This is a genomic window from Serratia sp. BNK-10, assembly GCF_047456065.1.
Taxonomy (GTDB): domain Bacteria; phylum Pseudomonadota; class Gammaproteobacteria; order Enterobacterales; family Enterobacteriaceae; genus Serratia; species Serratia ureilytica.
Window position 1 is genome coordinate 5,053,580 of the sequence record NZ_CP179894.1, and the last position, 57,671, is coordinate 5,111,250.

General features: G+C 60.6%; 46 protein-coding genes, 4 tRNA genes and 1 other RNA gene (2 of these 51 running past the window's edge). 39 read left to right on the plus strand and 12 right to left on the minus strand.

The annotated features are described in order from the left end of the window. The 7 genes from bcsA to ACMGG9_RS24255 form a co-directional block, all read left to right on the plus strand. On the plus strand, positions 1 to 827 hold the end of the coding sequence (gene bcsA, locus ACMGG9_RS24225; protein WP_414161782.1) for a UDP-forming cellulose synthase catalytic subunit. The gene continues 1,777 nt to the left of window position 1, outside the view; only the last 827 of its 2,604 coding nucleotides appear in the window; its start codon lies beyond the left edge, outside the window; its stop codon occupies positions 825 to 827. A 62-nt stretch (positions 828 to 889) separates the two neighbouring features. After that, positions 890 to 3,178 (plus strand): cellulose biosynthesis cyclic di-GMP-binding regulatory protein BcsB, encoded by a 2,289-nt coding sequence (bcsB, locus tag ACMGG9_RS24230; RefSeq protein WP_033652444.1) that lies wholly within the window; start codon positions 890 to 892, stop codon positions 3,176 to 3,178. A gap of 5 nt (positions 3,179 to 3,183) precedes the next feature. After that, entirely contained in the window at positions 3,184 to 4,296 is a 1,113-nt protein-coding gene (gene bcsZ / locus ACMGG9_RS24235) for a cellulose synthase complex periplasmic endoglucanase BcsZ (protein WP_080273430.1), read from the plus strand. Beyond that, positions 4,278 to 7,751 carry a cellulose synthase complex outer membrane protein BcsC gene (gene bcsC, locus ACMGG9_RS24240; protein WP_414161783.1) on the plus strand — a complete coding sequence of 1,158 codons (3,474 nt, stop codon included), beginning with the start codon at positions 4,278 to 4,280 and terminating at the stop codon, positions 7,749 to 7,751. Before bcsZ ends, bcsC begins: the two co-directional genes overlap by 19 nt. Before the next feature lie 228 nt (positions 7,752 to 7,979). After that, on the plus strand, positions 7,980 to 9,986 hold the full coding sequence (hmsP, locus tag ACMGG9_RS24245; protein ID WP_042783438.1) for a biofilm formation regulator HmsP: 2,007 nt from the start codon (positions 7,980 to 7,982) through the stop codon (positions 9,984 to 9,986). A 273-nt stretch (positions 9,987 to 10,259) separates the two neighbouring features. Continuing rightward, entirely contained in the window at positions 10,260 to 11,546 is a 1,287-nt protein-coding gene (locus ACMGG9_RS24250) for a dicarboxylate/amino acid:cation symporter (RefSeq protein ID WP_047025966.1), read from the plus strand. 260 nt (positions 11,547 to 11,806) lie between these two features. Beyond that, positions 11,807 to 13,312, plus strand: a complete 1,506-nt coding sequence (locus ACMGG9_RS24255; protein ID WP_108680033.1) for a M16 family metallopeptidase — start codon at positions 11,807 to 11,809, stop codon at positions 13,310 to 13,312. Between the two features lie 25 nt (positions 13,313 to 13,337). Here the strand turns inward: ACMGG9_RS24255 and ppiC are convergent, their stop codons facing one another. Continuing rightward, positions 13,338 to 13,619, minus strand: a complete 282-nt coding sequence (gene ppiC / locus ACMGG9_RS24260; RefSeq protein WP_004934175.1) for a peptidylprolyl isomerase PpiC — start codon at positions 13,617 to 13,619, stop codon at positions 13,338 to 13,340. A 109-nt stretch (positions 13,620 to 13,728) separates the two neighbouring features. On the opposite strand from ppiC, the gene rep reads away from it, so the two are divergent. Then, positions 13,729 to 15,753, plus strand: coding sequence for a DNA helicase Rep (gene rep, locus ACMGG9_RS24265; protein ID WP_033645047.1), 2,025 nt, complete (start codon positions 13,729 to 13,731; stop codon positions 15,751 to 15,753). A gap of 32 nt (positions 15,754 to 15,785) precedes the next feature. On the opposite strand, the gene ppx is transcribed toward rep, so the two are convergent. Beyond that, entirely contained in the window at positions 15,786 to 17,282 is a 1,497-nt protein-coding gene (ppx, locus tag ACMGG9_RS24270) for an exopolyphosphatase (protein ID WP_033652440.1), read from the minus strand. Positions 17,283 to 17,287: 5 nt separating this feature from the next. Beyond that, on the minus strand, positions 17,288 to 18,574 hold the full coding sequence (rhlB, locus tag ACMGG9_RS24275) for an ATP-dependent RNA helicase RhlB (protein WP_033645045.1): 1,287 nt from the start codon (positions 18,572 to 18,574) through the stop codon (positions 17,288 to 17,290). A 131-nt stretch (positions 18,575 to 18,705) separates the two neighbouring features. Between rhlB and trxA the strand changes: the two genes are divergently transcribed. The 20 genes from trxA to ACMGG9_RS24375 all read left to right on the plus strand — a co-directional run bounded on the left by trxA (position 18,706) and on the right by ACMGG9_RS24375 (position 36,480). Next, a complete protein-coding gene (trxA, locus tag ACMGG9_RS24280; protein ID WP_004934187.1) occupies positions 18,706 to 19,032 on the plus strand; it encodes a thioredoxin TrxA in 327 nt (108 codons plus the stop codon). A gap of 400 nt (positions 19,033 to 19,432) precedes the next feature. Next, a complete protein-coding gene (gene rho, locus ACMGG9_RS24285) occupies positions 19,433 to 20,692 on the plus strand; it encodes a transcription termination factor Rho (protein ID WP_004934188.1) in 1,260 nt (419 codons plus the stop codon). A 296-nt stretch (positions 20,693 to 20,988) separates the two neighbouring features. Further along, positions 20,989 to 22,086, plus strand: coding sequence for a UDP-N-acetylglucosamine--undecaprenyl-phosphate N-acetylglucosaminephosphotransferase (wecA, locus tag ACMGG9_RS24290; RefSeq protein WP_025160399.1), 1,098 nt, complete (start codon positions 20,989 to 20,991; stop codon positions 22,084 to 22,086). A 27-nt stretch (positions 22,087 to 22,113) separates the two neighbouring features. Beyond that, entirely contained in the window at positions 22,114 to 23,169 is a 1,056-nt protein-coding gene (gene wzzE / locus ACMGG9_RS24295; protein ID WP_033652438.1) for an ECA polysaccharide chain length modulation protein, read from the plus strand. 87 nt (positions 23,170 to 23,256) lie between these two features. Beyond that, positions 23,257 to 24,387 (plus strand): non-hydrolyzing UDP-N-acetylglucosamine 2-epimerase, encoded by a 1,131-nt coding sequence (gene wecB, locus ACMGG9_RS24300; protein WP_414161784.1) that lies wholly within the window; start codon positions 23,257 to 23,259, stop codon positions 24,385 to 24,387. Next, positions 24,384 to 25,646, plus strand: coding sequence for a UDP-N-acetyl-D-mannosamine dehydrogenase (gene wecC / locus ACMGG9_RS24305; protein WP_033652436.1), 1,263 nt, complete (start codon positions 24,384 to 24,386; stop codon positions 25,644 to 25,646). Before wecB ends, wecC begins: the two co-directional genes overlap by 4 nt. After that, positions 25,643 to 26,710, plus strand: a complete 1,068-nt coding sequence (rffG, locus tag ACMGG9_RS24310) for a dTDP-glucose 4,6-dehydratase (protein WP_414161785.1) — start codon at positions 25,643 to 25,645, stop codon at positions 26,708 to 26,710. The genes wecC and rffG overlap by 4 nt, the downstream gene beginning before the upstream one ends. Before the next feature lie 49 nt (positions 26,711 to 26,759). Beyond that, on the plus strand, positions 26,760 to 27,641 hold the full coding sequence (rfbA, locus tag ACMGG9_RS24315) for a glucose-1-phosphate thymidylyltransferase RfbA (RefSeq protein ID WP_042783441.1): 882 nt from the start codon (positions 26,760 to 26,762) through the stop codon (positions 27,639 to 27,641). Further along, positions 27,619 to 28,347, plus strand: a complete 729-nt coding sequence (gene rffC, locus ACMGG9_RS24320) for a dTDP-4-amino-4,6-dideoxy-D-galactose acyltransferase (RefSeq protein WP_042783442.1) — start codon at positions 27,619 to 27,621, stop codon at positions 28,345 to 28,347. The genes rfbA and rffC overlap by 23 nt, the downstream gene beginning before the upstream one ends. Continuing rightward, positions 28,334 to 29,464 (plus strand): dTDP-4-amino-4,6-dideoxygalactose transaminase, encoded by a 1,131-nt coding sequence (rffA, locus tag ACMGG9_RS24325; RefSeq protein ID WP_033652432.1) that lies wholly within the window; start codon positions 28,334 to 28,336, stop codon positions 29,462 to 29,464. The genes rffC and rffA overlap by 14 nt, the downstream gene beginning before the upstream one ends. A 1-nt stretch (position 29,465) precedes the next feature. Beyond that, complete coding sequence (gene wzxE, locus ACMGG9_RS24330; protein WP_033645036.1) at positions 29,466 to 30,716, plus strand: lipid III flippase WzxE; 1,251 nt, start codon at positions 29,466 to 29,468, stop codon at positions 30,714 to 30,716. After that, positions 30,713 to 31,798 carry a TDP-N-acetylfucosamine:lipid II N-acetylfucosaminyltransferase gene (locus tag ACMGG9_RS24335; RefSeq protein ID WP_033645035.1) on the plus strand — a complete coding sequence of 362 codons (1,086 nt, stop codon included), beginning with the start codon at positions 30,713 to 30,715 and terminating at the stop codon, positions 31,796 to 31,798. Before wzxE ends, ACMGG9_RS24335 begins: the two co-directional genes overlap by 4 nt. After that, positions 31,795 to 33,162, plus strand: a complete 1,368-nt coding sequence (wzyE, locus tag ACMGG9_RS24340; protein ID WP_414161786.1) for an ECA oligosaccharide polymerase — start codon at positions 31,795 to 31,797, stop codon at positions 33,160 to 33,162. The genes ACMGG9_RS24335 and wzyE overlap by 4 nt, the downstream gene beginning before the upstream one ends. A 14-nt stretch (positions 33,163 to 33,176) precedes the next feature. Next, positions 33,177 to 33,917 carry a lipopolysaccharide N-acetylmannosaminouronosyltransferase gene (wecG, locus tag ACMGG9_RS24345; RefSeq protein WP_004934224.1) on the plus strand — a complete coding sequence of 247 codons (741 nt, stop codon included), beginning with the start codon at positions 33,177 to 33,179 and terminating at the stop codon, positions 33,915 to 33,917. 365 nt (positions 33,918 to 34,282) lie between these two features. Beyond that, positions 34,283 to 35,686, plus strand: a complete 1,404-nt coding sequence (gene thrP, locus ACMGG9_RS24350) for a bifunctional threonine/serine APC transporter ThrP (RefSeq protein ID WP_414161787.1) — start codon at positions 34,283 to 34,285, stop codon at positions 35,684 to 35,686. Between the two features lie 135 nt (positions 35,687 to 35,821). Beyond that, positions 35,822 to 35,898 (plus strand) — tRNA-Arg (locus tag ACMGG9_RS24355). Between the two features lie 63 nt (positions 35,899 to 35,961). Next, positions 35,962 to 36,037, plus strand: a tRNA-His gene (locus tag ACMGG9_RS24360). A gap of 42 nt (positions 36,038 to 36,079) precedes the next feature. Continuing rightward, positions 36,080 to 36,166: transfer RNA gene (locus tag ACMGG9_RS24365), tRNA-Leu, on the plus strand. Between the two features lie 74 nt (positions 36,167 to 36,240). Next, positions 36,241 to 36,317, plus strand: a tRNA-Pro gene (locus ACMGG9_RS24370). Between the two features lie 34 nt (positions 36,318 to 36,351). Then, positions 36,352 to 36,480: non-coding RNA, RtT sRNA (locus ACMGG9_RS24375), on the plus strand. A 707-nt stretch (positions 36,481 to 37,187) separates the two neighbouring features. Here the strand turns inward: ACMGG9_RS24375 and hemY are convergent. Genes hemY through hemC form a run of 4 tightly spaced genes read right to left on the minus strand, consistent with a single transcriptional unit; the run spans position 37,188 to position 41,213 of the window. Then, a complete protein-coding gene (gene hemY / locus ACMGG9_RS24380; RefSeq protein WP_033645031.1) occupies positions 37,188 to 38,384 on the minus strand; it encodes a protoheme IX biogenesis protein HemY in 1,197 nt (398 codons plus the stop codon). Between the two features lie 3 nt (positions 38,385 to 38,387). Beyond that, positions 38,388 to 39,512 carry a uroporphyrinogen-III C-methyltransferase gene (gene hemX, locus ACMGG9_RS24385; RefSeq protein WP_033645029.1) on the minus strand — a complete coding sequence of 375 codons (1,125 nt, stop codon included), beginning with the start codon at positions 39,510 to 39,512 and terminating at the stop codon, positions 38,388 to 38,390. Between the two features lie 22 nt (positions 39,513 to 39,534). Continuing rightward, complete coding sequence (gene hemD, locus ACMGG9_RS24390) at positions 39,535 to 40,275, minus strand: uroporphyrinogen-III synthase (RefSeq protein WP_108680037.1); 741 nt, start codon at positions 40,273 to 40,275, stop codon at positions 39,535 to 39,537. After that, positions 40,272 to 41,213: a hydroxymethylbilane synthase gene (gene hemC / locus ACMGG9_RS24395; RefSeq protein WP_197756164.1), complete on the minus strand. Its 942-nt coding sequence runs from the start codon at positions 41,211 to 41,213 to the stop codon at positions 40,272 to 40,274. Before hemC ends, hemD begins: the two co-directional genes overlap by 4 nt. 316 nt (positions 41,214 to 41,529) lie before the next feature. Between hemC and ACMGG9_RS24400 the strand changes: the two genes are divergently transcribed. Next, complete coding sequence (locus ACMGG9_RS24400) at positions 41,530 to 44,082, plus strand: class I adenylate cyclase (protein WP_019452546.1); 2,553 nt, start codon at positions 41,530 to 41,532, stop codon at positions 44,080 to 44,082. Between the two features lie 36 nt (positions 44,083 to 44,118). On the opposite strand, the gene cyaY is transcribed toward ACMGG9_RS24400, so the two are convergent. Continuing rightward, positions 44,119 to 44,439, minus strand: coding sequence for an iron donor protein CyaY (cyaY, locus tag ACMGG9_RS24405; RefSeq protein ID WP_033645025.1), 321 nt, complete (start codon positions 44,437 to 44,439; stop codon positions 44,119 to 44,121). Positions 44,440 to 44,517: 78 nt separating this feature from the next. On the opposite strand from cyaY, the gene lptM reads away from it, so the two are divergent. The 6 genes from lptM to uvrD all read left to right on the plus strand — a co-directional run bounded on the left by lptM (position 44,518) and on the right by uvrD (position 50,195). Next, positions 44,518 to 44,724, plus strand: a complete 207-nt coding sequence (gene lptM / locus ACMGG9_RS24410) for an LPS translocon maturation chaperone LptM (RefSeq protein WP_080273427.1) — start codon at positions 44,518 to 44,520, stop codon at positions 44,722 to 44,724. 71 nt (positions 44,725 to 44,795) lie between these two features. Beyond that, positions 44,796 to 45,620 (plus strand): diaminopimelate epimerase, encoded by an 825-nt coding sequence (gene dapF, locus ACMGG9_RS24415; protein ID WP_004934244.1) that lies wholly within the window; start codon positions 44,796 to 44,798, stop codon positions 45,618 to 45,620. Next, positions 45,617 to 46,330, plus strand: coding sequence for a DUF484 domain-containing protein (locus ACMGG9_RS24420; protein WP_108680039.1), 714 nt, complete (start codon positions 45,617 to 45,619; stop codon positions 46,328 to 46,330). Before dapF ends, ACMGG9_RS24420 begins: the two co-directional genes overlap by 4 nt. Beyond that, positions 46,327 to 47,238 carry a tyrosine recombinase XerC gene (xerC, locus tag ACMGG9_RS24425; RefSeq protein ID WP_033645020.1) on the plus strand — a complete coding sequence of 304 codons (912 nt, stop codon included), beginning with the start codon at positions 46,327 to 46,329 and terminating at the stop codon, positions 47,236 to 47,238. Before ACMGG9_RS24420 ends, xerC begins: the two co-directional genes overlap by 4 nt. Next, positions 47,238 to 47,954 carry a 5-amino-6-(5-phospho-D-ribitylamino)uracil phosphatase YigB gene (gene yigB / locus ACMGG9_RS24430; RefSeq protein ID WP_108680040.1) on the plus strand — a complete coding sequence of 239 codons (717 nt, stop codon included), beginning with the start codon at positions 47,238 to 47,240 and terminating at the stop codon, positions 47,952 to 47,954. Before xerC ends, yigB begins: the two co-directional genes overlap by 1 nt. Before the next feature lie 78 nt (positions 47,955 to 48,032). Continuing rightward, the gene (gene uvrD / locus ACMGG9_RS24435) at positions 48,033 to 50,195 is read left to right on the plus strand and encodes a DNA helicase II (protein WP_025304874.1); all 2,163 of its coding nucleotides are present in this window, start codon (positions 48,033 to 48,035) and stop codon (positions 50,193 to 50,195) included. Between the two features lie 43 nt (positions 50,196 to 50,238). Here uvrD and ACMGG9_RS24440 read toward each other — a convergent pair whose 3' ends face one another. Beyond that, on the minus strand, positions 50,239 to 50,712 hold the full coding sequence (locus tag ACMGG9_RS24440) for a WbuC family cupin fold metalloprotein (RefSeq protein ID WP_025160392.1): 474 nt from the start codon (positions 50,710 to 50,712) through the stop codon (positions 50,239 to 50,241). 446 nt (positions 50,713 to 51,158) lie between these two features. Between ACMGG9_RS24440 and corA the strand changes: the two genes are divergently transcribed. Then, the gene (gene corA / locus ACMGG9_RS24445; protein ID WP_004934262.1) at positions 51,159 to 52,109 is read left to right on the plus strand and encodes a magnesium/cobalt transporter CorA; all 951 of its coding nucleotides are present in this window, start codon (positions 51,159 to 51,161) and stop codon (positions 52,107 to 52,109) included. A 16-nt stretch (positions 52,110 to 52,125) separates the two neighbouring features. On the opposite strand, the gene rarD is transcribed toward corA, so the two are convergent. Together rarD and ACMGG9_RS24455 are read right to left on the minus strand one after the other, a co-directional pair. Then, positions 52,126 to 53,013, minus strand: coding sequence for an EamA family transporter RarD (gene rarD, locus ACMGG9_RS24450; RefSeq protein ID WP_033645018.1), 888 nt, complete (start codon positions 53,011 to 53,013; stop codon positions 52,126 to 52,128). A gap of 66 nt (positions 53,014 to 53,079) precedes the next feature. Further along, positions 53,080 to 53,550 carry a thioesterase family protein gene (locus tag ACMGG9_RS24455; RefSeq protein ID WP_033645017.1) on the minus strand — a complete coding sequence of 157 codons (471 nt, stop codon included), beginning with the start codon at positions 53,548 to 53,550 and terminating at the stop codon, positions 53,080 to 53,082. Positions 53,551 to 53,749: 199 nt separating this feature from the next. Between ACMGG9_RS24455 and recQ the strand changes: the two genes are divergently transcribed. Then, positions 53,750 to 55,582: an ATP-dependent DNA helicase RecQ gene (gene recQ, locus ACMGG9_RS24460; RefSeq protein WP_046688049.1), complete on the plus strand. Its 1,833-nt coding sequence runs from the start codon at positions 53,750 to 53,752 to the stop codon at positions 55,580 to 55,582. 12 nt (positions 55,583 to 55,594) lie between these two features. Next, positions 55,595 to 56,215, plus strand: a complete 621-nt coding sequence (gene rhtC / locus ACMGG9_RS24465) for a threonine export protein RhtC (protein WP_033645015.1) — start codon at positions 55,595 to 55,597, stop codon at positions 56,213 to 56,215. 48 nt (positions 56,216 to 56,263) lie between these two features. Here rhtC and rhtB read toward each other — a convergent pair whose 3' ends face one another. Further along, entirely contained in the window at positions 56,264 to 56,884 is a 621-nt protein-coding gene (rhtB, locus tag ACMGG9_RS24470) for a homoserine/homoserine lactone efflux protein (RefSeq protein ID WP_033645013.1), read from the minus strand. A 147-nt stretch (positions 56,885 to 57,031) separates the two neighbouring features. Between rhtB and pldB the strand changes: the two genes are divergently transcribed. Then, positions 57,032 to 57,671 carry the 5' portion of a lysophospholipase L2 gene (gene pldB, locus ACMGG9_RS24475; protein ID WP_033645012.1) on the plus strand. Its footprint extends 404 nt past the window's final position, so 640 of the gene's 1,044 nt are visible here — the first part of the coding sequence; its start codon is at positions 57,032 to 57,034; the stop codon falls past the right edge of the window.

Here is a 57,671-nt window from a genome sequence, read left to right on the forward strand (position 1 = left end):
CGGTGTTGGCCTGGTATATCGCGCGGCCGACGACGGTGGCGCTGTTCAATCCGCACAAGGGCAAATTCAACGTGACCGCCAAGGGTGGGCTGGTGGAGGAGGAGCACGTCGACTGGGTGATCACCCGGCCTTACATGTTCCTGGTGGTTCTTAACCTCGCCGGGCTGGCGTTCGGCGCCTGGCGGCTGGCCTATGGCCCGACGGACGAGGTGATGACGGTGATCATCAGCCTGGTGTGGGTGCTGTACAACATGACCATTCTCGGCGGCGCGGTGGCGGTGGCGGTGGAGGCCAAACAGGTGCGTCAGGCGCACCGCGTGGAGATCGCCATGCCGGCGGCGATCGCGCGTGCCGACGGCCACCTCTACCCCTGCACGCTGCGCGATTACTCCGATGGCGGCGTGGGCATCGAGATGCGGGTGGCGGACACGTTGAAAGAGGGCGACAAGGCCTCGCTGCTGCTCAAACGCGGCCAGCAGGAGTACAGCTTCCCCTGCGTGGTGACGCGCGCCTTCAGCAACAAGGTGGGGGTGCGTCTGGTCAGTCTTTCCACCCGCGAACACATCGATTTTATTCAGTGCACCTTCGCCCGCGCCGATACCTGGGCGCTGTGGCAGGACGGGTTCCCTGAAGACCGGCCGATCGAAAGCCTGCGCGACGTGCTGGCGCTGGGCTTCCGCGGCTATGTGCGCATGGCGGACTACGCGCCGCCGCTGGTGCGCGGTCTGCTGGTCGGGGTCACGTCGCTGACCGCCTGGGTAGTGTCGTTTATTCCGCGCGGCGTCGGCAGGGATCCGACCTTGGGTCAACAAGAAACCGTGGGTTAGCTGCGAGTTCAACCGCCCGCTCACTCGCCCGGTGAACAGGCTCCAACATTGATGATGATACGATGACGAGAAAAATAACCTGGTTAACTGCTCTGGCCTTAGGCATCAGCACCCTGTCGCAGGCCGAAACCGCCACCGCGCCGACCGTGGCGGCCCAGCCGCCGATCGCCGCGGCGGCCGATACGGCGACCGCGCCGCAGGATCCGAATGCGCCGGTGCGCGACGTGTCGCTGCCGTTCGCGCAGATAGCGCCGCCGCCGGGCACCTTTGTTCTGCGCGGCACCCGGCCGGACGGGCAGATCGAATTCGGCGTGCGCAGCGATGAGGTCGTCTCGCAGGCGATGCTCGACCTGGAATTTACGCCGTCGCCGGCGCTGATCCCGGTCGAGTCGCACGTCAAGGTCTACCTCAACGACGAGCTGATGGGCGTGACCACGATCGCCAAGGAGCAGTTGGGCAAGCCCAATCGCATCCAGATGGCGATCGATCCGCGCTATATCACCGATTTTAACCGCGTCCGGCTGGTGTTCGTCGGCCATTATCAGAACATCTGCGAAAACCCGGCCAGCACCTCGCTGTGGCTCGACGTCAGCAAATCCAGCGCGCTGAAGCTGCGCTTCCAGACGCTGCCGGTGAAAAACGAGCTGTCGCACTTCCCTGAGCCGTTCTTCGACAGCCGCGATAATCGGCCGCTGACGCTGCCGATGGTGTTCGCCGGCCAGCCGGATCTGGCCCAGCAGCGCGCGGCGGGCATTCTGGCCTCGTGGTTCGGCAGCAAGGCGCAGTGGCGCGGGCAATCCTTCCCGACGCTGTATAACGCGCTGCCGACGCAGCACGCGGTGGTGTTCGCCACCAATAAGCAGCGCCCGGATTTCCTGCGCGATTACCCGGCGGTCAACGGCCCGACGGTGGAGATGATCAGCCACCCCGATAATCCCTACGTCAAACTGCTGCTGATTCAGGGGCGTGACGACAACGATTTGATCACCGCGGTGAAAGGCATTGCGCAGGGCGACATTCTGTTCCGCGGCCAGAACGTGACGGTGGACAAGGTGGAACAGCTGGCGCCGCGTCAGCCTTACGACGCGCCGAACTGGGTGCGCACCGATCGGCCGATGACCTTCGCCGAACTGCAGCAATACGCCGAACAGCTGCAAACCAGCGGCATCGAGCCCGGCCCGATTTCGCTGACCATGAACCTGCCGCCGGATCTGTTCCTGATCCGCAGCACCGGCATCGACATGCACCTCAAGTACCGTTATACCGCGCCGCGCATTCAGGACGGTTCGCGGCTGAGCGTCAGCCTGAACAACCAGTTCGTGCAGGCCTACTCGCTGGTGCCGGAACACGAACAGGGGGCGCAGTTGCTGCGCCTGCCGTTGACGCAGGGGCTGCTCGACTCCGACAAGAACGTCAGCATTCCGGCGCTGCGGCTCGGGGCCACCAACCAGCTGCGCTTTGACTTTGACTACACCACGCTGCTGGCCAGCGGCGCGGAAGGGCGCTGCGAAACCTACTCCTTCACGCCAAACCACGCTGTGATCGACGGCGCGTCCACCATCGATTTCTCCGGCTACCGCCACTTTATGGCGATGCCGGACCTGCGCGCCTTCGCCAACGCCGGCTTCCCGTTCAGCCGCCTGGCGGATCTGTCACAAACGCTGGTGTTGGTGAACCAGAAACCGCAGCCGGCGCAGGTCAGCGCGCTGCTGAACGCGCTCGGCGTGATCGGCGCGCAAACCGGCTACCCGGCGCTGGCCTTCACGCTGAGCGACGACTGGTCGCAGGCCAAGGATCGTGACGACGACATCCTGATGGTCGGCACCATTCCGCAGGCGCTGCGCGACGACAAGAAAATCAGTCTGCTGGTGGACGCGACCCAAAGCTGGGTGAAACAGCCGACGCGCCAACCGCCGCTGCCCAGCTCGGAAGTGCTGGCGGAGGACGCCAAGCCGGACAGCAAGACCACCGTCAGTTCCGAGGGGGCGATGTCGGCGATCATTGGCGTGCAGTCGCCGTTCAACGACCAGCGCAGCATCGTGGCGCTGTTGGCGGACAGCCCGCGCGGCTATGAGCTGCTGAACAATGCCCTGCTGGACAGCGGCAAGCGCGCCGCAGTGTTCGGCTCGGTGGCGGTGATCCGCGAATCGGGGGTCAACAGCCTGCGCGTCGGCGATGTTTACTATGTCGGTCACCTGCCTTGGTGGGAGCGGCTTTGGTATGCCCTCTCCACCCATCCGGTTCTGCTGGCGGTGCTCGCGGTGGTGCTGGTAGTGATCCTGGGGTTGATGCTGTGGCGCGGCCTGAAGGCCTTCAGCCGGCGGCGTCTGGCGCCTGAAGATCGGGATTGACGGCGGTGAACGCGATGCTGCAACGCCTGTCGCTCGGCATGCTGCTGCTGTGCGCTTTCAGCGCGGCGGCGGCCTGCGAATGGCCGGGCTGGCAACAGTACAAGCAGTTCTACATCAGCCCGCAGGGGCGGGTGATCGATCCGAGCAGCCCGAACAAAATCACCACGTCGGAGGGGCAGAGTTACGGCCTGTTCTTCGCCCTGGTGGCCAATGACCGGCCGACCTTCGACCAGCTGTTGACCTGGACGGAGAACAACCTGGCGGCGGGCGATCTCAGCGCCCGTTTACCCGCCTGGCTGTGGGGCGAGGGCGACGACAAGCAGTGGAAGGTGCTGGACGCCAACTCGGCGTCGGACGCCGATCTGTGGATCGCTTATAACCTGCTCGAAGCCGGCCGCCTGTGGAAAAGCCGGCGTTATCAAACCCTGGGGACGCTGCTGTTGCAGCGCATCGGCCGCGAGGAAGTGGCCGACATCCCCGGCCTGGGGCTGATGCTGCTGCCGGGCAAAGTCGGGTTCGTGGCGGAAGATCGCTGGCGGCTGAACCCCAGCTACCTGCCGCCGCAGCTGTTGACGCGTTTTGCGGCGCTGAACGGCCCGTGGCGCGCGATGCGCGAGATCAATCAGCGGCTGTGGTTGGAGACCGCGCCGCACGGCTTCTCGCCGGACTGGGTGGTATGGCGGGTCGGCGCCGGCTGGCAGCCGGACACCGTCAAGCCGAACGTCGGCAGCTATGACGCCATTCGGGTCTATCTGTGGGCCGGCATGCTGGCGGACGACGATGAACACAAGGCGGCGCTGCTCAAACGCTTCCAGCCGATGGCGCAGCTCACCGCCAGCCAGGGCGTGCCGCCGGAGAAAACCGATACCGCCAGCGGCAAAACCACCGGCGACGGCCCGGTCGGCTTTTCCGCCGCGATGTTGCCGATGTTGGCGGCGCAGGCCGACGCGCTGGCGGCCCAGCGGCAACGGATCGGCGAACACCCGCCGGGTGACGACGCCTATTTCAGCGCCTCGCTGACCCTGTTCGGCCAGGGGTGGGATCAACAACGTTATCGCTTTAATCGTCAGGGTGAATTGCAACCCTCGTGGGACGGCCAATGCACAACTTCAAAATAAACTGGCTGAATTTGATTCCGCTGAGCCTGGCGATGCTGCCGCAGGCGCGCGCTGCGGAGGCCGTGGCGCCGGAGCAGTGGCTGCTGGAGCAGGTGCGCATTGGCGAGGCCGGCAACAAGGACGATCTGGTGCGCCAATCGCTGTACCGGCTCGAACTGATGGATCCGAACAATCCGGACGTGATCGCCGCGCGCATGCGTTTGGCGCTGCGGCAGGGCAACATGGCGCTGGCGCAGCAGCAGTTGGACAAGCTGAAAACGCTCGCGCCGCAGTCCAGCGCTTATCGCCAGGCGCAAATGAACATGCTGCTGACCCAGCCGGAAACCCGGCAAAAGCTGCAGCAGGCGCGCCTGATGGCGACCGCCGGCCGGTTGCCGGAGGCCAAGGCGCAGTACGATGCGCTGTTCCACGGCGAGCCGCCGACGCTCGATCTGGCGGTGGAATACTGGCGGCTGGTGGCGCGTTTGCCGGGGCAGGAGGCGAAGGCGTTAAAGCAGCTGCAGGCGCTGGATCAGCAATATTCCGGCAACGCGGCGCTGCGCATGTCGCTGGCGCGCATGCTGTTCAGCCAGAACCAGGACGCGCAGGCCTATGAACTGCTGCAGAAGATCGCCGCCGATCCGGCCGGGCGCGGCGATGCCGCCGATCTGTGGCTGGACAAGGTCAAAGCGATGCCGGTCAGCGCGCAGAGCGTAGCGGCGCTCAACCGTTTCCTCGGCGTGTTCGACACCGGCGATCAGGCGACCAGCGCCCGTGAAGAGCTGGCCAGACAGCAGAAGCTGCTGGCCGATCCGGCTTATCAGGCGCGGGTGCGCGGCCTGGCGCAGGTGGATAAAGGCGGCAGCCGGGCGGCCATTCCTGAGTTGCAAAAGGCGTTGGCGGCGACACCGAACGACGCCGAGGTGCTGGGGGCGCTCGGCCAGGCCTATTCACGCGCCGGTGACCGCCCGCAGGCGCTGAAGCTGTTTCGCCAGGCGCTGGCGGCCGACAAGAATGGCTACGGCAGCGGCAAATGGCAGAGCCTGATCAAGAGCACCGGCTACTGGCTGGCGATCGACGAGGGCGACAAAGCGCTCAAGGCCGGCAATCTCGCGCTGGCACGGCAGAAATATCAGCAGGCGCGCCAGCTCGACGACAGCAACGGCGACGCGTTTATCGGCCTGGGCGATGTGGCGGTGGCGAGCAAGGATGACGCCGCGGCGGAAGGGTTTTATCAGCAGGCGCTGCGGCGCGATCCCGGCAACGGCAGCGCGCTGCGCGGCCTGGTGAATATCTATCAGCGCCAGTCGCCGGAAAAAGCGCTGGCCTACCTTGACGGCCTGCCGCGCAGCCAGCAGGCCAAGCTGCGCAGCACTCTCGATGGGCTGCGGCTCGACAGGCTAAAACAGCAGGCGGAGACGCTGGCGCAGCAGCAACAGTGGCAGCAGGCGGCGGAAATCTATCGGCGCGCCCAGCCGATGGCGCCCGACGATGTCTGGCTGACCTATCGCTATGCCCAGGCGCTGCGTCAGGCCGGGCAGCCGCAACAGGCGGACGCCTTATTCCGGCAGCTGGCGCAGCGCCAGCCCGCCAATCCACAGCTGACCTACGCCTATGCGCTCTATCTTTCCGGCAGCGATCGCGACAGGCAGGCGCTGGCGCAGCTCAATACGCTGCCGGCGGCGCAGTGGAACGACAACATGCGCGAACTGGCGCAGCGGCTGAAAATGCAGGCGGTAATCGAGCATGCCGAACGGCTGCGGGCCGCCGGTGACGAAGCGGCGGCGGAAGCCTATCTGCGTCGGCAGCCGGCGGACACCCGCATCGATTTGCTGCTCGCCGACTGGGCGCTGGCGCGCGGGGAGTATGCGGCGGCGCTGGACGACTATCAGCGGGTGAAACGGCGTGAACCGAACAACCCGGATGCGCAGCTGGGCGAGATCGAAGCCTATGTGGCGCAGGGGGATCTGGACGCGGCGCGTCAGCGGCTGAAAACCGAACCGCAGCCGCAAGACGCTTCGCTCAACAGCCAACGGCGGGTCGCCAACGCCTGGGGCGCGGTCGGCGATCCGCAGCAGGCCGACGCGCTCTTCAGCCGGCTGAAAACGGCGGCGGCTTCGGAGCCCGCCGGGCAGACCAAGGCGCTTGTTTATCGTGACGCCGCCCGGCTGGAACGGGCTCAGCAACAGCCTGAGCGGGCGCAGCAGGATTACCGCCAGGCGATGGTGGCCGGCGGCATCACGCCGACGCTGCCGCAGGATAATGACGGCTACACCTATTTGACGCGCAATAATCCGAGCGACGACTGGCTGAAACGCGGCATCCGCTCCGACGCCGCGGATCTGTATCGGCAGCAGGACGTGAACGTCACGCTCGATCACGATTACTGGCGCTCGAGCGGCACCGGCGGCATTTCCGACTTCAACGCGCACGATACCATGCTGCAGGTGGATATGCCGCTGTATGACGGGCGCGCCTTCTTGCGCACCGACACCGTGCAGCTGGATGCCGGCCGCTTCTCGACCGACGGCAGCGGCAAATACTACGAAACCTTCGGCACCTGCCACACGCAAGGGTGCCGCGGCGATGAACACCAGAAAACCACCGGCACCAGCGTGGCGGCCGGTTGGAAAAACGATCGCTGGGCCGCCGATATCGGCACGACGCCGATGGGCTTCGAGGTGGTCGACTGGAGCGGCGGCCTGGCCTACAGCGGCGACTGGAACCACATCGGCTGGACGCTGGCGGCCTCGCGGCGGCCGATCTCCAGCTCGTTGCTGGCGTTTGGCGGCGCCAAGGATCCGAATACCGGCACTACCTGGGGCGGCGTGCGCGCCACCGGCGTCAGCCTGAGCGCCAGCTACGATCGCGGCGAGGCGAACGGCGTGTGGGCAGATCTCAGCGCGCACCAGCTCACCGGCAAGAACGTGGCGGACAACCAGCGGCAGCGGTTGATGGCCGGCTATTACTACAAGGTGATCAACGAAGACAATCGCCGCCTGAGCGTTGGGCTCAATACCATGCTGTGGCACTACCAGAAAGACTTGAGCGGCTATTCGCTGGGACAGGGCGGCTATTACAGCCCGCAGCAATATCTGTCGCTGTCGCTGCCGGTCAACTATCGTCAGCGCACCGAGAACTGGTCGTGGGAGCTGGGCGGTTCGGTTTCGCTGTCGCATTCGAAAACCGACAGCCAGCGCCGTTATCCGCTGCAAGGCCTGATCCCGGATTCACTGCCCGATAAGTTCGCCGTCGAGGACGGCAGCGCCTCGAGCGGCGTCGGTTATACCCTGCGGGCGATCGTCGAACGCCGTCTCAGTTCGCACTGGACGCTCGGCGCGGGCATCGATATTCAGCAGGCGAAGAACTATACGCCGAGCCACGCGTTGATTTATCTGCGTTATTCCCTGGCCGGCTGGCAGGGGGACCTCGATTTACCGCCGCAGCCGCTGACGCCTTATGCCGACTTCAAGTAACCGGGAGGAGAGAGATTCGGAGTGTCGGACACCGGGGAGTTTTGTTACCCTGTGTCCGGGTCGTGTTTGTTCGCTCTAGGAAAAGACTGAAACCCGCGATTTTCTTGGTTATGCCTGCGGCATAGCCAGATAAAAACAGCCGATGATCGAGTATACTCAGCCCGGTTCGAGGGGGCGGGTGAGAGTCAGCCCCCTTTTTGTTTCAGCCCGATTTTACGGAGAGCAGGTTTGCGGGTCAGGCGTTCGTTAACGATTAAGCAGATGGCGACAGTGTCCGGCGTGGCGCTGGTCACGATCTGTATCTTTATCGTGATTCAGTTGTTCCATTTTGTGCAGCAGCGCAGGGATGACTACGCCCAGCAACTGGAGAATATCGCTCACTCCGTACGCCAGCCGCTGGCGGAAGCGGTGCTGCGCATGGACGTGCCGGAAGCCAAAAAGGTGCTGAATACGCTGTTGCCGGTCGGCATTCTGAGCCGGGCGGATATCGTCTTGCCGAACGAGTTTCAGGCGCTGCACGCCAATTTCCCGCCGGAGCGGCCGGTGCCGACGCTGATCGCCCGGCTGTTTGAGCTGCCTATCCAAATATCCGTGCCGCTCTATTCGCTGGAACGGGTGCCGGCCAACCAGCAGCCGCTGGCCTACCTGGTGCTGCAGGCCGATTCGTTCCGCATGTACCAGTTTATCCTCAGCATTTTGTCGACCATGCTGTCGACCTACCTGCTGCTGGCGCTGATCCTGTCGGTGTCCATCACCTGGTGCATGAACCGGCTGATGGTGCATCCGCTGCGCGCGATGGCCAAAGAGCTGGAAAACATCTCGCAGGACGAAGCGCCTTATCACCAGTTGATGCTGCCGGCGCTGCACCAGGACGACGAGCTCGGCCTGCTGGTGCGCAACTACAACCGCAATCAACAGACGCTGGCCAAGGCGCATGCCGACATGAGCCGCCTGAGCACCCGCCACCCGGTGACCGAACTGCCGAACCCGGCCTTGCTGAACGCGTTGCTGGAACAGCATATCGCCTCAAGCCTGCGCCCCGAGCGTTTTAACCTGCTGGTGATCGGCATCGAGACGCTGCATGAAGCGTCGGGCGTGATGAGCCCGGCGATGCGCGAGGCATTGCTGTTGGCGCTGGCGAAGAAGCTGCGCGGCTGCATCGACGAAAACGGCGTGCTGGCACAGCTGAGCAATACCGAATTCGCCATCCTGGCCAAGGGTATCGAGCGGCCGTTCCACGCCATGCAGCTGGCGCGGCGCATCATGGCGGAGATCAACGCGCCGTTGACGCTGGAAGGCCTGGCGCTGCGGCCCAACGCCAGCATCGGCATCGCCCACTACCTCAATCAGGGGGAGAGCGCGGAACAGCTGCTGCGCAGCGCCACCTCGGCGATGATGTCCGCGCATCGCGAAGGGAAAAATCAGATCCTGTTCTTCGAACCCAGCCTGACGGAGCGCACGCAGAAACGATTGACGCAGGAGAGCGAGATCCTGCACGGCATTGAGCAGCGGCATTTCACGCTGTTCCTGCAGCCACAGATCGACATGCAGTCCAACGAGGTGATTGGCGCCGAAGCGTTGCTGCGTTGGCAGCAGTACGACGGCAGCTATACCCTGCCGGCCGACGTCATTCCGCTCGCGGAAGAGCTGGGCGTGATTGTGCCGCTCGGCAACTGGGTGCTGGAAGAGTCCTGCCGTATCCTGGCGGACTGGCAGCAGCGCGGCATTGCGCTGCCGCTGGCGGTCAACGTTTCCGGCATTCAGATGCAGGACGAGGCGTTTGTTCCGCATCTGAAAAATCTGCTGGCGCAGTATCGGATCGATCCGCGCAAGCTGCTGCTGGAGATCACCGAGACGGTACGCATCGACGATCTCGACCGCGCGCTGGCGCTGCTGCGCGAGCTGCACGATCTGGGGCTGTCGATCGCGCTGGACGACTTCGGCATGGGCTACTCCAGCCTGGAGTACCTGAACCGGTTGAAATCCCTGCCGATCGATTTGATTAAAATCGACCGCAGTTTCATTCAGGGGCTGCCGGCCGACGATGCGATGGTGCGCATCGTCAGTTCAATCTCTGAAGTGCTGGCGTTGCCGGTGATGGCCGAAGGCGTGGAAAACGCCGAGCAGCGCGACTGGCTGCTGAAGCATGGCATTCGCAGCGGGCAAGGGTTCCTGTTCGCTCGGCCGCTGCCGCGTGAAGCGTTCGAAACCGAGTTTTGCCGCGCGGCGCCGTGAGCGCCGCGTTACCTTTCCGGTACTTTTCCCCGTCCGAAAATCGCTATTCCACTCATACCTCTTTTGCGTTAGTGCAAACAAAGGCTTACGCAATTTTCAGCTTTGCACCCGGACTGACGCGTTTCAGCTCTTAAATTCACATCAACCCTGAGGGGTGGGTGCAACAAATTATTTCCATGTTGTTAAGTGGGTGTTATTTTCCGCGCAAGCAATGAACAGGCTGGATTTTTAGACTGCCGCCTGGTGCGTGTCTTCCCCCCATAGGATGTTCATATGAAAACAACAATTTTTAAGAGCCTCTATTTTCAGGTGCTGACGGCGATCACGCTGGGTATCCTGCTTGGCCACTTCTACCCTGACCTCGGCGCCCAGATGAAACCCTTGGGCGATGGCTTCGTCAAACTGATCAAGATGATTATCGCCCCGGTGATTTTCTGCACCGTGGTGACCGGCATCGCCGGCATGGAAAGCATGAAGGCGGTGGGGCGCACCGGCGCCATCGCGCTGCTGTATTTTGAAATCGTCAGCACCCTCGCGCTGATTATCGGCCTGGTGATCGTCAACCTGGTGCAACCGGGCGCCGGCATGAACGTCGATCCCGGTACGCTGGACGCCAAAGCGGTGGCGATCTACGCCGAGCAGGCGCAGCAGCAGGGCATCATTCCGTTCCTGCTGGACATCATCCCCGGCAGCGTGATCGGCGCGTTCGCCAGCGGCAACATTCTTCAGGTGCTGCTGTTCGCGGTACTGTTCGGCTTCGCCCTGCATCGTCTGGGCGACAAAGGGCAGCTGATCTACAACGTGATCGACAGCTTCTCGCGGGTGATTTTCGGCATCATCAACATGATCATGCGTCTGGCGCCGCTGGGGGCCTTCGGCGCCATGGCGTTTACCATCGGTAAATACGGCGTCGGCACGCTGGTGCAACTCGGCCAGCTGATCGTGTGTTTCTATATCACCTGCATCCTGTTCGTGGTGGTGGTGTTGGGCAGCATCGCCCGCGCCAACGGCTTCAGCATCTTCAAATTCGTCAACTACATCAAAGAAGAGCTGCTGATCGTGCTGGGGACCTCGTCGTCTGAATCCGCGCTGCCGCGCATGCTGGATAAAATGGAGAAGTTGGGCTGCAAGAAATCGGTGGTGGGTCTGGTGATCCCGACCGGATACTCCTTCAACCTGGACGGCACCTCTATCTACCTGACCATGGCCGCGGTGTTTATCGCTCAGGCGACCAACACCCACATGGATATCATGCATCAGATTACCCTGCTGGTGGTGTTGCTGCTCTCCTCCAAAGGGGCGGCGGGCGTGACCGGCAGCGGCTTTATCGTGTTGGCCGCCACCATCTCCGCCGTAGGCCACCTGCCGCTGGCCGGCCTGGCGCTGATCCTCGGCATCGACCGCTTTATGTCGGAAGCCCGCGCGCTGACCAACCTGGTGGGTAATGGCGTGGCGACCGTGGTCGTGGCCAAATGGTGTAATCAGCTGGATGAGAAGCAGCTGAAAGACACCCTTAACAACAAAAACGCCGGCGCGGACAAAACGCTGCCTTCCGCCTGATTTCGGCGGTAAATCACCGGCCGCATCCGCGGCCGGTGAGCTTCTTCCCCTGCCTCGTAACGATTTTTTGCATTAAAAACCCCGCAATCTATTATTTTTCACTCTAATGAGTGACATCCGCAAAGGCGCGCGGTCTAACACGATGGTACACTTTCTGCTTTCCGCCCCACCGTGAAACTCAGGGCGTATTTTTATGATTCCATTGAATGGAATACACGCATTTGCATAAGAAATTGGATAGTCATTAAGTAGGGGTTCACATGCAGGGCACCAGAATTCATCTTATAGTTGGTGGGCTGCTACTGGCGGCAGCCAGTGGCAGCGTGCAGGCTGAAGCACTACAACCCGATCCTGCCTGGCAGCAGGGGGCGCTGGCCAACGGGTTTTCATGGCAGATTCTCGATACGCCGCAGCGGCCGAGCGACCGCGTGGAACTGCGGCTGATCGTCAATACCGGCTCTTTGGTGGAGTCTTCGCAGCAGACCGGCTTTGCCCACCTGCTGCCGCGGCTGGCGTTGACGCGCAGCGAAAGCTTCACGGCGCCGCAGCTGCGGGCGCTGTGGCAGCAGAGCGTAGATAACGAGCGGCCGCTGCCGCCGGCTATCATCTCGTACGATTTCACCATGTATAACCTCAGCTTGCCGAACAACCGGCCCGATCTGCTGAAAGAAGCGCTGGCCTGGCTGGCGGACACGACCGGCAAACTGGCGATCGACGAGCACACGGTGCACGCGGTGATGAATTCCAGCATCAATCCGGTCGGCACTTTCCCACCCAATACCAAAGACGCCTGGTGGCGTTACCGCCTGAAAGGCTCGACGCTGCTGGCGCACGATCCGGCGCAGCCGGCGAAACGGCCGGTCAACCTTGAGCAGTTGAAGAAATTCTATCAGCAGTGGTACACACCGGACGCCATGACGCTGTTCGTGGTCGGCAAGGTTGACAGCCGCAGCCTGGGCGAGCAGATCAACAAGGCTTTCTCGCCGCTGCAGGGCAAACGTGAAACCCCGGCTCCGATGCCGACCCTGACGCCGCTGCCGCCGCAGCCGGTGAGCCTGATCAGCGAGCAGGTGAAGCAGGATACGCTGTCGATCATGTGGGATTCGCCGTGGCATCCGATTCGCGATTCGCAAAGCCTGCTGCGCTACTGGCGTGGCGATCTCGCCCGCGAGGCGTTGTTCTGGCACCTCCAGCAGACGCTGGAAAAAAGCGACCAGAAAAACCTGCATTTGGGCTTTGACTGCCGCGTGCAGTACCAGCGCGGGCAGTGCGCCATCCACCTGGATACGCCGAACAACAATCTGAACGGCAGCCTGGGCTTCATTGCCCGCGAACTGGCCAACGTGCGTGACAACGGCCTGTCGAAAGAGGAATTCGATGCGCTGCTGGCGCAGAAAAACGATCAGCTGAGCAAGCTGTTCGCGACCTACGCCCGTACCGACACCGACGTGCTGATGAGCCAGCGTCTGCGGTCGCAGCAGAGCGGGGTGGTGGATATCGCGCCGGAGCTGTACCAGAAGTTGCGCCAGGAGTTCCTGTCCAGCCTGACGCTGGAGACGCTGAATCAGGCGCTGAAGCTGCAGTTGTCTCAGGACGCGACGTTGGTACTGATGCAGCCGAAGGGCGAGCCGGAAATGAGCATGAAGCAGCTGCAGGATACCTATAACGGCATCATGATGCCGCCGCCGGCGGTGGTGACGGAAGAAGCCAAACCGGCGGACACCGCAGTCGCTTCGCCAGCGACGGACGCCGCTGGCGCGCAGTAATTCGTGGCAGGGGGCTCAGGCCCCCTCAGTTGCGGTACAGCACCTTGATGATATGGTAACCGAACTGGGTTTTGACCGGGCCGTAAGGTTTGAGCAGCGGGATGCTGAACACCGCTTTATCGAACGCAGGCACCATTGCGCCTTTGTTGAATTCGCCCAGCGAGCCGCCGTTGCGTTTTGACGGGCAGCTCGAGTATTTGCGCGCCAGCGTGTCGAAGCTGACGCCACGCTTAAGCTTGGCCAGCAGCTCGTTGGCCAGCTTTTCATTGTCTACCAGAATGTGCAGGGCGCACGCCGTTTTTGCCATGGTATTGCCTTTGTCGATGCGAAAATTGCGCTGATTATACCCGCTAAATCTCATCGGCGCTTTCTGCTACAATTCCCTTCCACGTTTTACAGTCGAGCAAGTCAGCGCCATGCGATTAAACCCCAGCCAACAACAAGCCGTCGAATTCGTTACCGGGCCCTGCCTGGTGTTGGCCGGTGCCGGCTCCGGCAAGACGCGCGTTATCACCAACAAGATAGCCCACCTGATCCACCACTGCGGCTATCAGGCGCGGCACATCGCCGCCGTGACTTTTACCAACAAAGCCGCGCGCGAGATGAAAGAGCGCGTGTCGCAAACCCTGGGACGCAAAGAGGCGCGCGGGCTGATGATTTCCACCTTCCACACTCTGGGGCTGGAAATCATCAAGCGGGAATATGTGGCGCTGGGCATGAAGTCCAACTTCTCGCTGTTCGACGACCAGGATCAGCTGGCGCTGTTGAAAGAGCTGACCGAAAAGTGGCTGGAAAGCGATAAGACGCTGGTGGCGCAGCTGATTTCGACCATCTCCAACTGGAAAAACGACCTGATCGATCCCCAGCGGGCGGCGGAGCTGGCGCGCTCGGAGCGCGACAAGCTGTTCGCCCACTGCTACGGCCTTTACCACGCCCATATGCGGGCGTGCAACGTACTGGACTTCGACGATTTGATCCTGTTGCCGACGCTGCTGCTGCAACGCAACGAAGAGGTGCGCGAACGCTGGCAGCAGCGCATCCGCTATCTGCTGGTGGATGAGTATCAGGATACCAACACCAGCCAATACGAGCTGGTGAAGCTGTTGGTGGGCCATCGCGCGCGCTTTACCGTGGTGGGCGACGACGACCAGTCGATTTACTCCTGGCGCGGCGCGCGGCCGCAGAACCTGGTGCTGCTGAAGGAAGATTTCCCGGCGCTGCAGGTGATCAAGCTGGAGCAAAACTACCGTTCCAGCGAGCGCATTTTAAAGGCGGCCAATATCCTGATCGCCAATAACCCGCACGTGTTTGAAAAAAGGCTGTTTTCCGAGCTGGGGTATGGCGAAGAGCTGAAGGTGGTGACCGCCAACAACGAGGATCACGAAGCCGAGCGCGTGGTGGGGGAACTGATCGCCCACCACTTCGTGAAAAAAACCAACTACGGCGACTATGCGATTCTCTACCGTGGCAACCACCAGTCGCGGGTGTTTGAAAAGATGCTGATGCAGAACCGCATCCCGTACAAGATTTCCGGCGGCACGTCGTTCTTCTCTCGCCCCGAGATCAAGGATCTGCTGGCCTACCTGCGCGTGCTGACCAACCCGGACGACGACAGCGCCTTCCTGCGCATCGTCAATACCCCCAAGCGCGAGATCGGTCCGGCGACGCTGCAGAAGCTCGGCGAATGGGCCAACCAGCGTAACAAGAGTTTATTCCACGCCAGTTTCGATCTGGGGCTGAGCCAGCACTTGACCGGGCGCGGGCTGGAATCGCTCCAGCGCTTCACCCACTGGCTGGGCGGCATCGCCCAACAGGCGGAGCGTGAGCCGGTGGCGGCGGTGCGCGATCTGATCCGCGGCGTGGATTATGAAAGCTGGCTGTTTGAAACCTCGACCAGCCCGAAGGCCGCCGAAATGCGGATGAAAAACGTCAATACGCTGTTCGGTTGGATGACGGAGATGCTGGAAGGCAACGATTTGGACGAGCCGATGACGCTGACCCAGGTCGTGACGCGTTTCACCCTGCGCGACATGATGGAGCGCGGTGAAAGCGAAGAGGAGCTGGATCAGGTGCAGCTGATGACGCTGCACGCTTCCAAAGGGTTGGAGTTCCCCTACGTGTTCCTGGTGGGCATGGAAGAAGGGCTGCTGCCGCACCAGAGCAGCATCGACGAAGACAATGTCGATGAAGAGCGGCGTCTGGCCTATGTGGGGATCACCCGCGCGCAAAAAGAGCTGATCTTCACCCTGTGCCGCGAACGCCGTCAGTACGGTGAGTTGGTGCGGCCGGAGCCGAGCCGATTCCTGCTGGAGCTGCCGCAGGACGATTTGGCGTGGGAAACCGAGCGCAAAGTGGTGAGCCCGCAGGAGCGGATGCAGAAGGGGCAGAGCCATCTGGCCAATATCCGCGCCCAGCTGGCCAAGGCCAAAGGCGGGAATTAAAAAGAAAGGGCGCTCATCGCGCCCATGCTATTTCAACGTTGTTCTTCCAATCGCAGCGTCCAGTGGACGTAGCTCTGCCAGTGGCTTTCCTGCTCCAGCGCCTCGGCGCGCAGCGGATGCTGCTCCAGCCAACCCGGCGGCAAGATCACCGTCAGTTCATCGTCCTGATTGGCGCGTAAACGCACCGCCGGCAGCGTGTCGTCGCGGCGGCGGCTGGCGAAGATGATCGCCAGGCGCAAAATACGGCACAGACGCTGCGCGGTGCGCGGCGGCAGGGCGTTTTGCTGGTTCAACAGCGACAGGTCGAGGGTGTTGCTCTGGTTTTGCAGCAGGGTGGCCAGCAGTTTTTTCTGCGCGGGGGTAAAGCCGGGTAAGTCCAGATGGCGGATCAGGTAGGCGGCGTGTTGCGGCGCCTGCTTGAAATCGACGCTGAGGCCGAGTTCGTGGATCAGGCTGGCGCTGTGCAACAGCTCGCGACATCGCGCATCCAACTGCCACTCGTTGGCGACCTGCTGCGAGAAGTTGGCGGCGAGCTGGCTGACGCGCTCGGCCTGCTCGGTGTCGATCAGGTAGCGACGCTGCAGGTTGCGGATGGTGCGGATGCGAATATCCTGCTCCACCGGCAGATGCAGCATGCCGTAAACCAGGCCTTCGCGCAGCGCCCCGCCGGCCAGCATCATGCTTTCGATGCCCAGCTCCTGGAAGATGGCCAGCAGAATGGACAGGCCGCTCGGGAAGACCAGCGCGCGTTCCAGCGTCAACCCTTCGATCTCCAGCTCTTCCAGCTTGCCGCACTGAATGGCCCGCTGTTTCAATTGGCGCAGCTTGGGCAGGGTGATGCGTTCATCCATGCCTTGCGCCACCATGATTTCCTGCAGCGCTTGTACGGTGCCGGAAGCGCCGACGCAGATTTGCCAACCGTGCTGGCGCAGCTGCGGCGCGATCGGCCGCACCATTTCGCGCGCGGCCTGTTCGGCGCGCTCGAAGTTTTCTTTCCCGAGGTTGCGATCGCTGAAGTAGCGCTCCAGCCAGGTGACGCAGCCCATCGACAGGCTGTACAGCTGCGATGCCTGTGCGCCGGTGCCGGTGACCAGTTCGGTGCTGCCGCCGCCGATATCGACGACCAGCCGCCGATCCGGCCCGCCGGTGGTGTGCGCGACGCCATGATAAATCAGCCGCGCTTCTTCTTCGCCGCTGATGACCTGCACCGGGCAGCCGAGGATTTGCTCGGCGGCTTGCAGGAACTCATCGGCGTTGGACGCCAGGCGCAACGTGGCGGTGGCGACGACGCGGATCTGCTCGCGCGGGATGTCCTGCAGGCGTTCGGAGAACAGCCGCAGGCACTGCCAGCCGCGTTGCATGGCCTCATGCGACAGGTGATTGTGCTGATCCAGCCCGGCCGCCAGGCGCACCTTGCGCTTTATCCGCGCCAGAGTCTGAATGCTGCCGGCCACCTCGCGCACCACCAACATATGGAAGCTGTTGGAGCCGAGATCGATGGCAGCATAAAGCGTGCTGGAGCTGAGCATGGCGATCAGCTCGAGCGTTTACGGTTGCTGCGCGGCGCGCCGCCGCGACGTGGCGCGGAGTTGCGACGTGGGCCGTTGCCGCCGCGCGGACGCGACAGGCGCTTCGGCGCCGGCAGATCGGTCAGCAGCGCATCGCTGTTGTACTTGCTCACCGGAATGCTGTGATCGATATAGGTCTCGATCGCCGGCAGGTTGAGCGCGTACTCTTCACAAGCCAGGCTGATGGAGTGGCCGCTGGCGCCTGCTCGGCCGGTACGACCGATGCGGTGCACGTAGTCTTCGCAGTCGTCAGGCAGATCGTAGTTGAAGACGTGCGTGACGGCGGGAATGTGCAGACCGCGCGCGGCGACGTCGGTGGCGACCAGGATATCCAGATTGCCCTTGGTGAAGTCGTCGAGGATGCGCAGGCGTTTTTTCTGCGCCACGTCGCCGGTCAGCAGGCCGACGCGGTGACCGTCGGCGGCCAGGTGGCCCCAGATGTCTTCGCAGCGGTGCTTGGTGTTGGCGAAGATGATGGCGCGATCCGGCCACTCTTCTTCGATCAGCGTCTGCAGCAGACGCATTTTTTCTTCGTTGGACGGGTAGAACAGCTCTTCTTTAATGCGGTGGCCGGTTTTCTGTTCCGGTTCCACTTCAACATATTCGGCGTTGTTCATCTGCTCGAAGGCCAGTTCGCGTACGCGATAGGACAGCGTGGCGGAGAACAGCATGTTCAGGCGTTGATCGGCCGCAGGCATGCGGCGGAACAGCCAGCGGATGTCTTTGATAAAGCCGAGATCGTACATGCGATCGGCTTCATCCAGCACGACAACCTGCATCGCGCCGAGATCGACATAGTTCTGCTTGGTGTAATCGATTAAACGGCCGGTGGTGCCAATCAGAATGTCCACGCCGCTTTCCAGCACTTTCAGCTGTTTGTCGTAGCCGTCGCCGCCGTAGGCCAGGCCCAGCTTCAGGCCGGTGCTCTGGGAGAGGGCTTCCGCATCGGAGTGGATTTGCACCGCCAGTTCACGCGTAGGCGCCATGATCAAGGCGCGCGGCTGATTGGTCTGGCGATCCTGTTTCGCCGGGTGGGTCAGCAAATAGTGAAAAGTAGACGCCAAAAACGCCAGCGTCTTTCCGGTACCGGTTTGCGCCTGACCTGCAACGTCACGCCCGGAGAGCGTGAGCGGCAATGCTAACGCCTGGATGGGCGTGCAATTGTGAAACCCTTTTTTCTCAAGGGCTTCAAGGACTAACGGGTGCAGGGCGAAGTCGGAAAACTTCTGTTCGGTCAAGTGTGTTTTGCTCATAGTGTGGTAGAATATCAGCTAACTATTGCTTTACGAAAGCACATCCGTTGAAATAAACGCGGTGCAATAAAATCACCTTGAGTTGGTTAATGCTACACCAACAAGGTAGACATAATCCTGTGGAGTAGAACATGAGCGATAAAATTATTCACCTGACTGACAGCAGCTTCGAAGCTGACGTGCTGAAAGCGGAAGGGCCGATCCTGGTCGATTTCTGGGCTGAATGGTGTGGGCCGTGCAAGATGATTGCTCCGATTCTGGATGAGATTGCCGAAGAGTTCGAAGGCAAACTGACCATCACCAAGCTGAATATCGATCAGAACCCGGCTACCGCGCCTAAGTACGGTATCCGTGGCATCCCTACGCTGTTGCTGTTCAAGAATGGTGAAGTGGCCGCGACCAAGGTTGGCGCGTTGTCCAAAGGTCAGCTCAAAGATTTCCTGAACGCGAATCTGTAATCGGGCGGGAAGCCCAGTATCAGGCGCCTGGCGGTGATGTTCAATTCACCGCTAGACGCCTGCCAAGAAGCGTGTTAAGTTTAACCACACTGCATATAGAACTTGCCCGAAGTTTTAAATCTAAAGAGTTTGAATCTAAAGCTATACTCTGTGTCGAACCACCGGCGTTGAAAGTAAACTGAACTCAACCCGTGTTTTGGCAATCAAACGGTTTTGCAAAAATCATTTTTAAGGTACCTTCGATCTTCAACCGTCAATGCGTGCGCCCGATGTAAGCCATTTCTTACCGCGACGGCTCTGCGCCCGGTGATCGAACGTCCAGTAAACAGGCACGCATCTCGCTGCCATACCATTCACGATACAAGTTCGAGACATACCCCGAGTTTAAGAACCCACCACTATGAATCTTACCGAATTAAAGAATACGCCGGTTTCTGAGCTGATTACTCTCGGCGAAAATATGGGGCTGGAAAACCTTGCCCGCATGCGCAAGCAGGACATCATCTTCTCCATTCTGAAGCAACATGCGAAAAGCGGAGAAGATATCTTCGGCGACGGCGTGCTCGAGATATTGCAGGATGGATTCGGTTTCCTCCGCTCTGGAGACAGTTCCTACCTCGCCGGTCCCGACGACATCTACGTATCCCCTAGCCAAATCCGCCGCTTCAACCTCCGCACAGGTGACACCATTTCCGGTAAGATTCGTCCGCCAAAAGAAGGCGAGCGCTATTTTGCCCTGCTGAAAGTCAACGAAGTCAACTACGACAAGCCGGAAAACGCCCGCAGCAAGATCCTGTTCGAGAACTTGACGCCGCTGCACGCCAATTCCCGTCTGCGGATGGAGCGCGGCAACGGCTCGACCGAAGACTTGACGGCGCGCGTACTGGATCTGGCGGCGCCAATTGGCCGCGGCCAGCGTGGCCTGATCGTGGCACCGCCGAAAGCCGGTAAAACCATGCTGCTGCAGAACATCGCGCAGAGCATCGCCTACAATCACCCAGACTGCGTGCTGATGGTGCTGCTGATCGACGAACGTCCGGAAGAAGTGACCGAGATGCAGCGCCTGGTGAAAGGCGAAGTGATCGCATCGACCTTCGACGAGCCGGCTTCGCGTCACGTACAAGTGGCCGAAATGGTGATCGAGAAGGCCAAGCGCCTGGTTGAGCACAAGAAAGACGTGATCATTCTGCTCGACTCCATCACCCGTCTGGCGCGCGCCTACAACACCGTGGTGCCGGCCTCGGGCAAGGTGCTGACCGGTGGTGTGGACGCCAACGCCCTGCATCGTCCGAAGCGCTTCTTCGGTGCGGCGCGTAACGTGGAAGAGGGCGGCAGCCTGACCATCATCGCGACCGCGCTGGTTGATACCGGTTCGAAGATGGACGAAGTGATCTACGAAGAATTTAAAGGTACCGGCAACATGGAATTGCACTTGGCGCGTAAAATCGCCGAGAAACGCGTATTCCCGGCTATCGACTACAACCGCTCCGGTACCCGTAAAGAAGAGCTGCTCACCACCTCTGAAGAGCTGCAAAAAATGTGGATCCTGCGCAAAATCATTCATCCGATGGGTGAAATCGACGCGATGGAGTTCCTCATTAATAAGTTGGCGATGACTAAAACCAACGATGAATTCTTCGATATGATGAAACGCTCATAATTCGTTAAAAAATTCGCTGAACGCCACGCCTAGTCGTGGCGTTTTTCGCTTTTGGCGGATACGATAAGTAGCAGTAATGGAAAAGTAAGTTGTTTCCTCGACTTATTGAGAATTCATCTTGTTTGTCGGTCGGTTTCGCGCCGGTCGGCTTTGCTGCTGTCATTTTGTCAGTCGATGCGAAGAAAATAGGCATGAATCACCGTTGTCATAGGAAATGACCGAAAGGTAGCGGGGGCCGATGGCACAAGCCTTAGCCCGTGGTAAGCTGCCTTATCTTCTACAGAGATCTGTTAACTGTGAACTTACTCACTATGAGTACTGAAATTCTATTTGTTTTCCTGTTTTCTTTGGCTTTTCTCTTTGTTGCCCGCAAGGCGGCAAAACGTATTGGTCTGGTAGATAAACCCAATTATCGCAAACGCCATCAGGGGCTGATTCCTCTGGTCGGCGGTATTTCCGTTTATGCCGGGTTGTGCTTCGCGTTTTGGATCTCTGAACAACCCATCGCACACGCCAAGCTTTATCTCACCTGCGCCGGTATTTTGGTGTTTGTGGGGGCGCTCGACGATCGTTTCGATATCAGCGTTAAAATTCGCGCCCTGGTGCAGGCGCTGGTCGGCATCGCCATGATGGTGTTTGCCGGTCTGTATCTGCGCAGCTTCGGCCATGTGCTGGGTGACTGGGAGATGCTGCTGGGGCCGTTCGGCTATCTGGTGACGCTGTTCGCGGTATGGGCGGCGATCAACGCTTTCAATATGGTCGACGGCATCGATGGTCTGCTGGGCGGTTTGTCGTGCGTCTCCTTCGGGGCGCTGGGCCTGCTGCTGTACCTGAGCGGCCATCATGAGCTGGCGTTCTGGTGCTTTGCGATGATCGCCACTATCGTTCCCTATATTTTGCTCAATCTCGGCATCCTCGGCCGCCGTTATAAGGTGTTTATGGGGGATGCCGGCAGCACCCTGATCGGCTTTACCGCCATTTGGCTGCTGCTGCAAAGTTCACAGGGAAAGGCGCACTCGATCAACCCGGTGACCGCGCTGTGGATCATCGCTATTCCGCTGATGGACATGATAGCAATCATGTATCGTCGTTTACGCAAGGGGATGAGCCCCTTCTCTCCCGATCGTCAACATATTCACCACCTGATCATGCGCGCCGGCTTTACGCCGCGGCAGGCTTTCGTGCTGATCACCCTGGCGGCCGCGTTGCTGGCGGCGGTGGGCGTGATCGGCGAACGCCTGACTTTTATCCCTGAGTGGGTTATGTTGGCATTATTCTTGCTTGCCTTCTTCCTGTACGGTTACTGCATCAAGCGCGCCTGGCGGGTTGCGCGATACATTAAGCGTATCAAGCGCCGGCTGCGGCGTTCGGGCGATAACAAGCAAGTACCTTAACCAGAGACCAGAGGCTTTTTGGCTGTGATGAATCCAGAAACAACGTCTGACAAGCATACCCCGGCGGTGGATAACGAACTCGATATCCGCGGCCTGTGCTGCACCCTGTGGCGCGGCAAACCGTGGATTATCGGCATTGCGGTGCTGTTCGCGGCGGTCGCGCTGATCGTTTCTTACCTGGTTAAGCAAGAGTGGAGCGCCACCGCGATCACCGACAGGCCGACGGTGAATGCGCTGGGCGGTTATTACTCCCAGCAGCAGTTCCTGCGCAATCTGGATGTGCGCACGCTGCCGGCGGCGGCGGCCGGCGATCAGCCGAGCATCGCGGATGAAGCGTACAATGAATTCATCATGCAGCTGGCGGCTTACGACACGCGTCGCGATTTCTGGCTGCAGAGCGATTACTACAAACAGCGTCAGGAAGGGGATGCCCGTGCCGATGCGGCATTGCTCGACGAACTGATCAATAACATCCTGTTCACGCCGCGCGACGACAAAAAAGTCCCGAACGACGGCGTGAAGCTGACGGCGGAAACCGCCGCGGACGCCAACCGCCTGCTGCGCCAATACGTGGCCTTCGCCAGCCACCGCGCAGCCCTGCACCTGAACGAAGAGATCCAGGGCGCGTGGGCCGCTCGCACCACCTCGATGAAGGCGCAGGTCAAGCGTCAGGAAGCGGTCGCGGAGTCGGTTTACAAGCGCGAGCTGAACACCACGCAACAGGCGTTGAAAATTGCCGAGAGCCAGGGGATCAGCCGTACGCAAACCGACACTCCGGCCGAACAGTTGCCGGATTCGGATCTGTTCTTGCTGGGCCGGCCAATGCTGCAGGCGCGTCTGGAAGGCCTGCAGGCCTCCGGCCCGACCTACGATCTGGATTACGATCAGAACCGCGCAATGCTGGCGACGCTGAACGTTGGCCCGACGTTGGATGAGAAGTTCCAGACCTATCGCTATTTGCGCACGCCGGAAGAGCCGGTAAAACGCGACAGCCCACGCCGGGTCTTCTGGCTGATTTTGTGGGGCGCGATGGGCGCGTTGGTTGGCGCCGGTGTGGCCTTGGCGCGTCGGCCGCGTAGTTAAAAAAATAATATAATAATCTGATGCAGGGCGCGTGAGCGCCCCATTCGCAGGCGGGGCCTGCGATTAACCGACCAAAAGAGATTCGCTGTGAAAGTGTTGACTGTTTTCGGCACCAGACCTGAAGCCATTAAAATGGCGCCGCTGGTACATGCACTGGCCCAGGATGTGGCCTTTGAAGCAAGAGTCTGCGTAACGGCACAGCATCGTGAGATGTTGGATCAGGTATTGCGGTTGTTCGAGATCACGCCGGATTACGACCTGAACATCATGAAACCCGGCCAGGGGCTAACGGAAATCACCTGTCGCATCCTGGAAGGGCTGAAAGGGGTGCTGGAAGACTTCAAACCGGACGTGGTGCTGGTGCACGGCGATACCACCACCACGCTGGCGACCAGTCTGGCGGCGTTCTATCAACGCATCCCCGTTGGGCATGTCGAAGCCGGGCTGCGTACCGGCAATCTGTATTCTCCCTGGCCGGAAGAGGCCAACCGCAAACTGACCGGCCATCTGGCGATGTACCACTTCGCGCCGACCGAGAACTCGCGCCAAAATCTGCTGCGCGAGCTGCTGCCGGACAACCACATTTTCGTGACCGGCAATACGGTGATCGACGCGTTGTTCTGGGTGCGCGATCGCGTGATGAGCGATGCTGCGCTGCGCGCCAGCCTGGCGCAGCGTTACCCGTTCCTCGATGCCGACAAAAAACTGATTCTGGTCACCGGCCATCGCCGGGAAAGCTTTGGCGGCGGTTTTGAGCGGATTTGCAGCGCGCTGGCGGAGATCGCCCGCAGCCACCCGGAAGTGCAGGTGGTGTACCCGGTGCATCTTAATCCGAATGTCAGCGAGCCGGTGAATCGCATTTTGAAAGGCATCGACAACGTCATGCTGATCGAGCCGCAGGATTATTTGCCGTTTGTCTATCTGATGACCCACGCTTACATGATCCTCACCGACTCCGGCGGCATTCAGGAAGAGGCGCCCTCGTTAGGCAAGCCGGTGCTGGTGATGCGCGACACCACCGAGCGCCCGGAGGCGGTAGATGCGGGCACGGTGCGCCTGGTCGGCACCGATGTGGCCAAAATTGTTGAAGCGGTGACCCGGCTGTTGACGGACGAAAGCGAATATCACGCGATGAGCCGGGCGCACAACCCATACGGCGACGGGCATGCCTGTCAGCGTATCCTCGAAGCTTTAAAGAATCATCAGGTGACACTATGAGTTTTGACACTATTTCGGTTATCGGCCTGGGTTATATCGGCTTGCCAACGGCGGCGGCGTTTGCTTCCCGCAAGAAAAAAGTGGTGGGCGTAGATGTTAACCAACATGCGGTAGATACCATTAATCGCGGTGCTATCCACATCGTCGAACCGGATCTGGATAAAGTGGTCAAGGATGCCGTCGACGGCGGTTTCCTGCAGGCGGTGACCAAACCGCTGGCGGCCGATGCGTTCCTGATCGCGGTGCCTACGCCGTTCAAGGGCGACCATGAGCCGGATCTGGCCTATGTCGAGGCGGCGGCGAAATCGCTGGCGCCGGTGCTGAAAAAAGGCGATCTGGTGATCCTTGAGTCCACCTCGCCGGTAGGCGCCACTGAACAGATGGCGGAATGGTTGGCGCAGGCGCGCAGCGATCTCAGCTTCCCGCAACAAGCGGGCGAAGCGGCGGACGTGAATATCGCCTATTGCCCGGAGCGCGTGTTGCCGGGGCAGGTGATGGTGGAGCTGATTCAAAACGATCGCGTGATCGGCGGCATGACGCCGAAGTGCTCGGCGCGCGCCAGCGAGCTGTACAAGATTTTCCTCGAGGGGGAATGCGTGGTCACCAACTCACGCACTGCCGAGATGTGCAAGCTGACGGAAAACAGCTTCCGCGATGTAAACATCGCCTTTGCTAACGAACTGTCGCTGATTTGCGCCGAACAGGGGATCAACGTCTGGGAACTGATTCGCCTGGCGAACCGTCACCCGCGGGTGAACATTCTGCAGCCTGGCCCAGGCGTCGGCGGCCACTGCATCGCCGTCGATCCGTGGTTTATCGTGGCGCAGAACCCGCAGCAGGCGCGCTTGATCCATACCGCACGTCTGGTGAACGACGGCAAACCGTTGTGGGTGGTCGACCGTGTGAAAGCGGCGGTGGCCGATTGCCTGGCAGCCACCGACAAGCGGGCGTCAGAGGTGAAAATCGCCTGCTTCGGTCTGGCCTTCAAGCCGAATATCGACGATCTGCGCGAAAGCCCGGCGGTAGAAGTGGCCCACCTGATCGCCGAATGGCACGTCGGTGAAACGCTGGCGGTGGAACCGAACGTCGAACAGTTGCCGACTTCGCTGGCGGGCCATGTGACGTTGACGCCAATTGCGGAGGCGTTGCAGCAGGCCGATGTGATCGTGATGTTGGTCGATCATCAGCAGTTCAAGGCCATCCGGCCGGAAGAGATTAAGCAAAGCTGGGTGGTGGATACCAAGGGAGTTTGGCGTTGAAGCGTATCTTAGTCACCGGCGGCGCCGGATTTATCGGCTCTGCGGTCGTGCGGCATATCATCGAGGCCACCGGCGACAGCGTGGTGGTAGTGGATAAGCTGACCTATGCCGGTAACCTGGAGTCGCTGGCGGTAGTGGCCGACAGCGATCGTTATGCCTTCGAGCAGATCGACATTTGCGATCGCGCCGGGTTGGATCGGGTGTTTGCCCGTTATCAACCGGACGTGGTGATGCACCTGGCGGCGGAAAGTCACGTCGATCGCTCTATCGACGGCCCGGCGGCGTTTATCGAGACCAATGTGGTCGGCACTTACACCCTGCTGGAAGCGGCGCGCCATTACTGGCAGCCGTTGGCGGCGGAGAAGAAGCAGGCTTTCCGCTTCCATCATATCTCCACCGACGAAGTGTACGGCGATCTGCACGGCACTGACGATTTGTTCACCGAAACCACGCCCTATGCGCCGAGCAGCCCGTATTCCGCCTCCAAGGCGTCGAGCGATCATCTGGTGCGCGCCTGGCTGCGCACCTATGGTTTGCCGACCCTCGTCACCAACTGTTCGAACAACTACGGCCCTTATCACTTCCCGGAGAAGCTGATCCCGCTGGTTATCCTGAATGCCGTCGCCGGTAAACCGCTGCCGGTATACGGCAACGGCGCGCAGGTGCGCGACTGGCTGTATGTCGAGGATCACGCGCGCGCGCTCTATCAGGTGGTGACCGAAGGCGTGGTGGGCGAAACTTACAATATCGGTGGCCATAACGAGCGCAAGAATATCGAAGTGGTGCAGACCATCTGTGACCTGCTGGAAGAACTGGCGCCGAACAAACCGCAGGGCGTGACGCACTACCGCGATCTGATCACTTACGTTAAGGATCGCCCGGGCCACGACATGCGTTACGCCATCGACGCCGGCAAGATCGACCGTGAGCTGGGCTGGCGCCCGCAGGAAACGTTCGAAAGCGGCATTCGCAAAACCGTGGTTTGGTACCTGAATAACGAAGTCTGGTGGCGCCGGGTGCAAGACGGTTCTTATGCCGGCGAGCGTTTGGGGCTGTCCGATTGAATGTCACGCCGTGCGGCCTGTGCGCGGTGCGGCGGATTTGGGAGCAAGTATGAAAGGTATTGTGCTGGCAGGGGGTTCCGGGACGCGTCTGCATCCAATTACCCGCGGCGTATCGAAGCAGCTGTTGCCGATTTACGATAAACCGATGATCTATTACCCGCTGTCGGTGCTGATGCTGGCGGGGATCAAAGACATTCTGATTATCTCCACGCCGGAAGATCTGCCTTCTTTCAAGCGTTTGTTGGGCAGCGGCGAAGCGTTTGGCATCAATCTCAGCTATGCCGAGCAGCCTAGCCCCGATGGCCTGGCTCAGGCATTTCTGATTGGCGAAGAATTCTTGGCCGGCGAGCCGAGCTGCCTGGTGTTGGGCGATAATATTTACTTTGGCCAGGGATTCAGTCCCAAGCTGAGAAGCGTTGCGGCGCGCACCGCCGGCGCCACGGTATTTGGCTATCAGGTGATGGATCCCGAGCGTTTTGGCGTAGTGGAATTCGATGACCGCTATCGGGCATTATCGATCGAAGAAAAACCGGTTAAACCGAAGTCTAACTGGGCGGTGACCGGGTTGTATTTCTATGATGCTCAGGTTGTGGAGTTCGCCAAGCAGATCAAACCGTCACCTCGGGGTGAGCTGGAGATCACCAGCATCAACCAGATGTATCTGGAGCGCGGAGAACTGACCGTCGAGCTGCTGGGGCGCGGTTTTGCCTGGCTGGATACCGGCACTCACGACAGCCTGCTGGAAGCCAGCAGTTTCGTGCAGACGGTCGAGAAACGTCAGGGCTTTAAAATCGCCTGTCTTGAAGAGATCGCCTGGCGCAATGGCTGGCTGGATGATGAGGGCGTGAAACGCGCGGCTCAGACGCTGGCCAAAACAGGTTACGGCAAATACTTACTGGATTTATTGCATGCGCGTCCACGCCAGTATTGAACCGCTGAATTGGGAGAGCGACTTCTTCCAATTGAAAAGCGCCAAGTTACATTTCGACGACTCTGCGGCCCCCGTCAGCCACGCTGATTTGGATGCTTATGCGTTGGTGCAGGCTAAAATCCCCGCTTACCGATTGGAGTGGGCCGATGCGCTGTCGGCGCTGGGCTTCCGGCTGGTCGAAGGCGAAGTGGACCTGGCAGTGAACATTGCAACTGGACGGGAGACGGTCGATACCGCTGCGGCCGGGGTGCGGATGGCCGTACCCGAGGACATCCCGTCGTTGCGGGCTGCCGCCGGTGACGTGTTCGCCGCCAGCCGATTTCGCGCACCGTGGTACGATCGCGCCGATAGCGGGCGATTCTATGCGGCCTGGATCGAAAAAGCGGTGCTGGGCACCTTTGATCATCAATGCTTGCTGGTATTGGACAACCAGGGGCAACCCGAAGGATTTGTCAGCCTGCGTGACATTGGCGACCAGGAAATGCGTATCGGCTTGCTGGCGGCCTATCCCGGCGCATCAGGCCGGGGCATTGGCTCCAGACTGATGGCGGCGGCGCTGGCCGAATGCCGGCGGCAGGGGATGCAGCGCCTGCGGGTCGCGACCCAGGTAGGCAATATCGCCGCATTAAGACTCTATCAACGACAGGGTGCCGTGATTGAAAGCACCGCGTATTGGTTATACAGAGGTAGACATGATTCCATTTAACGCTCCACCGGTTGTTGGCACTGAACTGGAATATATGCAGGCTGCGATGAGCAGCGGCAAGTTGTGCGGCGACGGCGGTTTTACCCGTCGCTGCCAACAGTGGATGGAACAGCATTTCGGCAGCGCGAAAGTGCTGTTGACGCCTTCCTGCACCGCGTCGTTGGAAATGGCCGCCATCCTGCTGGATATTCAGCCGGGCGACGAAGTGATCATGCCGAGCTTTACCTTCGTTTCAACCGCCAACGCCTTTGTGCTGCGCGGCGCCAAAGTGGTATTCGTCGATCTGCGTCCGGACACCATGAACATCGACGAAACCAAAATCGAAGCGGCGATTACCGATAAAACCCGCGCGATCGTGCCGGTACACTACGCCGGCGTCGCCTGCGAGATGGATACCATCATGGCGCTGGCGAAGAAATATAACCTGTTCGTGGTGGAAGACGCCGCGCAGGGCGTGATGTCGACCTACAAAGGCAAGGCATTGGGCACCATCGGCCATATCGGCTGCTTCAGCTTCCATGAAACCAAAAACTATACCGCCGGCGGCGAAGGCGGCGCGACGCTGGTGAACGATCCGGCCCTGATCGATCGGGCGGAAGTCATCCGCGAGAAAGGCACCAACCGCAGCCAGTTCTTCCGTGGCCAGGTCGACAAATATACCTGGCGCGACATCGGTTCCAGCTACTTGATGTCTGACCTGCAGGCCGCCTACCTGTGGGGGCAACTGGAAGTGGCGGAGCGCATCAATCAGCGCCGCCTGTCGCTGTGGCAGAAGTACTACGACAGTTTCCTGCCGTTAGCGCAGGCCGGCCGTATCGAGCTGCCGACTGTGCCGGCGGACTGCGAGCACAATGCGCACATGTTCTATATCAAGCTGCGCGATATCGAAGAGCGCACCGCATTTATCGACTATTTGAAAGAAGCCGAGATCATGACGGTGTTTCACTATATCCCGCTGCATGCGTGCCCGGCCGGCGAACAGTTTGGCCGCTTTGCCGGTGAAGATCGCTATACCAGCCAGGAAAGTGCGCGTCTGGTGCGTTTGCCGCTGTTCTACAATCTGTCCGATGCCAATCAACGTACGGTTATCAATAGCATACTGAGCTTCTTCGCCTGATATGTCGTTGGCAAAAGCGTCGATATGGACCGCCGGCTCCACGCTGATCAAAATTGGCGTGGGGCTATTGGTGGTGAAACTGCTGGCGGTGGCGTTTGGCCCCAGCGGCGTGGGGCAGGCGGGTAACTTTCGCCAGTTGATCACCGTGCTGGGCGTGCTGTCTGGCGCGGGCATTTTTAACGGCATCACCAAGTACGTGGCGGAGTACCACCAGGACTCGCAGCGTCTGCGTCTGGCGGTCGGCACCGCGTCGAGCATCGTGCTGGGCTTTTCGACCTTGCTGGCGCTGGTGTTTTTGTTCGCCGCCGAGCCGATCAGCATCGGGCTGTTCGGGCATGCCGATTACGTCGGCGTGGTGCGCGCCGTCGCCTTCATTCAGATGGGCATCGCCTACGCCAACCTGTTCATGGCGGTGCTGAAAGGCTATCGCGACGCGATGGGCAACGCGCTGGCGGTGATCGGCGGCAGCCTGATCGGCGTGGTGGCTTATTATCTGTGCTTCAAGCTGGGCGGCTATGAAGGCGCGCTGGCAGGGCTGGCGTTGGTGCCGGCGTTGGTGGTGCTGCCGGCCGGGCTGATGCTGTGGCGGCGCAAAACGTTGCCGCTGCGCTACCTGGCTCCGCGCTGGGACAAAGGGGTGGCCGGCAATCTCGGCAAATTCACCCTCATGGCGTTGATCACCTCGGTGACGCTGCCGGTGGCTTACGTGATGATGCGTAACCTGTTGGCCGCGCATTACGGTTGGGATGAAGTGGGGATCTGGCAAGGCGTCAGCAGCATTTCCGATGCCTATCTGCAGTTTATCACCGCCTCGTTTACCGTCTATCTGCTGCCGACGCTGTCGCGGTTGACGGACAAGGGCGCTATCTCGCGGGAGATCGTGCGCTCGCTGAAATTCGTGCTGCCGGCGGTAGCGGCGGCGAGCTTTACGGTGTGGTTGCTGCGTGATTTCGCCATCTGGCTGCTGTTCTCGGACAAGTTCGTCGCCATGCGCGATCTGTTTGCCTGGCAGCTGGTGGGCGACGTGCTGAAAGTCGGGGCCTATGTGTTCGGCTATCTGGTGATCGCCAAAGCGTCGCTGCGCTTTTATATCCTGACGGAAGTCAGCCAGTTTCTGCTGCTGACGCTGTTCTCGCACTGGCTGATCCCGCTGCGCGGCGCGCTGGGGGCGGCTCAGGCCTATATGGCAACCTACATCGTGTATTTCGCGCTCTGTAGCTGCGTGTTTCTTATTTATCGTAGACGAGTATGACCACACTGATTCACGTTCTGGGATCCGATATCCCGCATCATAACCAGACTGTGCTGCGCTTCTTCAACGACGTGCTGGCGCCGCGTTTGCCGGCTGAGCAGACGCGGCATTTTATGGTGGCGGCCAAGGATGTGGCGGCACTGGGGGATTTCCCCGCCCTGAACATTGAGCCTTACGCCGACAAGAAGAGCCTGGCGGCGGCGGTGATCGCCCGCGCCCAGGCCGATCGCGATGCGCGCTTCTTCCTGCACGGTCAGTTTAACCCGGGGCTGTGGCTGGCGCTGCTGAGCGGCAAGATCAAGGCGCATCAGGTCAGTTGGCATATTTGGGGCGCCGATCTGTACGAAGACGCCACCAGCTGGAAATTTCGGCTGTTTTACCTGCTGCGCCGCATTGCTCAGGGGCGAGTGGGGAACGTGTTCGCCACCCGCGGCGACGTGATCCACTATCAGCAGCGCCATGCGCGGGTGCCGGCCTCGTTGTTGTACTTCCCGACGCGGATGGATCCGGCGCTGACCGACGTTCACGTCGAGAAAAATCTGGCCGGGCCGATGACGATTCTGGTGGGCAACTCCGGCGATCGCAGCAACCGGCATATCGAAGCGCTGCAGGCGATACATCAGCAGTTCGGCGCCGACGTGCGCGTGATCCTGCCGATGGGCTATCCGGCCAATAACGACGCCTACATTGAGCAGGTGCGCGCCGCCGGGTTGCCGCTGTTCGGCGAGAAAAACCTGCAGCTGCTCACGCAGCAGGTGGCGTTTGAGGACTACCTCAACATCCTGCGCGCCTGCGATCTGGGTTATTTCATTTTCAATCGCCAGCAGGGAATAGGCACCCTGTGTCTGCTGATTCAGTTTGGCGTGCCTTTCGTGCTCAGCCGGCAGAACCCGTTCTGGCAGGATTTGGCGGAACAGCACCTGCCGGTGCTGTTCTACGGCGACTCGCTCGACGAGGCGGTGGTGCGCGAAGCGCAGCGTCAGCTGGCGGCGGTGGACAAGCAGACGATCGCCTTCTTTAATCCGAACTATGTCGATGGCTGGCAGCAAGCCCTGGCGCTGGCGGCGGGAGAGCACTCATGACGTTGGCGCAATTCGGCGGTCTGTTCGTCGTCTACCTGGTCAGCCTGACGTTTATTCTGACGCTGACCTACCAGGAGTTTCGGCGCGTGCGCTTTAACTTCAACGTCTTCTTCTCGCTGCTGTATTTGCTGACGTTTTATTTCGGCTTCCCGCTGACCTGCCTGCTGGTGTTTCAGTTTGACGTCGAGGTGGTGCCGGTGGAGTTTCTGCTGTACGCCTTGCTGTCGGCGACGGCGTTTTACGCCATCTATTACGTCACCTACAAGACCCGGCTGCGCAAGCGCCGCTCTCAGTCGCGCGCGGCGCTGTTCACCATGAACCGGGTGGAAACCCATATGACCTGGGTGCTGCTGGCGCTGGTGGCGATCGGGACCGTGGGTATCTTCTTCATGCAGAACGGCTTTCTGCTGTTCAAGCTCAATTCCTACAGCCAGATCTTCTCCAGCGACGTGTCCGGCGTGGCGCTCAAACGGTTCTTCTACTTCTTCATTCCGGCGATGCTGGTGGTCTATTTCCTGCGGCAGGATCTGCGCGCCTGGTTCTTGTTCCTGGTGGCGACGGTGGCGTTCGGCATTTTGACCTACGTGATCGTCGGCGGCACCCGCGCCAATATCATCATCGCCTTCGCGCTGTTCCTGTTTATCGGCATCGTGCGCGGCTGGATCACGCTGTGGATGTTGGCGGCGGCCGGCATATTCGGCGTGGTCGGCATGTTCTGGCTGGCGTTGAAGCGCTACAGCCTGGACGTCAGCGGCGCGGAAGCGTTTTATACCTTCCTCTATCTGACCCGAGACACCTTCTCGCCGTGGGAAAATCTGGCGTTGCTGCTGCAAAATTACGACAAGATCGATTTCCAGGGCCTGGCGCCGATCTTGCGTGATTTCTACGTCTTTATCCCAACGTGGCTATGGCCGGGCCGGCCGGACGTGGTGCTGAACTCGGCCAACTATTTCACCTGGGAAGTGCTGAACAACCACTCCGGGCTGGCGATATCCCCGACGCTGATCGGTTCGCTGGTGGTGATGGGCGGCGCGCTGTTCATCCCGCTCGGCGCGATTCTGGTGGGCATGATCATCAAGTGGTTCGACTGGCTGTATGAGTTGGGCAAAACCGAACCGAACCGCTATAAGGCGGCTATCCTGCAAGGATTCTGCTTCGGCGCGGTGTTCAACATGATCGTGTTGGCGCGCGAAGGGGTGGACTCATTCGTTTCGCGCGTGGTGTTCTTCTGCATTATTTTCGGCGCCTGTCTGGTGCTGGCGAAGTTGCTGTATTGGCTGTTCGATACCGCCGGGCTCATCAAGGCCAGAGTGACGCGCGCCCGCGCGCTGGCCTCTTCCCCACGGGCGGACGGTCTTTTGTAAGGGTAATGACGACGATGGAAACAAAGATTTCGGTGCCGCAGTATGAGCTGCGCGGTTTCAGCCTGTGGGGCTTTCGCGATATGGCGCACTGCATGGACTTTCTGTTCGACGGCGGCCGGGTCAAACAGGGCACGTTGGTGGCCATGAATGCGGAAAAGATCCTGAAGGCGGAAGAGGACCCGGCACTGCATGCGTTGCTGGATGAAGCGGAGTACAAGTACGCCGACGGCATCAGCATGGTGCGCTCGATTCGCCGCAAATACCCGGCGGCGGACGTTTCGCGCGTCGCGGGCGCCGACCTTTGGGAAGCCTTGATGCAGCGCGCCGGCCGCGAAGGCACGCCGGTCTTCCTGGTCGGCGGCAAGCCGGAAGTCTTGGCGGAAACCGAGCAAAAGCTGCGCAGCCAGTGGAATGTCAACCTGGTGGGCAGCCAGGACGGCTATTTCAAACCGGATCAACGAGAGGCGCTATTCGAGCGTATTCGCGCCAGCGGCGCCGCCATCGTGACGGTGGCGATGGGATCGCCGAAGCAGGAGATCCTGATGCGCGACTGCCGCAAGGTGCATCCGCAGGCGCTGTATATGGGCGTGGGCGGCACCTACGACGTGTTTACCGGCCATGTGAAGCGTGCGCCCAAGGTGTGGCAGAACCTCGGTCTGGAGTGGCTTTACCGCCTGCTCAGCCAGCCCAGCCGCATCGGCCGGCAACTGAAGCTGTTGAAGTTTGTGGGCTACTACTACAGCGGCAAAATGTAATCGCTTATCTGGGGTGGAATGTGTCGGTTCGCCCCGGTCTGCTGTACCAATAATCTGCTTTTGCCTATTTCTCCCGCATATCTATAACCCCCAGCCCTAAACGTCGCCGCATTTATTCCATAAAGTTTTAAATTGCGGTTTGCTTATAGCGACGAAATGCGAAACGATACCGCCCGGAAATTATCCCTGGCCGCTGAAGCCTGATGCGACAGCGCTGAACGATGTTCTTCTCACGGTAACTTCGCTCCGACTACCCGTTGATGCCAACCCGAACGGCAGGGGATGATTTATTCTTTTAATAATGACAATAACGACCGGCAGCGGCCGGCAGGCAAACACAACCCGAGAAAAATTATTGAGGATTTATGGCACACAAAGAGAAACCGCAAGGGCTACACCGAGGCCTTGAGGCCCGGCACATCGAGCTTATCGCTCTCGGGGGCACCATTGGTGTCGGCCTGTTTATGGGATCGGCCAGTACGCTGAAATGGGCCGGGCCGTCGGTACTGCTGGCTTACATCATCGCCGGGCTGTTCGTGTTCTTCATTATGCGTTCGATGGGGGAGATGCTGTTCCTCGAGCCGGTCGCTGGATCGTTCGCCGTTTACGCGCATAAATACATGAATCCCTATTTCGGCTACCTCACCGCCTGGGGGTACTGGTTTATGTGGATCGCCGTCGGCATTTCGGAGATCACCGCCATCGGGGTGTATGTGCAGTTCTGGTTCCCGGAAATACCGCAGTGGGTCCCCGCGCTGATCGCCGTGGCGATGGTGGCGCTGGCCAACCTGGCGGCGGTGCGCCTGTACGGTGAGCTGGAGTTCTGGTTCGCCATGATCAAGGTCACCACCATCATCGTGATGATTCTGGTGGGGCTGGGGGTGATCTTCTTCGGTTTCGGCAACGGCGGTGAACCTATCGGTTTCGCCAATCTGACGGCGCACGACGGCTTCTTTGCCGGCGGCTGGAAGGGCTTCCTGTTTGCGCTGTGCATCGTGGTGGCGTCCTATCAGGGGGTTGAGCTGGTGGGCATTACCGCCGGGGAAGCCAAAAACCCGCAGGTGACGCTGAAACGCGCGATCAACAATATCCTGTGGCGCATCCTGATCTTCTATGTCGGCGCGATCTTCGTCATCGTGACCATCTTCCCGTGGAACGGCATCGGCACTACCGGCAGCCCGTTCGTGCTGACCTTCGCCAAGATCGGCATCGTCGCCGCTGCCGGCATCATTAACTTCGTGGTACTGACCGCCGCGCTTTCCGGTTGCAACAGCGGTATGTACAGCGGCGGCCGCATGCTGTACGCCCTGGCCAAGAATCGCCAACTGCCGGCGGCGCTGACCAAGCTTTCCGCCAGCGGCGTGCCGGTCAACTGCATCGCCGTCACCATCGGCTGCCTGTTGGTGGGCTCCGCGCTGAACTACATCATCCCTAATCCGGAGCAGGTGTTCGTCTATGTCTACAGCGCCAGCGTGTTGCCGGGCATGGTGCCGTGGTTCGTGGTGCTGATAAGCCAACTCTATTTCCGCCGCGCGCACAAGGAAGCGATCAAAAACCACAGCTTTAAGTCGATCATGTTCCCGTATGTGAACTATCTGACCATCGCTTTTCTGGTTTGCGTGCTGGTCGGCATGGGAATCAACCCGGATACGCGAATTTCCCTGCTGGTCGGGGCGATTTTCTTAGCAGGCGTCAGCCTGTGCTACTTCGTTTTCGGCATGCATAAGAAACATCATCCGGCTGAAAATCGGGTAGAAACGCGGCAATAAACGGTGAAAAGGAGCTACGGAGTGCGCTTTCCTGCGCAGGAGTGAGCAAAGCGTAATCAAACGCAACATTTCTGCGAAAAAGCACTAGACAGGATTGGCGTAAATCCGTAGTATCCCCTCCCGCAACGGCGCTACGCGCCCGTAGCTCAGCTGGATAGAGCGCTGCCCTCCGGAGGCAGAGGTCTCAGGTTCGAATCCTGTCGGGCGCGCCATTAAGTTTGTGCGCAGGAGCTGCGGTGGTAATATTACCGCGTGAGTAAGAAGAAGTAGTAATGGTGGCTATAGCTCAGTTGGTAGAGCCCTGGATTGTGATTCCAGTTGTCGTGGGTTCGAGTCCCATTAGCCACCCCACTTCCTAAGCGAAGTGAAGATTTAGCAGTATTTTGTGACAGTGCGAAGGTGGCGGAATTGGTAGACGCGCTAGCTTCAGGTGTTAGTGTTCTTACGGACGTGAGGGTTCAAGTCCCTCTCTTCGCACCACGCAAAATATCTGATAAATATAAGATTTATATGGACAACGGTCTGATAAATCGGGTAGTATGAGCAACACAAATCGGCGAGTAGCGCAGCTTGGTAGCGCAACTGGTTTGGGACCAGTGGGTCGGAGGTTCGAATCCTCTCTCGCCGACCACTTTCAAAGAAACCGACGTAAGTCGGTTTTTTTTCGCCTGCAATTTATGAGCATGAGCACCTCCGCAGGAGGTTCGAGCCTCGCGAAGCGAGACAACGTTGCTTTAGCAACGGCCCGCAGGGCGTTACATCCTGGGGCGCGCGTCATCTTTCTCTCGCTGACCAGTTTCAAAGAAACCGACGTAAGTCGGTTTTTTTACGTCCGCCGTTTATGAGGGTAAGTTCTTCCCGCCGCGACGAAACGCATAGCGACCAACCCGTGCAGCATTGCACGGGTTTTTGCGTATCTGAACATTGGCATTTTGTCTCAACCGGCACGTGTGTAGGTTTTCAGCGACAATGTGGTTCGACGTTGTCGCCAGTTTGAGACAAATAATCCATTGATTTTAAACATTAAAAGTAGCTTTGGCTTAAGTCGTCGTTTTGCGGCGACAGCGTCAGATCGGCCGTGGGTAAAGAACGACAGGGGACGGCATGCTGAGAGAAAGTTAGACGTAAATAAAAATTTAATATTTTCAATCAATTGAATGCTATTTTTTATAGCGACTTTCCTGGATCTGAAAGTTGGCACGCCAAGTGCAATACCTACAGCGTAGATGCTCATTCCATTTCTTATGTTCGCCTTAGGCTTCATAAACCCTGGGAATGACGCAGAGCCGATTTAGGGTGCCTATCGCCCACGAGAACGATGACTAACCCGTCATCACGCTCAGGGCAAAACGTTGAGTGAGGCACCGCCCCTGTTGTCCTAGACCTGATTGCTTCTTTATACACTTGCCATGCGGCAAGTGTTTTTTTTTTGCGCTTCAGCAAGCTAACGGGCAAAAAAAAGCGCGGCACCGAGGCCACGCTTTCTCTGCCGGGCGGGCGGTTATTCGCCGCCGTTCTGTTTCAGCGTCAACATCAGTCCTTCACGCCGCATCTGCGCCGCTTCATCCGAACGATGCAGTTTCTCCAGCGTATCGGCCAGCCAGGCGTAATCGTAGGCGTCCGGACGCTGTTTCAGCGCTTCGCGGAAGGCGTCGGCCGCCTGCTGCCACTCGCCGTGCTTCATCAGCAACTGCCCCAGCGTGCTGTTCAACAGCGGCGTCGCGCCGTGCTGCTTCATCTGCTGACGCAGCGCTTTCTCAAGCTGCTCGGGGTTGCCGGACTTCAGCCGTGGCAGCAACAGCACCAGGCGCTCGTCATATTGGCGTTTCAGGCCGTCGAGCACAATCTCCTGCGCCAGTTCGTGGTCGTTGCATTCGATCAGGTGCTCCACCATCGCGATTTGCAGCGGCACTTCGTGACGCGTCTTGCGGCTCTGATCTTTCCACCAGCGCTTCAGGCCTTCGCTGCCTTCGTCCGCCATCGCCTGATTCATCAGCCCGATGTAAGCCTGTTGCTGCAACGCCTGCAGCTGCTCTTCGCTGTGCAGTTCGATTTTACGCATCGACGGCAGCACTTCCAGCAGCGACGCATAGGCGCCGGTGCGCAGATAGGCTTGTTCCGCCAGGCGCAACACTTCCGGATGGCGCGGCGCCTGGTTCAGCAGGCGATCGACGCCGTGGCGCGCGGCGTGGTTCTCGCCCTGCGCCAGCTGGATGCGAACCCGGGTGATATCCACCGGCAGCTGATCGGTATCGGCGGCTTCGGCGGCCCGCTCCAGATATTGGTTGGTGCGGAAGTCATCGCCGCGTTGCTGCGCAGCCTCGGCGGCCAGCAGATAGTTCACCACCGGCTGTTCGGCGTGATCGGCGTTGCGCGTCATCAGCTTTTCAACCTGCTTGTAGTCGCCCTCCGCCAGTTTGATCAGCGCGGCTTTGGTTTGCTGACGCGCGCGGGTGCGCTTGCGGCCGATAAACCAACCGCGCGTGCGGGCGCCGGTACGGAAGATGCGGCGCAGGATCCACTCGATCGCCAGCAGAACCACGAACAGCAGCACCAACATGATCACCAGGCCGGTGACGCTGGTTTCAATATTGTAGTTATCGGTCTGGATCAGCACATAGCCCTGATGCCCGGCCAACATCGGCCCGAGCACCACGCTGGCGATCACCACCAGGAACAGAAATAGCACGCGTAACATGGCTTAACCCTCCTGATGAGCGGCAGGGGACTGGGTCATCAGGTTGCGCACCCGGGTCTGCATCACTTTTTCGAGCAGCGGCTGGCTTTTCAGCTGATCCGGCACGTCCATCGAGATCGACTGTTGGCTCAGGCTGTCCAGCTCTTCAAGGAAGGCCTTGGTCGCCGGATCGGTGGTGTCGAAATAGGCGCGCACCCAGGTGGAGACGGTTTCCAGCGACTGCTTGTAGGTCTCGTTCTGGTGACGCGGAATGGCCTGTGCGGCCACCAGCAGGCGCGAACGGATGTTTTCGCGCAGGTAGATGTCCTGATTCGGGGCCAGCAGCGGTTCGGCGCTGGTATCGCGACGGCGGATGGTGATGAAGTCGGCCATGAAATTGCGCCAGCTCTTGGCCAGGTTCTGCCGCCATTCGCCGATCGAGCCGGAGAGCTCGCTGCTGTTTTGATCCATCGGCGCTTCGTCGGTGTCGTTATCGGCCAGGCGTAGGTTATCCACCTGATTGGACAGCTGATTGACCTTGAGGATGATGCCGTCGTAATCGACCTGGGTCAGCGTAGAAAGCGTGCTGATGTCTTCGGTAATGGCGCGGCGCACGTCGAGCAGGCTCGGATCGTTCATGTCCGCCAGGCTGGCGTCGGCGCTTTTCAGCAGCGCGGCGGCGCTGGTCACGTCCTGATCGCTCCATAGCTTGCGGCCGGCCATTTTCACCAGGAAATCGGCCTGCGCCAGCAGCCAGGTTTTGGCGTCGCTGCCGGAGATGGTCGCCACTTTTTCCTGCAGCTCGCTCAGTTGGCGCGCCAGGTTCGCCTGCTCGCGATCGGCGGCGTCCAGGGTTTTACCCTGCTGTTGCAACAAGCCTTCCAGCGCATTTCTTTCCTGCTGCTGGCTCTGCTTCACGCCGTCAAGCTGCTGCTGCAGCGCCTGATTGGCGGCGATCAGCTGTTGTGCCTGCTTGTGCGTATGGTAATAACCGCCCGCGCCGAGGGCGATGACCAGCACGATAGCGATCGCGCCGAGCACCGGGCCGGTGTTCTTGCCTTTGCGGCTGGCAGCGGCTGGCTGCTGGGAGCTCTCAACCGCGGTGGTGGGTTCTTCAACCGGGGCGGCTGGGGTATTTTGTTCCGTCATAGTGGCACATCCCATAGTCAGATTATTGTAGCGCGCGGATCAGCGCGTCATTATCGGCGTTGTCAGCTACCCGAATCGTACGCCAGCCCAATTCCCGGGCGAGGGTAGCCAGGCGTTCGCTCACTACTACCAGGCGGCAACGCAGCAGCCATGAAGAACGATAGTAATCAGGAACTAAAGTATAGAGCTGTTGTAACATTTCACCGCTGGTCACCACCAGCGTATCCACACCGGCGCGCTGCCAGTGGGCGCTTTGCTCGCTGCCGTCGTAGTGCACCGGGCTGCGTTGATAACATTCATAATAGCTGACGTCGGCGCCGCGCTCGCTCAGCGTCGACCCCAACAGTTCGCGGCCGCCGTTGCCGCGTAAAATCAGCGCGCGTTTGCCCGCCAATTTTTGCAGCGCCGGCAGCAACAGCAGCGTTTCGCTGATCTCGCGTTCGCGCGGGTATTCCACCGGCAAACTGCTGATGCGGTGCAGCGCCAGCCCGGTGGTGCGGCCGATGGCGTAATAAGACAGGTGAGCGGGCCAGCTCAGCCCGGCGCGGCCGATAACCGAATCGGCATAACTCACCGAATGTTGCGACAGCACGAACACCAGATCGCCGGCGCTAAGCTGCTGCAACGCCTGCGGCAGCTTCGGCAGATCGCCGCCCGGCGCGAAGTCGATCAGCGGTGCATGATAGGCAACCCGGCCGAGTGCGCGCAGCCGGCTCACTAACAGCTCCCCCGAAGGCGATGGGCGGGTTACCAGGATCGTCATGCCGGCGGATTTCCCTGATAAACCTCGCGCAGGATCTCGCGCGCGCCGCGCGCCAGCAACTCTTCCGCCAGCTCAACGCCCATCCGTTCGGCCTGGGCGGCCGGGCCGCGGCGTTCGCCGCGCACCATCTGGCTGCCGTCCGGCGCGCCGACCAGGGCGCGCAGCCACAGGCTGTCGCCATCCAGTTCGGCATAGCTGCCGATCGGCACCTGGCAGCCGCCTTCCAGGCGGGTGTTCATCGCCCGCTCGGCGCGCACGCGGGTTTCGGTGGCCGCATGGTTCAGCGGCGCCAGCAGCGCGCGGGTGACGCTGTCGTCGAGACGGCATTCAATGCCGACCGCACCCTGGCCGACCGCCGGCAGGCACTCTTCGGCGCTCAGCGGGCTGCGGATGCGTTGCTCCAGCCCCAGGCGCTTCAGGCCGGCCACCGCCAGAATAATTGCGTCGTAGTCGCCGTTGTCCAGCTTGGCCAGGCGAGTGCCGACGTTGCCGCGCAGGTCGCGCACGACAAGATCCGGGCGGCGTTCGCGCAGCTGGCACTGGCGGCGCAGGCTGGAGGTGCCGACCACGCTGCCCTGCGGCAGCTGATCGAGCGAGGCGAAACGATTGGAAACAAAAGCGTCGCGGGGATCTTCGCGTTCGCAAATGGTGGTCAAACCGAGCCCGGCAGGGAAATCGACCGGCACGTCTTTCATCGAATGCACGGCGATGTCGGCGCGGCCTTCCAGCAGCGCGAGCTCGAGTTCTTTAACAAACAGGCCTTTACCGCCGACTTTCGCCAACGGCGTATCCAGAATAACGTCGCCGCGGGTGACCATCGGCACCAACTCGACCTGCAGGCCGGGATGGCAGGCCATCAGACGTTGCTGCACATAATGTGCTTGCCAAAGTGCAAGCGGGCTTTGTCGGGTGGCAATTCGAATAATTTTGTCTAACATGCTTGTTACCGTTTTTATATTTCGCCATCCATCCTACCACTGAGAGTCAATACTGTCAGTGCAAGAAGCCGGAGGCGGAAAAAGGACAACGGAATCAAAGGGACGTGTGATGTGCTTTGGGGCAGTTAACACTGCGGGTAAATCGTTTAGGGAAGCGCTACAATAATTGTGAAGCGTTACCTCCTTTACGGTCAATCAGCAAGGTGTTAAATTGATCACGTTTCCAGCAATAAGTCGCCAAATATTCTTCTTACACTAACGGCGCTTATGGAATACGGGTTTTTTTCTAAACACCGGGATAATCAGGCGAGACGTCTTGTACCTCTACATCGAGACATTGAAGCAGAGACTGGATGCGATCAATCAGCTACGCGTCGATCGCGCCCTGGCGGCTATGAAGCCCGCGTTTCAACGGGTATACAGTCTGCTGCCCACCTTACTGCACCACCACCACCCGCTGATGCCGGGTTACCTGAACGGTAACGTTCCCCACGGCATTTGCCTCTACACGCCTGATGAAACTCAACAAGATTACCTGAACGATTTAGAAGACAAATGGGGCAGCCCGTTTGACAAACCGGCCAGCGGCGAGCTGCCGATCACCGGCGTCTATTCGATGGGCAGCACCTCGTCTATCGGCCAAAGCTGCAGCTCGGATCTCGACATCTGGGTCTGCCACCAGTCCTGGCTGGACAACGAAGAACGCACCCGCCTGCAGCAAAAATGCAGCCTGCTTGAGAAGTGGGCCGCGTCGATGGGGGTGGAAGTCAGCTTCTTCCTGATCGACGAAAACCGTTTCCGCCATAATGAAAGCGGCAGCCTGGGCGGCGAAGACTGCGGCTCGACGCAGCACATCCTGTTGCTGGACGAGTTCTACCGCACCGCGGTGCGCCTGGCCGGCAAACGCATCCTGTGGAACATGGTGCCGGGCGAAGAAGAAGCGCACTACGATGAATACGTGCTGTCGCTGTACGCGCAGGGCGCGCTGACGCCGAACGAGTGGCTGGATCTCGGCGGCCTGAGTTCGCTGTCGGCGGAAGAGTACTTCGGCGCCAGCCTTTGGCAGCTGTACAAGAGCATCGATTCGCCTTACAAGGCGGTGCTGAAAACACTGCTGTTGGAAGCCTATTCCTGGGAATACCCCAATACCCAACTGCTGGCGACGGACATCAAACATCGCCTGCACCAGGGCGAGATCGTCAGCTTCGGGCTCGACGCCTACTGCATGATGCTCGAGCGCGTCACCCGCTACCTCACCGACATCAACGACACCACCCGCCTCGATTTGGCCCGCCGCTGTTTCTACCTAAAAGTGTGTGAAAAGCTGTCGCTGGCCAAGGCCTGCGTCGGCTGGCGGCGCGAGATCCTCAGCCAATTGGTCAGCGAGTGGGGCTGGAGCGAAGAGCGTCTGGCGATGCTGGACAACCGCGCCAACTGGAAGATCGAGCGAGTGCGCGAAGCGCACAACGAACTGCTCGACGCGATGATGCAGAGCTACCGCAACCTGATCCGTTTCGCCCGCCGCAACAACCTCAGCGTTAGCGCCAGCCCGCAGGATATCGGCGTGCTGACCCGCAAACTGTATGCGGCGTTCGAAGCGCTGCCCGGCAAGGTGACGTTGGTGAACCCGCAGATCTCGCCGGATCTGTCGGAAAACGATTTAACCTTTATTCATGTGCCGGTTGGCCGCGCCAACCGCACCGGCTGGTACCTGTACAATCAGGCGCCGGCCATGGATTCGATCGTCAGCCATCAGCCGCTCGAATATAACCGTTACCTGAACAAGCTGGTGGCCTGGGCCTATTTCAACGGCCTGCTGACGCCGCAGACCCGCCTGCACATCAAGAGCGGCAACCTGTGCGACACCGCCAAGCTGCAGGAGCTGGTGGCCGACGTTTCTCATCACTTCCCGCTGCGCCTGCCGGCACCGACGCCGAAAGCGTTGTACAGCCCGTGCGAGATTCGCCATCTGGCGATCATCGTCAATCTGGAAAACGATCCGACCGCCGCCTTCCGCAATCAGGTGGTGCACTTCGATTTCCGCAAGCTGGACGTGTTCAGCTTCGGCCAGCAGCAGCAGTGTTTGGTGGGCAGCATCGATCTGCTGTATCGCAACTCCTGGAACGAAGTGCGTACCCTGCATTTCAGCGGCGAGCAGTCGGTGCTGGAAGCATTGAAAACCATTCTCGGCAAAATGCACCAGGACGCCGCACCGCCGGAGTCGGTGGAAGTGTTCTGCTACAGCCAGCACCTGCGCGGCCTTATTCGCACCCGCATTCAGCAGCTGGTGTCGGAGTGCATCGAGCTGCGCCTGTCCAGTACCCGTTTGGAACCCGGCCGCTTCAAGGCGGTGCGCGTCGCCGGGCAGACCTGGGGGCTGTTTTTCGAGCGCCTGAGCGTGTCGGTGCAGAAGCTGGAGAACGCGGTGGAGTTTTACGGCGCCATCTCCAACAACAAGCTGCACGGCCTGTCTATCAAGGTGGAAACCGATCAGGTGCATCTGCCGCCGGTGGTGGACGGCTTCGCCAGCGAGGGGATCATCCAGTTCTTCTTCGAAGACACCTCAGACGACAAGGGCTTCAACATCTATATTCTGGATGAGTCGAATCGGGTGGAGGTGTATCACCACTGCGAGGGCAGCAAAGAGGAGCTGGTGCGCGACGTCAGCCGCTTCTATTCCTCATCGCACGATCGCTTCACCTACGGCTCCAGCTTCATCAACTTCAATCTGCCGCAGTTCTATCAGATTGTGCAGCTCGACGGGCGCACGCAGGTGATCCCGTTCCGCAGCAACGTGCTGTCCAGCCTGTGCGTGACGGTGGCCGACGGCGCCGCTCAGCCGCTGAAGCAGCAGTTCCAGCTGCATTGACGCCGCAAGGGCTCGGTTGCCGAGCCCTGCTTAGCCTCAGGAAAAACTCAGTTCCTCGCCGGCCTGCGCGCTGGCCGCTTCGCTGAGCAGTTGGTAAAACGGCTGCCCGCTGCGATCGCATACCCAGACGCCGTCGCGGTAGTTGAAGTGGTAACCGCCGGCCTTGGTGGCGAGCCACACCTGGTGCAGCGGCTCCTGGCGGTTGATGACGATTTTGGTGCCGTTTTCGAAGCTTAGCGTCATCACGCCGCCATTGGTTTCGTAATCGATATCCGCATCGCCGTCAAAATCGTCCAGTGTCTCTTCAATATTCAGCATCAGCTGGTCGGCCAACTGGTGAAACTCACTGTCGTTCATATTCAATTCCTATTGCTTTTCATGATCCACCTGCGATTATAGAGACCTTGGACGCATGAATTACAGGCATTAATGCAAATGAAAAAACAACTACGCTATGCGCTGATGGCCGTTCTGGTTACCGGCCTCGCCGGCTGTGGTCTGAAAGGCCCGCTTTACTTCCCACCTGCCGACTCCGCCGGCCAAAAACCGGCCAAACCGCCGGTGCAAACGGGCGATCAGGTGCAAAAGAACCAGCAGGAGCAGTCTGGCTCTCAGCAAAAACCGTCGATGGTTGCCCAGTAACACCCGGTTTGCGGTGGCGAGCGCCGCCGCAAAATCAAGACGGATAGCGCGTCCAGATAGCGGAGTATGATATGCAGTTCTCCAAAATGCACGGTCTGGGCAACGACTTTATGGTGGTCGATGCCGTTACACAGAATGTCTATTTTTCACCTGAGCTGATCCGCCGGCTGGCCGATCGGCACCTGGGCGTCGGCTTTGACCAGATGCTGGTGGTAGAACCGCCTTACGATCCCGAGCTGGATTTTCACTACCGAATTTTTAACGCCGACGGCAGCGAAGTGGCGCAGTGCGGCAACGGCGCGCGCTGTTTCGCGCGCTTTGTGCGGCTGAAAGGGTTGACCAACAAGCGCGATATCCGCGTTAGCACCCAAACCGGGCGCATGGTGCTCAGCGTCACCGACGACGATCTGGTGTGCGTCAACATGGGTGAGCCGAATTTCGATCCGCAGGCGGTGCCGTTCCGCGCCGCCAAGGCGGAAAAGACCTACATCATGCGCGCGGCGGAACATACCGTGCTGTGCGGAGTGGTGTCGATGGGCAACCCGCATTGTGTTTTGCAGGTGGATGATGTAAAAACCGCCAAGGTGGAGCTGCTTGGGCCGGTGCTGGAAGGGCACGAGCGCTTCCCGGAACGGGCCAACATCGGCTTTATGCAAGTGGTCAGCCGCGATCACATCAAGCTGCGCGTTTACGAGCGCGGCGCCGGTGAAACGCAGGCCTGCGGCAGCGGCGCCTGCGCGGCGGTGGCGGTAGGGATCCAACAGGAATTGCTGTCAGAAGAGGTGCATGTAGAACTGCCGGGCGGCAGCCTGCATATTCGCTGGAAAGGGCCGGGCAATCCGCTGTTTATGACCGGTCCGGCAACCCATGTCTATGACGGATTTATTCATCTATGAAAAGCGTAGAAGAACAGAGCGTCGCCGGCCTGGCGCTGGATGACGACGCCGTGATGCAGTACCTGCTGCAGAACCCGGATTTCTTTATTCGCAACGCGCGCCAGGTTGAGCAGATGCGCGTGCCTCACCCGGTGCGCGGCAGCGTTTCGCTGGTGGAATGGCATCTGGCTCGCCAGCGCAATCACATCGAACGGCTGGAAGAAGAGATCACGTTGTTGATGGAGCAGGCCAGCGCCAACGAAGGGCTGTTCGCCAGGCTGCTGCACCTGCAGGCCGATCTGGCCACCGCCGACAGCCTGCAGGACATGCTAAACCGGCTGCAGCGCTGGGCGCGCGGCTTCGGTTTGGCCGGCGCCACGGTTCGGCTGTTCGCCGAGCGCTGGAATATCGGCGCGCCTTCCGATTTCACCCACCTGGCGCTGACGCGTTCGGCGTTCGAGCCGTTCCGCATTCAGCGGCTGGGCAGCGAACAACACTATCTCGGCAGCCTGAACGGCCCCGAGCTGCTGCTGCTGTTGCCGCAGGCCAAACAGATTGGCCAAATTGGCTCGGTGGCGCTGTCGATGTTGGGTGACGACGGCGAGCTGGGCATGGTGATCTTCAGCAGCCGCGATACGCAACATTATCAGCAGGGCATGGGTACGGTGATGCTCAATCAGCTGGCGCGCATGCTGCCGGCGCTGCTGGAACGCTGGATCGAACGCGCATGACGCCGATTGCGCCCAGCCTGCAGCAGCCGGTGGACGCTTTTCTGCGTTATCTCAAGGTAGAACGGCAACTCAGCCCGCTGACGCAGCTCAGCTATTCACGCCAGCTGACGGCGCTGATGCGCCTGGCGCAGGAGATCGGCGTCACCGACTGGACGACGCTGGACGCCGCCCGGGTGCGCATGCTGGCGGCGCGCAGCAAACGCGCCGGTCTGCAGTCCGCCAGCCTGGCGCTGCGGCTCTCTTCGTTGCGTAGCTTCCTCGATTGGCTGGTCAGCCAGGGCGTGCTGCACGCCAACCCCGCCAAGGGCATCCGCACGCCGCGCAGCGGCCGCCATCTGCCGAAAAACATCGACGTCGATGAAATGAACCAGCTGCTGGAGATCGATCTCAACGATCCGCTGGCGGTGCGCGATCGCGCCATGCTGGAGGTGATGTATGGCGCCGGCCTGCGCCTCTCCGAGCTGGTGGGGCTGGATTGCCGCCATGTCGATATGGCGGCGGGCGAGGTGTGGGTGATGGGGAAAGGCAGCAAAGAACGCAAACTGCCGATTGGGCGCACCGCCGTCACCTGGCTGGAACACTGGCTGGCGATGCGCGATCTGTTTGGGCCGCAGGACGACGCCATGTTCCTGTCCAATCAGGGGCGACGCATCTCGACGCGCAACGTGCAAAAACGCTTCGCCGAATGGGGCGTGAAGCAGGGCGTCAATAGCCATATCCATCCGCACAAGCTGCGCCACTCCTTCGCCACCCATATGCTGGAGTCCAGCGGCGATCTGCGCGCGGTGCAGGAGCTGCTCGGCCACGCCAACCTGACCACCACGCAAATTTATACCCACCTCGACTTTCAACATCTGGCGAACGTGTACGATGCCGCGCATCCGCGCGCCAAACGGGGGAAATCCTGATGCATTTTTATCGCCCGCTGCGCCCGCTGGCGGCGCTGACTTTCGATCTGGACGACACGCTGTATGACAACCGTCCGGTGATCCGGCACACCGAGCAGCAGTCGGTGGCCTTCCTGCAGAGCTACCATCCCGGCCTGAACGGCTTCCAGTCGGCGGATTTCCACCGCCTGCGCCAGGAACTGCGCGAGCAGGATCCGGAGATTTACCACGACGTCACCCAGTGGCGCTGGCGCGCCATTCATCTGGCGTTGAGCCGGCAGGGGCTGCGCGACGCCGAAGCGGCGATCGGGGCCGATGCGGCGATGCAGAATTTCGCGCTGTGGCGCAGCCGTATCGAGGTGCCGGAAGCGACCCATACCACGCTGAAGGCGCTGGCGGCGCGCTACCCGCTGGTGGCGATCACCAACGGCAACGCCGATCCGGCGCAGTGCGGCCTGGACGGCTACTTTCAGTTTGTGCTGCGTTCCGGGCCGGACGGGCGCGCCAAGCCGTATCAGGACATGTATCACCTGGCCGTCGAGCGGCTGGGCGTGGCGCCCGAGCAGATCCTGCACGTGGGCGACGATCTGACCACCGACGTGGCCGGCGCGCTGCGCGCGGGGCTGCAGGCCTGTTGGATCAACGATCGGCAACGCAGCCTGATGCAGGCCGCCGACAGCCGCCTGCTGCCGCATATTGAGATTTCGCAGTTGGCATCGCTGACAGCATTGTTATAATCCCTGCCAGAACTCTGTATAAATTTCCAGTGAAAAACCTGTCGCCGGCGGGTTTTTCCTTAACCATTAGTGGTGCCTATGGACGTCTCCGATCTGCTCGACAGCCTGAATGAAAAACAACGTGAAGCCGTGGCGGCGCCGCGCAGCAACCTGTTGGTTCTGGCCGGAGCGGGCAGCGGCAAGACGCGGGTGCTGGTGCATCGCATCGCCTGGCTGCTGTCGGTGGAGAACTGCTCACCGTATTCGATCATGGCGGTGACCTTCACCAACAAGGCGGCGGCGGAAATGCGCCACCGTATCGAACATCTGATCGGCACCAGCCAGGGCGGCATGTGGATCGGCACTTTCCACGGTCTGGCTCACCGCCTGCTGCGCGCTCATCATCTGGAAGCCAACCTGCCGCAGGATTTCCAGATCCTCGACAGCGACGACCAGCTGCGGTTGCTCAAGCGCATCATCAAGGCGCTGAACGTCGACGAGAAACAGTGGCCGCCGCGTCAGGCGATGTGGTACATCAACGGCAAGAAAGACGAAGGCCTGCGCCCGCAGCACGTCGAGACCTACAACAACCCGGTAGAGGCCACCTGGCTGCGCATCTACCAGGCCTATCAGGAAGCCTGCGATCGCGCGGGGCTGGTGGATTTCGCCGAGCTGCTGCTGCGCGCGCACGAGCTGTGGCTGAACAAGCCGCATATCCTCAACCACTATCGCGAACGTTTCACCAACGTGCTGGTGGACGAATTCCAGGATACCAACAGCATCCAGTACGCCTGGATCCGCCTGCTGGCGGGCGGCAACAGCAACGTGATGATCGTCGGCGACGATGACCAGTCGATCTACGGCTGGCGCGGCGCGCAGGTGGAAAACATCCAGCGCTTCCTGAAGGATTTCCCCGGCGCGGAAACCATCCGCCTGGAGCAGAACTACCGTTCCACCAGCAACATCCTGAAAGCGGCCAACACCCTGATCGCCAACAACGACGGGCGCATGGGGAAAAACCTGTGGACCGAAGGCGGCGAAGGCGAGCCGATTTCCCTCTACTGCGCCTTCAACGAACTCGACGAAGCGCGCTTTGTGGTCAACCGCATCAAGACCTGGCAAGACAACGGCGGCGCGCTGAACGATTGCGCCATTTTGTACCGCAGCAACGCCCAGTCGCGCGTGCTGGAAGAGGCGCTGCTGCAGACGGCGATGCCGTACCGCATCTACGGCGGCCAGCGGTTCTTCGAACGTCAGGAAATCAAGGATGCGCTGGCTTACCTGCGCCTGATCTCCAACCGCAACGACGACGCTGCCTTCGAGCGCGTGGTCAACACCCCGACGCGCGGCATCGGCGATCGCACCCTCGACGTAGTGCGCCAGGCGGCGCGCGATCGCCAGCTGACGCTGTGGCAGGCGACGCGCGAACTGATGCAGGACAAGGTTCTGGCCGGCCGCGCCGCGTCGGCGCTGCAGCGCTTCATCGAGCTGGTGGAGTCGCTGGCGCATGAAACCGCCGATATGCCGCTGCACGTGCAGACCGATCGGGTGATCCGCGACTCCGGGCTGTTCATCATGTATGAGCAGGAAAAGGGCGAGAAGGGACAGGCGCGCATCGAAAACCTTGAGGAACTGGTGACGGCGACGCGCCAGTTCAGCTATCAGGAAGAAGATCAGGATCTGATGCCGCTGCAGGCATTCCTGTCGCATGCGGCGCTGGAAGCGGGCGAAGGCCAGGCCGACGCCTATCAGGACGCGGTGCAGCTGATGACCCTGCACTCGGCCAAGGGGTTGGAGTTCCCGCTGGTGTTTATCGTCGGCATGGAAGAAGGCATGTTCCCGAGCCAGATGTCGCTGGACGAAGGCGGCCGTCTGGAGGAGGAGCGCCGTCTGGCCTATGTGGGCGTGACGCGCGCCATGCAGAAACTGACGCTGACCTATGCTGAAACGCGCCGTCTGTACGGCAAAGAGGTTTATCACCGGCCGTCGCGCTTTATCGGCGAATTGCCGGAGGAGTGCGTGGAAGAAGTGCGCCTGCGCGCCAGCGTATCGCGCCCGGTCAATCACCGCCGCATGGGCACGCCGATCAGCGAGAACGACACCGGTTACAAGCTGGGCCAGCGCGTGCGTCATCCCAAGTTTGGCGAAGGCACCATCGTCAATCTGGAGGGCAGCGGCGAGCACAGCCGGCTGCAGATCGCCTTCCCGGGTGAGGGCATCAAATGGCTGGTGGCGGCCTACGCGCGTTTGGAAACGGTATAAAGAGAGAGGCGTTGCAGGGGCCAGCCCCTGCAACCTTTCACGATCAGTGAGGGTACCGGTCGCCGACCTGTGCGGTGGCATACCAGCGCATCACCGCTTCGGTGCCTTCACCGCCTTCCTGCGGCGCCCACTGCATGCAGTCTTCTTCGGTCAGCGCCTGATACGGGCCCTGCTTCACTTCGAACACTACGCCGCCGGCATCGACCGACAGCACCGCATGCCAGGTAAAGGCCGGCATCTCCAGCACTTTGGTTTCTTCGCCAAGCAGGGTGCGCTGTGTTACGACGCCGTCATCGTTGAACTGCAGCACCACAAAGCGGCCGCGCAGCGGCGTCAGCAGCTCCCAGGTTTGCGGGTGGCGGTGCGGGCGGATATAGGTGCCGGGTTCCATGGCGATAGCCAGGCGTTGCACCGGGTCGCTCAGCTCTTCGTGTAAGGTGCGGTGCGCGCGCAGGCGGGCCACGCTGGCGGCCTGTTCGCTCATCGCGGTCAGTTCATGGGCGGTAATCTGTTTCATCATTTAAATCCGCATGCTTGTCGTACCATTAGGGTGATGTCATCTTAGCAACATTCTTGGTGGCGGTAAGCGATCGCCGCGACTTTTTCAGTACGGTTTAAGCCCCATTTCTGCTATTGATCATCGTGATGATTTGTTGCGCAATTATCCCGCCTAACGTGTTGACAGGCTTTTTCTTCTCGGCGTAACATGCGCGCACTATTATCATTGAGGACAGACGCCTTGGACACACCCAGTAGATACTGGCTCACTGACCTGCGCCGCAGGTATAACTTCTAAGGCTCTCCGTTTTTGCTGATAGCCTTCGTGGTTGTCGGCGACCCCGCAAAGTGTCGCTATGAGTCAGATCTCTTCATGGTCTGAAACAAATCGGTGATACGCATCTCCCTCTGTTTCTGTGCTTCAACGCGTTGTCCGCACCCGTTACCTTCACGGAGTTTTGGCACATGCTGAGCGCTTTTAAATTAGATAACCGCCGCTTGTCCCGTCTGGAACTGGACGACTCGGATGATCTCACGTCATCGCTGTGGGTTGATCTGGTCGAGCCGGAAGAGGGCGAGCGTGAGCGCGTGCAGAATGAGCTGGGACAAAGCCTGGCGACGCGTCCTGAACTGGACGACATCGAAGCCTCCGCCCGTTTCTTCGAAGACGAAGACGGTCTGCATATCCACTCCTTTTTCTACTTTGAAGATGCGGAAGATCACGCCGGCAACTCCACGGTGGCGTTCACCATCCGCGACGGCCGCCTGTATACCCTGCGTGAGCGTGAACTGCCGGCGTTTCGCCTGTACCGCATGCGCGCCCGCAACCAGACGATGCTCGAAGGCAACGCTTACGAACTGCTGCTGGATCTGTTCGAGACCAAGATTGAACAGCTGGCGGACGAGATAGAGAATATCTACAGCGATCTGGAACAGCTCAGCCGGGTGATCATGGAAGGGCATCAGGGCGACGAATACGACGCCGCGCTCTCGACGCTGGCGGAGCTGGAAGATATCGGCTGGAAGGTGCGTTTGTGCCTGATGGATACCCAGCGCGCGCTCAACTTCCTGGTGCGCAAGGCGCGTCTGCCGACCGGCCAGCTGGAGCAGGCGCGTGAAGTGCTGCGCGACATCGAATCCCTGCTGCCGCACAACGAATCGCTGTTCCAGAAGGTGAACTTCCTGATGCAGGCGGCGATGGGCTTCATCAACATCGAACAGAACCGTATTATCAAGATCTTCTCGGTGGTGTCGGTGGTGTTCCTGCCGCCTACGCTGGTGGCCTCCAGCTACGGCATGAACTTCGAATTCATGCCGGAACTGAAATGGTCGTTCGGCTACCCGGGCGCGATCACGCTGATGATCCTGGCGGGCCTGGCCCCTTACCTGTACTTCAAGCGCAAGAACTGGCTGTAACCCGGCGGCGCCGGGCTCAGCGCAGCTTGCGCTGGGTATAGAGCGCGTCGAGGGTGAACAGGATCAGCGCCGCCCAGATAAAGCCGAAGGTCACCAGCTTGTCCTGGCCGACGGTCTCGCCGTAGAAGGTGACCGCCAGCAGGAACATCAGCGTCGGGCCGAGATACTGGAAGAAACCGAGCGTCGACAGGCGCAGCCGGGTAGCCGCCGCGGTGAAGCACAGCAGCGGCACGGTGGTGACGATGCCGGCGGCGACCAGCAGCAGGTTCAGCGACCACGGGTTGGCGCTCAGGTGGCTGGTGGGGCTGTCGGCGAACAGGAACAGATAGGCCGCCGCCACCGGCAGCAGCCACAGCGTTTCAATCAGCATGCCGGTCTGCGCGTCGATGGCGATTTTCTTGCGCAGCAGGCCATAGAAGGCAAAGCTGAACGCCAGCCCCAGACCGATGATCGGCAACGACCCGAACTGCCAGAGCTGCACCAGCACCCCGGTGAACGCCAGCGCCACCGCTACCCACTGCATGCGGCGGAAACGTTCGCCGAGAAACAGCATCCCCAACAGCACGTTAACCAGCGGGTTGATGAAGTAGCCCAGGCTGGCTTCCAGCATATGGTGATTGTTCACCGCCCAGATGAACAGCAGCCAGTTGCCGCCGATCAACAGCGCGGTGACCGCCAGCAACAGCAGCCGTTTGCGATTTTGGCAGGCGGCGCGCACTTTAGGCCAGTTGCGGCCCAGCGTGATCAGCGCCAGCATGAAGAAAAACGACCAGATGATCCGGTGGGTGAGGATCTCATCCGCGGACACTTGCTGGATCAGTTTGAAATAAGCCGGGGCGATGCCCCACATAAAATAGGCGGCCAGGGCAAAGAAAATGCCCTGACGCGTTTGCTTTGCGTCCATGACGTCACTCTGGTGGGGAACTTAAGATGCGGTGAGTGTACTGAAGACGCTCACCGCACACAATCATCAGCCGACCAGGTAGGTGGCGGTGGCGGTCGCGATATGCAGGCCGTCGTGGTTATGCAGTTCTACGCGCGCGACGGCGACTTTGTTGCCGCTGCGCAGCACGCTGGCGGAGGCGACGAAGTGCTCGCCGCGGCCGGGGCGCAGGTAGTCGACGCGCAGGTCGATGGTGCCCATGCGCGACAGCTTGGCGGCGATCTCCTCTTCGACCAGCGGCTCCAGGCGCGTCAGCACGCCGCCGGCGCAGGCCAGCCCGGCAGCGACGTCGAGCACGGCGGCGATCACGCCGCCGTGCAGAATTTCCTGCGCGGCGTTGCCCACCAGCTTGCGCTGGTTGGTGAAGCTCAGCTCGACGTAGTCATCGTCGAAGCGGCGCAGCTCCAGGCCAAGCTCGCGGTTGAACGGCATGTGGTAGACAAAAATTTCGCCGATCTTGCGGCGGGCGGCTTCCAGGGTCAGTGGTGTTGTCGACATAGCGGGTTTCCGTTTTTCTTTTGCGTTTTAAGGGAGCTAACTGGTCAGTCCAGGTTAATGGAATGTTGATTTTATGCTTAACCTTTGTTGCTTGCCAGCCCGTTTAGGCAAAAGAGTCACGCGCGCGTTGGTGTCATGCTGAACGATATTGTGTAATCATACCCGGTGGGTGTGTACCGATGAAAAAATGGGGAAGTGTGTGTCAACCGCAGCAGTGATTAACAGAGAGTTGCTGGCCGAGCAGGTATTGCGCGATACCTTCGGCTACCAGCAATTCCGTCCGGGGCAGCAAACGATTATCAATGCCGCGATCGGCGGGCAGGATTGCCTGGTGGTGATGCCGACCGGCGGCGGCAAGTCGTTGTGTTACCAAATCCCTGCGCTGGTGATGGACGGCCTGACGCTGGTCGTTTCTCCGCTGATCTCGCTGATGAAGGATCAGGTCGACCAACTGTTGGCCTACGGCGTTTCCGCCGCCTGCTACAACTCGACGCAAACCCGCGAGGAGCAGCTGGACGTCATGGCCGGCTGCCGCAACGGCACCATCAAGATGCTGTACATCGCGCCGGAGCGGCTGATGATGGAAAGCTTCCTCAACCTGCTCGATCACTGCCCGCCGGCGATGCTGGCGGTGGATGAGGCGCACTGCATCTCCCAATGGGGCCACGACTTCCGGCCGGAATACCGAGCGCTGGGGCAGTTGAAACAGCGCTTCCCGTCGATGCCGGTGATCGCGTTGACCGCCACTGCCGACGAAGCCACGCGCGGCGATATCGTGCGTCTGCTGTCGCTGCAGGATCCGCTGGTGCAGGTCAGCAGCTTCGACCGGCCGAACATCCGCTACACGCTGGTGGAAAAATTCAAACCGCTCGACCAGCTGTGGCGCTTCGTACAGGATCAGCGCGGCAAGAGCGGCATTATCTATTGCAACAGCCGCGCCAAGGTGGAAGACACCGCCGCGCGCCTGCAAAGCCGCGGGCTGAGCGTCGGCGCTTATCACGCGGGGCTGGACAACGATCGCCGCGCCCAGGTGCAGGAAGCGTTCCAGCGTGACGATCTGCAGGTGGTGGTGGCCACCGTCGCCTTCGGCATGGGCATCAACAAACCCAACGTGCGTTTCGTGGTGCATTTCGACATCCCGCGCAATATCGAATCCTATTATCAGGAGACCGGCCGCGCCGGGCGCGACGGCCTGCCGGCCGAAGCCATCCTGCTGTACGATCCGGCCGACATGGCCTGGCTGCGCCGCTGTCTGGAGGAGAAACCCGCCGGGCAACAGCTGGACATCGAGCGTCACAAGCTGAACGCCATGGGCGCTTTCGCCGAGGCGCAAACCTGCCGTCGCCTGGTGCTGCTCAACTACTTCGGCGAAGGCAAGCACGAAAACTGCGGCAACTGCGATATCTGCCTCGATCCGCCCAAGCGCTACGACGGGCTGGAGGATGCGCGCAAGGCGCTGTCTTGCGTGTACCGCGTCGGCCAGCGCTTTGGCCTCGGGTACATCGTGGAAGTGCTGCGCGGCTCCAACAATCAGCGCATTCGCGAATACGGTCACGACAAGCTGCCGGTGTACGGCATCGGCCGCGATCAAACCACGGAGCACTGGACCAGCGTGCTGCGTCAGCTGATCCACCTGGGCTTTATCACCCAGAACATCGCCATGCACTCGGCGCTGCAATTGACCGAGGCGGCGCGTCCGGTGTTGCGCGGCGAGGTGGCGCTGCAGCTGGCGGTGCCGCGCATTCAGAGCCTGAAGTCGCGCAGCAGCGCCAACCAGAAATCCTACGGCGGCAATTACGATCGCAAGCTGTTCGCCAAGCTGCGCAAACTGCGCAAGTCGATCGCCGACGAAGAAAACATTCCACCCTACGTGGTGTTCAACGACGCCACGCTGCTGGAAATGGCCGAACAGATGCCGATCAAGGCCGGCGATCTGCTGAGCGTCAACGGCGTGGGGCAGCGCAAACTGGAGCGTTTCGGCGCGCCCTTTATGGCGATGATCCGCGACCATCTCGACAATGACGAAGACTGAGGGCGATAAATCATGCTGATGCTGTTTCTCACCGTGGCGCTGGTGCATCTGATTGCGCTGATGAGCCCGGGGCCGGACTTCTTTTTCGTGTCGCAGACCGCCGCCAGCCGCTCGCGCCGCGAGGCGATGATGGGCGTGGTCGGCATTTCGCTCGGCATCGTGGTATGGGCCGGCGTGGCGTTGATGGGGCTGCATCTGATCCTGCAGAAGATGGCCTGGCTGCATCAGATAATCATGGTCGGCGGCGGCATTTACCTGTGCTGGATGGGGTGGCAACTGCTGCGTTCCGCGCGGGCGCAGCAAGCTCCGCCGGCGGCAGAGGCCCAGGTGGCGTTGCCGAAGGCCGGGCGCAGCTTTATTCGCGGTTTCTTGACCAACCTGTCCAACCCGAAAGCGGTGATCTATTTCGGCAGCGTGTTCTCGCTGTTCGTCGGTGACAGCGTCGGCGCCGGGGCGCGCTGGGGGCTGTTCTTGCTGATCGTCGCCGAGACCTTCGTCTGGTTCAGCCTGGTGGCGGTGGTGTTCGCGCTGCCGGCGATGCGCCGCGGTTATCAGCGGTTGGCCAAGTGGATAGACGGGGTGGCTGGCGTGCTGTTTACCGGCTTCGGGTTACACCTGATCTTTACCCGCTAACCGGCAGTGAAATGCCCAAGGCCGAGCAGCGATGCCCGGCCTTTTTTGTCAGGCTTTGCGGGCGGTCGCCAGCAGCCCCGCCACCAAAATGAACAGCGAACCGAACACCCGGTTGAGCAGCTGCATTTGACGCGGGGTCTTCAGCCAGCCGGCGATGCGTGTCGCCAGGGTGGCGTAACCGATCATCACCAGAATATCCACCACCACGGTGGTGACGCCGAGCACCAGATACTGTTCGGCCTGCGGCTGATGGGGCAAGATGAACTGAGGGAACAGCGCGGCGAGGAACACGATGCTTTTCGGGTTGGTCAGGTTGACCAGCACTGCGCGGCGGAACAGGCGGCGGCGCGGCATGCTGCCCGCCAGCGCATGCAGATCCAGCGCGCCGGCGGCGCGCCATTGCTGGATGCCGAGCCACACCAGGTAGGCGGCGCCCAGCCATTTCAGCAGCTCGAACGCCAGCAGCGATTGCGATATCAGCGCGCCGAGGCCGATGCCCACCAGCACGATGTGCGCGCTCAGCCCGACCTGCAGCCCGGCGATTGACGCGGCGGCGCCGCGATAGCCGTGGCTGATGCCGGTGCTCATGGTGTTGATGGCGCCGGATCCGGGGGAGAGGCTAAGGATAAGCGTGGTCAGCAGGTAGGTTAACCACCAGTCCAAGGTCATGGTTCTCGGCTCCCTGAAAGTGTCGTTTTGTGCCACAATGCGCCGAGGCGGCGCCGTTTTTTGTCAGAATTGAATCACAATACGCTAGTATGATTTCTTGTGCCAGCGGTCACATTTTCCGCCGGCTCCACAGGGAAAACGCTCTCGATGACCTCGTTCACTCTCAGCTCCGATGACTGGTTAACGCGTGAAACGCAGTTCGCTGCCTTCGCCACCGGGCCGCTGCTGGATTTCTGGCGGCAGCGCGAAGAAGGCGAGTTCAGCGGCGTGGACGGCGTGCCGATCCGTTTTGTGCGTTTCCGTTCCGCGCGGCATCAGCGGGTGGTGGTGGTCAGCCCCGGCCGCATCGAAAGCTACGTGAAATACCCTGAGGTGGCCTACGACCTGTTCCACTGCGGTTACGACGTGGTGATCGTCGATCATCGCGGCCAGGGGCGCTCCGGGCGTTTACTGGCGGATACGCACCGCGGTCATGTGGTAAACTTTGCCGACTACGTGGACGATTTCGAGCAGCTGTGGCTGCGCGAGGTCGAGTCGCGCGGTTACCGGCAGCGTTTCGCGCTGGCGCATTCGATGGGCGGCGCGATCCTGGCGCAGTTCCTGCAGCGCCGGCCGCAGGCGTTCGACGCGGCGGCGTTTTGCGCGCCGATGTTCGGCATCCAGCTGCCGATGCCGGGCTGGCTGGCCGACCGCATTCTCGACTGGGTGGAGACACGCCCGGCGATCCGTGATTATTACGCGGTGGGCACCGGCCAGTGGCGTCCGCTGCCCTATGTGGTCAACGTGT

Coding starts and splice junctions, on each gene's coding strand:
- wecG (WP_004934224.1), top strand. CDS start 33,177: ATGGAAACAAAGATTTCGGTGCCGCAGTATGAGCTGCGCGGTTTCAGC.
- rfbA (WP_042783441.1), top strand. CDS start 26,760: ATGAAAGGTATTGTGCTGGCAGGGGGTTCCGGGACGCGTCTGCATCCA.
- ACMGG9_RS24420 (WP_108680039.1), top strand. CDS start 45,617: ATGAAAAGCGTAGAAGAACAGAGCGTCGCCGGCCTGGCGCTGGATGAC.
- lptM (WP_080273427.1), top strand. CDS start 44,518: ATGAAAAAACAACTACGCTATGCGCTGATGGCCGTTCTGGTTACCGGC.
- hemD (WP_108680037.1), bottom strand. CDS start 40,275: ATGACGATCCTGGTAACCCGCCCATCGCCTTCGGGGGAGCTGTTAGTG.
- wzzE (WP_033652438.1), top strand. CDS start 22,114: ATGAATCCAGAAACAACGTCTGACAAGCATACCCCGGCGGTGGATAAC.
- hemX (WP_033645029.1), bottom strand. CDS start 39,512: ATGACGGAACAAAATACCCCAGCCGCCCCGGTTGAAGAACCCACCACC.
- rffC (WP_042783442.1), top strand. CDS start 27,619: ATGCGCGTCCACGCCAGTATTGAACCGCTGAATTGGGAGAGCGACTTC.
- bcsB (WP_033652444.1), top strand. CDS start 890: ATGACGAGAAAAATAACCTGGTTAACTGCTCTGGCCTTAGGCATCAGC.
- ACMGG9_RS24250 (WP_047025966.1), top strand. CDS start 10,260: ATGAAAACAACAATTTTTAAGAGCCTCTATTTTCAGGTGCTGACGGCG.
- rho (WP_004934188.1), top strand. CDS start 19,433: ATGAATCTTACCGAATTAAAGAATACGCCGGTTTCTGAGCTGATTACT.
- ppiC (WP_004934175.1), bottom strand. CDS start 13,619: ATGGCAAAAACGGCGTGCGCCCTGCACATTCTGGTAGACAATGAAAAG.
- xerC (WP_033645020.1), top strand. CDS start 46,327: ATGACGCCGATTGCGCCCAGCCTGCAGCAGCCGGTGGACGCTTTTCTG.
- rarD (WP_033645018.1), bottom strand. CDS start 53,013: ATGGACGCAAAGCAAACGCGTCAGGGCATTTTCTTTGCCCTGGCCGCC.
- hemC (WP_197756164.1), bottom strand. CDS start 41,213: ATGTTAGACAAAATTATTCGAATTGCCACCCGACAAAGCCCGCTTGCA.
- cyaY (WP_033645025.1), bottom strand. CDS start 44,439: ATGAACGACAGTGAGTTTCACCAGTTGGCCGACCAGCTGATGCTGAAT.
- ACMGG9_RS24440 (WP_025160392.1), bottom strand. CDS start 50,712: ATGAAACAGATTACCGCCCATGAACTGACCGCGATGAGCGAACAGGCC.
- ACMGG9_RS24455 (WP_033645017.1), bottom strand. CDS start 53,550: ATGTCGACAACACCACTGACCCTGGAAGCCGCCCGCCGCAAGATCGGC.
- ACMGG9_RS24335 (WP_033645035.1), top strand. CDS start 30,713: ATGACCACACTGATTCACGTTCTGGGATCCGATATCCCGCATCATAAC.
- rep (WP_033645047.1), top strand. CDS start 13,729: ATGCGATTAAACCCCAGCCAACAACAAGCCGTCGAATTCGTTACCGGG.
- ppx (WP_033652440.1), bottom strand. CDS start 17,282: ATGCTCAGCTCCAGCACGCTTTATGCTGCCATCGATCTCGGCTCCAAC.
- rhtB (WP_033645013.1), bottom strand. CDS start 56,884: ATGACCTTGGACTGGTGGTTAACCTACCTGCTGACCACGCTTATCCTT.
- trxA (WP_004934187.1), top strand. CDS start 18,706: ATGAGCGATAAAATTATTCACCTGACTGACAGCAGCTTCGAAGCTGAC.
- rhlB (WP_033645045.1), bottom strand. CDS start 18,574: ATGAGCAAAACACACTTGACCGAACAGAAGTTTTCCGACTTCGCCCTG.
- wecC (WP_033652436.1), top strand. CDS start 24,384: ATGAGTTTTGACACTATTTCGGTTATCGGCCTGGGTTATATCGGCTTG.
- yigB (WP_108680040.1), top strand. CDS start 47,238: ATGCATTTTTATCGCCCGCTGCGCCCGCTGGCGGCGCTGACTTTCGAT.
- wzyE (WP_414161786.1), top strand. CDS start 31,795: ATGACGTTGGCGCAATTCGGCGGTCTGTTCGTCGTCTACCTGGTCAGC.
- bcsC (WP_414161783.1), top strand. CDS start 4,278: ATGCACAACTTCAAAATAAACTGGCTGAATTTGATTCCGCTGAGCCTG.
- rffA (WP_033652432.1), top strand. CDS start 28,334: ATGATTCCATTTAACGCTCCACCGGTTGTTGGCACTGAACTGGAATAT.
- wzxE (WP_033645036.1), top strand. CDS start 29,466: ATGTCGTTGGCAAAAGCGTCGATATGGACCGCCGGCTCCACGCTGATC.
- corA (WP_004934262.1), top strand. CDS start 51,159: ATGCTGAGCGCTTTTAAATTAGATAACCGCCGCTTGTCCCGTCTGGAA.
- thrP (WP_414161787.1), top strand. CDS start 34,283: ATGGCACACAAAGAGAAACCGCAAGGGCTACACCGAGGCCTTGAGGCC.
- uvrD (WP_025304874.1), top strand. CDS start 48,033: ATGGACGTCTCCGATCTGCTCGACAGCCTGAATGAAAAACAACGTGAA.
- dapF (WP_004934244.1), top strand. CDS start 44,796: ATGCAGTTCTCCAAAATGCACGGTCTGGGCAACGACTTTATGGTGGTC.
- ACMGG9_RS24255 (WP_108680033.1), top strand. CDS start 11,807: ATGCAGGGCACCAGAATTCATCTTATAGTTGGTGGGCTGCTACTGGCG.
- hemY (WP_033645031.1), bottom strand. CDS start 38,384: ATGTTACGCGTGCTATTTCTGTTCCTGGTGGTGATCGCCAGCGTGGTG.
- rhtC (WP_033645015.1), top strand. CDS start 55,595: ATGCTGATGCTGTTTCTCACCGTGGCGCTGGTGCATCTGATTGCGCTG.